Raw genomic sequence first — 54,508 nt, 5'->3', positions numbered from 1 at the left:
GTCATCACCGTGGTGACGTCCAGCAACCCCAGCCCCGGTGCGGTCCGCGGTGCGCCTTCGATGCCGTCCGGGTCGGCGACCGTCCGGCCCAGCATCTGGTAGCCACCGCAGAGGCCCAGCACATGCCCGCCCCGGCGGCGATGGCCGATCAGGTCCAGATCCCACCCCTGCGCGCGGAAGAACGCAAGGTCCGCCAGCGTCGCCTTGGTGCCGGGGATCAGCACCAGCGCCGCATCGCCGGGCAGGGGGCGGCCGGGCGGCACAATCTCCACCGTCACGCCGGGCTCCAGCCGCAGCGGGTCGAGGTCGTCGAAGTTGGCGATGCGCGACAACAGCGGCACGGCGATCTTCACCGCGCCGGACTGGCGGCGGGCATGGTCCACCGCATCCTCGGCGGGCAGCTTCCAGGCGTCGCGGAACCAGGGGATCAGTCCCAGCGCGGCCCAGCCGGTGCGGCGCGCGACCAAGTCCATCCCGGCGTCGAACAGACGCGGGTCGCCGCGGAACTTGTTGACGGCAAAGCCGCGGATCATCGCGAGGTCGCCCGGCGCCAGCACCGCATGGGTGCCGACCAGTTGCGCGATCACCCCGCCGCGGTCGATGTCGCCCAGCAGCACCACCGGCACCCCGGCCGCACGGGCAAAGCCCATGTTGGCGATGTCGCCGGCCCTCAGGTTCACCTCGGCCGGGCTGCCCGCGCCCTCGACGATCACCAGATCGGCGCCCGCCGCGACCCGGGCGAAGCTGTCCAGCACCACTGGCAGCAGGTCGGGCCGTTTGCCCATCCAGTCCGACGCCTTGAGGCTGCCCGCCCGGCGGCCCTGCACGATGACCTGTGCGCCGGTATCGCTTTCGGGTTTCAGCAGCACCGGGTTCATGTGCACGCTCGGCGCGACGCCGGCCGCGCGCGCCTGCAGCGCCTGCGCCCGCCCGATCTCGCCGCCATCGGCGGTGACGGCGGCGTTGTTCGACATGTTCTGCGGCTTGAACGGGCGCACGGAAAGCCCGGCCTTGCTGAAGGCGCGCGCCAGCCCGGCGACGATCATCGACTTGCCGACGTCGGACCCGGTGCCCTGGATCATGATCGCGCGCGTCATCGCCAGCCCCCGGAAATGCAAAACGCGCCCAGAGCGGGCGCGTCGAGCGGTGTGGCCCTTGCGGACCTCAGGCGGCTTCGGCCTGGTCCATATCCATCGCGTGGCGACGTTCGCTTTCCTCGCGCGACAGCGCGACCGAGGTGCGCACACCCTTCGACACGAACTCCATCAGCCCCTTCACGACGCGCTCATTCGGGTCGATCCCGGCACAGGACAAGACTTCACGCCCGTCGCGCGACCGCGCCCAGCGGGCGATCTGCTCCGGCCCGTTGCCGTATTTCTTGTCATCGGCAATCGCATCGTCCAGTGCGGCGAGCACGACGGCCGCAAACAGCTTGCGCGAACGCTGGCCCTGTTCGTGGTTGAATGCCGTGCCGTCAACGAAATCGACCATGTTGCAGTCCTTTTTTTCTTGCTCTTGCGTTTTCCGGCGTTCGGGGAATATGGCGTTTTCGAAACGATTCGGTATCCCTGTTCCGGAATGCCTGCTATGCGCCCTGATCATGGCTCGGGCTGATGCCTACCGTATCTTGTCGCCTTGCCAGCGCAATGCCCCCGAGATATAGGTGCCCCCCAATTCCGATCAATCCTCTGGCAAGGTTTTCCGACATGCCCAAGATCAACGGCAACGAGATCAAGCCGGGTTTCGTGCTGGACCACGACGGCGGCCTGTGGGGCGCGGTCAAGGTGAACCACGTCAAGCCCGGCAAGGGCGGCGCCTTCGCGCAGGTGGAACTGAAGAACCTGCGCGACGGGCGCAAGCTGAACGAACGGTTCCGCTCGGAAGACAAGGTCGAGGCGGTCGAACTGGAGATGAAGGAACAGCAATTCCTCTATGAAACCGACGGCATGCTGGTGTTCATGGACAACGAGACCTACGAACAGATCGAATTGTCGGCCGATCTGCTTGGCGACCGCCGCCCGTTCCTGCAGGACGGCATGATCGCGACGATCCAGTATTATGGCGACGAGGCGCTGTCGCTGAAATTGCCGCAGAAGGTCACCTGCAAGGTGATCGAGACCGAGCCGGTGCAGAAGGGTCAGACCGCGGCGAACAGCTTCAAGCCTGCGATCCTCGACAATGGCGTGCGGATCATGATTCCGCCCTTCATCGGGCCCGACGAGGATATCATCGTGCACACCGAACTGATGGAATATTCCGAACGCGCCTGATCGCGGGCGGTGGCGCGCCTTCCTGTCCGGGGGCGGGCCGGTTTCCTTTCTCTCCGGAGCCGACCGGGAGAGACCTGACATGCTGATCCGACGGATTGATCCTTCCGAGGCAGCGCTGCTGGTGCCGCTGAACGCCGGGATGCAACGCCTGCACGCAGCCCGCCGCCCCGACATCTTCCCGGCCGAGGCAAACGCCGCCGCAGTCACCGCCCATTTCGCCGAGACGCTCGCCCGGCCCGGCTGGTTCGCGCTGCTGGCCGAGGCGGACGGGGCGGTGATCGGTTACGCGCTGTGTGAGGTGCAGCGGATCGAGGCCCATGCCCTGCATCACGCCCGCACCCGCGGCTTCCTGCATCACGTCGCGGTGGCCGAAGCGGCGCGGCGGCGCGGCGTGGGGCTGGCGCTGGTGCAGGCCGTCCGGGCGCGCTTCCTGGCCGAGGGCTCGACGGTCTGGGCGACCAGCTACTGGGCCTGGAACGACGCCTCGGCCGCGCTGATGGCCAAGGCCGGGCTGCGCCCCGCGATCATTCTCGCCGATGCCCCCCTGATCTGAGGCCGCTTGTCCCGACAGCGTGATACCGCGGCAAGCCTCCGGGGCTCTGCCCCGGACCCCGCGATACTTGAGAACGGAAGAAAGGCGCGCCTGCCAGTCTTCCGTTCGCAAGCATCCCGGGGGGAGGCGCCGCAGGCGACGGGGGGCAGCGCCCCCCACTTTCAGGCGCGCAGCCAGACCACCCGCGCGCCGCCCGCCGTCATCGCGCCTTCCGCCCGATCGAAGCGCAGCCAGGCCAGTGCCCGGTTTCCCGCGCGAGTGAAAAGCGTGCCCGCCTCCTTGCCGTCCGACAGGATCGGTGTGCCGAGCGCCGCCTCGCCGTCCACCGCGACGCGGGCAAGGCCCTTGCGCAACTCGGTCTTGTGCTTCATCCGCGCCGTGACCTCTTGCCCGACGTAGCAGCCCTTGCGGAAGTCGACGCCGTGCAGGCGCTCGAACCCGGCTTCGAGGATATAGCTGTCGTCGGGGATCAGCTCGGCCCCGGTTTCCGGGATCAGGTGCTCCACCCGGATCGCGTCCCAGTCGATGACCGGATCGGCGCCGGGGGTGTCGCTGTAAAGCCGCCAGCCAAGCGACGGGTGGCGCGGGTCGGCCACCGCGCCTGCGGGCGCCGGGCCCAGCCCGCGTTGAACGTGCAGCGCGGCGGGGGCGATCTGCACGTCGGCGCGCAGGCGGTACATCGTCAGGCGGCGCACCAGCCCCTCGGCGAGGGTGTCCTTCACGTCGAGCAGAACGGCGTCGCCCTGCGCGATCAGCAGGAAATCAGCCAGATACTTGCCCTGCGCGGTCAGCAGCGCGGCGTAGACCGGCCCCTCGGCCAGGCGGCGGGTGTCGTTCGTGACGAGGCCCTGCAGGAAGGTCTCGCGGTCCGCCCCGGTGATGCGGTAAACCCGGCGGTCGTCGGCGCGTTCGCCTGTCATTTCGCTCTCCCCTAGGTCGGTCCCAAGACATATAGCATGGGGCAGAGGCCGCAACAGGGAGCGGGGAAGATGCGCGCGCCGATCTCGGTCGTGATGGCGGTCTGGAACGCCGAACGGGTGCTGCCGCGGCAGTTGGCCGTGCTGGGCGAGGCGCTGGCCGAGGGGCTGCTGCGCGAGCTGATCCTGGTCGATGGCGGATCGTCCGATGCGACGCCCAGGATCGCGGCCGAGGCGGGCGCCGAAGTGCTGGCCGGGCCGCGCAACCGTGGCGCCGCGCTGGCGCAGGGTGCGGCGGCGGCGTCGGGCGAGTGGCTGCTGTTTCCTTCGGCGGCGAGCCTGCCGGTGCCGGGCTGGACCGGCGAGGTGCTGCGGCATCTGGAACGGCGCGCGGGGCAGGCGGGAACGATTGCGGCGCGGCCGCTGGCCGGTTGGCGCCGGTATTGGCCGGGGCGGCCGTGGCTGCTGGTGCCGCAGGGGGTTTACCTTGCGGCACCGGCAACCGCGCTCAGGCGGGCGGGTCGCTAGGGGGCGGCCTCGGTGCGGAACTGCAACCGGTAAAGGTCTGCATAGACCCCGCTGCGGGCGATCAGATCCTCATGCGTGCCCTGATCGACGACGCGGCCGTGATCGAGCACCACGATCTTGTCGGCATCGCGCACGGTGGCCAGACGGTGCGCGATCACCAGCGTGGTGCGGCCCTTCTGAAGCTTTCCGAGCGCCTCCTGCACATAGGTTTCGGATTGCGCGTCCAGCGCCGAGGTTGCCTCGTCCAGCAACAGGATCGGCGCGTCGCGCAGCAGCGCCCGCGCGATCGCCACCCGCTGCCGCTGGCCGCCCGACAGGCCCGAGCCGCGCGGGCCCGCCGGCGTGTCGAGGCCCTGCGGCAGACCGGCGACGAATTCGCGGATATGGGCGGCCTCCAGCACCTCGGCCAGCCGCGCCTCGGACACGCCTTGGCGGCCCATCAGGATGTTGTCGCGGATCGTCTCGTCAAACAGCGCGCTGTCCTGCGACACCACCGAGAACAGGCCGCGCAGCCCGGCCAGTTCCAGCCGCCGCAGGTCGCGCCCGCCGATGCGGATGGCGCCCCCCTGCGGGTCGGCAAGGCGCGACAGCAGGCCGAAGACGGTGCTTTTCCCGGCGCCCGAGGGGCCGACGAGGGCGGTGGTCTGGCCCGCCTCGGCGGTGAAGCTGAGGCCGTGCAGCACGGGTTCGCGGCCATAGCCGAAGGTGACGGCGTCGATCTCGATCCGCATCCGGGTGGGCAGCGGGTCCGGCGCGGCGGGGGTGACGATGCGCGGCGCCGCGTCGAACAGCGACCGGATGCGTTCGAGGCTGGCGCGCGCCACCTGCCAAGCGCCGGAGACCGAGCCGAGGCGGCGCATCGGCTCGAACAGCAGCGCGATGGCGGTGAAGAAGCTCATGAACTCGCCCATGGTCTTTTCGCCGTGGATGATCTGCATCCCGCCATAGGTCAGCACGCCGGCAAAGCCGATGGCGGCCACCACGTCCATCATCGCCGGAATGCCCGCCGATCCCGCCTCGGCCCGGATCTGGGCGTGGACGTAATCATTGACTTCGGCGCGGAAGCGGCCGCCTTCGCGCGCCTCGGTGCCGGTCAACTGGATCGTCGCCATGCCGTGGAAGATCTCGTCCAGACGGGTCGAGATGCGCGAGGCGGTTTCGCGCGCCGCGCGGCTGGTGCGGCGCACCACCTGTTGCAGCCGGGTGATCGGCCAGACCAGCAGCGGCGCGCCCGCGACGGCGATCAGCGTCCAGCGCCAGTCGACCGACAGCGCCACCCCGAGCAGCGACAGCAGCGCCACCACATCGCGCCCGACCGCCGACAGCACCGTGCCCCACAGCATCCGCAGCGTGGCGGTGTCGCCGCGCACCCGTTCGATCAGCGCGCCGGGCGATTGGGTCTGGTGAAAGCTCTGGTCCAGCCGCATCAGGTGCGCCAGGAGGTCGGTCTGCATCGCGGCCACGAAGCGCTCGCCCGCCATCGCCATCAGCACGCGCTGGGCGAAGCCCGACAGCGCGCGCAGCAGGAACACCCCGCTGACCGCGAGCGCGACCCAGACCACGTCGCTGGCATGGCCGCCAACGGTGATGCGGTCGAACATCGGCTGGATCAGGTAGGACAGCGCGCCTTGGGTGCCGCCCTCGATGCTCATCAGCACCAGCGCGACGGCGAGGATCGGGATATGCGGGCGCAGATAGTCGCGCCACATCCAGCGGAGAAGCTGCGCCGCCGTCACGCCGGGGCGCGGCCTTTGGCCGGGGTCAGGGGAAACGGAGACATGCGCGGGGCCACCCTGGGGTTTCCATTGCCGCGCGGTCTAGCGGGAAACGCGGGGGCAGGCAAGCAAGGCACCCGATTGACGCCGGGCGGCGGCGGGCCTACCTCCGACGGGTTCCCCGATGGAGTCTGTGATGAGCCTTGCAAACGGTCGCCCCTACCTTGCCATTCCCGGCCCCTCGGTCGTGCCCGACCGGGTGCTGGCCGCGATGCACCGGCCCTCGCCCAACATCTACGAGGGGCAGTTGCATGACCTGACCGCGAAGGTGGCGGTTGACCTGAAGGCGGTGGCGGGCACCGGCGCGCATGTGGCGATCTACATCGTCAACGGGCACGGCGCCTGGGAGGCGGCGAACGCCAACCTCTTTTCACGCGGCGACAAGGCACTGGTGCTGGCCACGGGTCGGTTCGGCATCGGCTGGGCCGAGTCGGCGCGGCGGATGGGCGTGGCGGTCGAGCTGATGGATTTCGGCAGGTCGGCGCCGGTGAACATGGACCGGGTCGAGGCGGCGTTGCGGGCGGACACCGGCCACGCGATCAAGGCGCTGCTGGCGACGCATGTCGATACCGCAAGCTCAGTGAAGACCGACATCGCGGGTCTGCGGGCGGTGCTGGATGCGGTGGGTCACCCGGCGCTGCTGGCGGTGGATGCGGTCGCCTCGCTCGGTTGCGACGAGATGCGGATGGACGCCTGGGGCGTCGATCTGCTGGTCGCCGCCAGCCAGAAGGGGCTGATGACGCCGCCGGGGCTGGGGTTCCTGTGGTTCTCGGACAAGGCGAAGGATCGCTGCAGGGGGGGCGATCTCTGCACGCCCTACTGGGACTGGACCCCGCGCGCCGCGCCGCAGGAATACTGGCAGTATTTCTGCGGCACCGCGCCGACGCAGCACCTTTACGGGCTGGCCGAGGCGCTGACGATGCTGCTGCACGAGGAGGGGCTGGACGCGGCCTGGGCCCGCCACGCGGTGCTGGCGCGCAGCGTCTGGGCGGCGTTCGACGCCTGGGGCGCGGGCAACCCGGCGATCGCGCTGAACGTGGCCGATCCGGCGTTCCGCGGCCATTCGGTTACCGCCGCGCGGCTGGGGGCGCCCCACGCCACCGACCTGCGCCGCTGGACCGAACGCGAGGCGGGGGTGACGCTCGGCATCGGGCTGGGCATGGCGGACTCGTCTGACCCGGCCTATCACGGTTTTCTGCGGGTGGCGCACATGGGCCATGTGAATGCCCACATGACGCTGGGCGTGCTGGCGGTGATGGAGGCCGGGATGCTGGCGCTGGGCGTGCCGCACGGGCCGGGCGCGCTGGCGGCGGCGGCGGGGGTGGTGGCCGGGGCGTGAAGAGCGGGGGCTCTGCCCCCGTCGCCCGCGGCGACTCCCCCGGGATACTTGCAGACCGAAAGTGAGGGGGCGCCGCGCCGAGGTTGACGGCGGCGGTCAGTGGCCGTGCTTGGCCATCCAGTCCTTCATCCAGGCGATCTCGGCCTCTTGCGCGTCGATCACCTTCTGGGCGAAGGCACGGGCCTCGGGGTCGGTGCCGTAGTGCAGTTCAATCCGGGCGGCGTCGATGGCACCCTGGTGGTGCGGCATCATCCCGGCGATGAAATCGACGTCGGGATTGCCGGTGAACGGCACGGCCATGCCCATCGACATGCGGTTCATCGCATCGACGAACCCCTTCGTGGCGTCGGAGGCGCCGACGGGGGCGGTCATCATCATGCCACCCATTGCCGTATCGGTGTCGGCATGGGCGGTGCCCGTGAGGGCAAGCAGGGCGGCAAGGGCGAAGGCGCGGGTCATCGGGGGCTCCTGATCCGGGATACGGCGCCGGGGATGGCGCCTTCCGGCCACTGGAAGGAAAATCACATCGGCGTGAGGCGGATCAGCCCGCGCGCGCCGCGGCGAGCGCCTCGGGCAGGGCGGCGGCAAGCGCATCGAGCATCGGGTCGGTGCCGCAACTGATGCGGATGCAGCGGTCCTGCGGGGCGACGAAGGGCATCCGCACGAAGATGTCGCGCGCGATCAGGGCCTGAAGCGTGCGGCGGGCGAAGGCGCCATCCTGCCCGCAGTCGATCGCCACGAAGTTGGTGGCGGAGGGCAGCGGCGTCAGGCCGTTGGCGCGGGCGATAGCGGCGATGCGGTCGCGGGCGCGGGCGACTTTGGCCTTCACGTCCAGAAGGTAGGGCTGATCGGCGAGGGCGGCGAGGGCGCCGGCCTGCGAGATGCGGCTCATCCCGAAGTGGTTGCGGATCTTGTCGAAGGCCTGGATGACCGGCGCGGCGCCGATCGCATAGCCGACGCGGGCGCCTGCCATGCCGTAACCCTTTGAAAACGTTCGCATCCGGATCACGCGGGGGTCTTCGGCGTCGATTGCCGGGGCGGTGCCGTCGGGGGCGAGGTCGACATAGGCCTCGTCCAGGATCAGAAGGGTGCCGTCGGGCACCCGGTCCACCATCGCCGCGATCGTGGCGGCGGGGTGGGCGCTGCCCATCGGGTTGTCGGGATTGGCGAGGTAGATGAGCTTTGCGCGGGTCGCGGTGGCGCGGGCGATCAGGGCCTCGGGGTCTTCGCTGTCGCCCCGGTAGGGCACCTTGTGCAGCGTGCCGCCGAAGCCCGTGACGTGGAAGGCGAAGGTGGGATAGGCGCCGTCCGAGGTGACGACCGGGTCGCCGGGGCCGACCGTGAGGCGGACGAGGTAGCCCAGCAAGCCGTCGATGCCTTCGCCGACCATGACGTTGGCGGGCGCGACGCCGTGGTGGGCGGCGAGCGCCACGCGCAGGTCGTGGTTTTCGGGGTCGCCATACATCCAGCTGTCGGCGGCAGCCGCCCGCATCGCGGCGATGGCACGCGGCGAGGGGCCGAAGACGTTTTCGTTGGCGCCAAGCCGGGCCACGAAGGCGCGGCCGCGGGCGCGCTCCTGCGTCTCGGGCCCGACGAAGGGCACGGTGGCGGGCAGGCTGTCCGCGAGGGGTGTGAAGCGTGGGCCGGTCATGGAGGCACTCAAGCGGATTTCGCGCGGCCCGGCAAGGCGGTTTGGGGGGTTGAGGTTCCCGGCCCTGCGGCGTCATATCAATGGGCGGAGGCTTGTGACGATGAACCCTGAAACGACACCGGGAAACCGCCAGCACGTGCTGGCACCGCTGGCTAACCGGACTTTCCGCGATCTCTGGATCGGCAACAATATCTCGAACCTCGGCAGCCTGATCCAGGGCGTGGGGGCGGGCTGGCTGATGACCGAGCTTGCCGCCTCGAACGGAATGGTGGCCTTGGTGCAGGCGGCCAACGTCTTGCCCTATATGGCCTTCTCGCTTCTGGCCGGGGCGCTGGCGGACAACTTCGACCGCAGAACGATCATGATCTGGGCGCAGAGCTTCATGCTGGTGGTCTCGGCGGTGCTGGCAGCAATGGCCTATGGCGGGATGGTGACAGCCTGGGTGATCCTGGGGTTCACCTTTCTGATCGGGGCCGGCGGCGCGCTGTCGAACCCGGCCTGGCAGGCCTCGGTCGGTGATATCGTGCCGCGGGCGGATGTGCGCGGCGCGGTGGGGTTGAACAGCATGGGGTTCAACCTGATGCGCTCGATCGGCCCGGCGCTGGGCGGCGCGATCGTCGCGCTGGCGGGGGCGGGGGCGGCTTTCGGGGTGAACGCGGTCAGCTACATCGCGCTGGTCTGGGCGCTGTTGCGCTGGAAACCGCCGGTGAAAGAGCGGCGGTTGCCGCGCGAGCCCTTGCCTTCAGCGCTGTCGGCGGGGCTGCGCTATGTCTTGATGTCACCCGCGCTGATCAAGGTGATGGCGCGCGGGGCGTTGTTCGGCATCGCGGCCTCGTCGGTGCTGGCGCTGTTGCCAGTGGTGGCGCGGGATGTGCTGCACGGATCGGCGCTGACTTACGGGGTGCTGCTGGGCGCATTCGGCCTGGGCGCGATTGGCGGGGTGCTGGCAAGCAACCGGTTTTCGGCGCGGCTGCGCAACGAGACGCTGGTGCGCCTTGCGTTCCTGGGATTTGCGCTCGGAGTCGAGGGGTTGGCGGCAAGCCGGTCGATCCCGCTCAGTTGCCTCGCGCTGGCGCTGGCGGGGGCGTGCTGGGTGCTGTCGCTGTCGCTGTTCAACGTGACGGTGCAGCTCTCGACGCCGCGCTGGGTGGTCGGGCGGGCGTTGTCGTTCTACCAGACGGCGACCTTTGGCGCCATGGCGCTGGGCAGTTGGCTCTGGGGCGTGCTGGCCGATGTGCAGGGGCCGGTCTGGTCGCTGGCGGCCTCGGGCGGGGTGCTGGTGGCGGGGCTGGTGGCGGGGCGCTGGCTCGGGATGGCGGAGTTCAACAACCTTGATCTGGACCCGCTGGGCCGCTGGCAGGAGCCCGCGCTGCGGCTGGACCTGAAGGACCGCAGCGGGCCGCTGCTGGTGATGATCGACTACGAGATCGCGCAGGGCGACGTGGAGGAATTCCTGGCCGTGATGCGCCAGCGCCGCCGCATCCGCATCCGCGACGGCGCGCGACAATGGGCGCTGCTGCGCGATCTGGAAAGTCCGGAACTGTGGACCGAAAGCTACCATGTGCCGACCTGGGTGGACTATGTGCGCCATCAGGAGCGGCGCACCAAGGCCGATGCCGAGGTGACGGAGCGCGTGCTGGCGCTGCACCGGGGCGCCGCGCCGCCGCGCGTGCACCGCATGATAGAGCGCCAGACCGTTCCGGTGCAGGACGACATGCCGCTGAAGATGACGGATCTGGCGTAAGGCCGCGCGTCATCCCCGCGAACGCGGGGAACTCCGGTCAGTGGCGCGTAACCGGTGGGAGATCCCCGCTTGCGCGGGGATGACAGGGACACCGCATCCGCCCCGCCGCGCTTGGCCGCCTCGGCCGGGTGGGAGATCCCCGCTTGTGCAGGGGATGACAGGGCCGGGCGAGGGGCTCGCTACCGCATGAACTTGCGCCGCGCTTCTTCCGCGATGGCCTGCTTCATTTCAGCTTGGGCAAGCTCGGCCATCAGCGCCTTGCGCGCGGCCGGGTCGGTGGTGGCGGAAAGGCGGTCGCGCAGCGCGGCGGCGGCGGCTTTCAGGCGGAATTCCACGGGGATCGCGCCTGCCTCGGCCATGATGCGGTAGCCGAGCGCGTCGCCGGGGTCGGTGAAGGCGTCGCCGGGCCGGTCGGGCAGCGGTTTGCCCGCGCCGGGCAGGTTGCGGAACTGGCCCTCGGCCTCGGCCTTGCGGATGCGGCTTTCGGCGAGGCGGGAGAGGCGGTCGGTCATCGGGGCCTCCGGGGTGGGACAGTGGCAGGATGCGCCCGGTGCGGGGAAGGGGCAAGGGGCGCGGATGGTCTGGCCGTCACAGGCGAGTGAGGGCTTCCGCGACCTCCAGGTGGATCATGCGGATCGTAACCTCGCCCTCGGCGGTCGGCTGGCGACCGGCGGCGAGGATGTAGCTGGTCATCGTGCGGCCCTGCTTATCCCAGACCGGGGCCGGCAGGGGGACCGACAGGTAGGCTGCGACCTTGCCGCCCAAGGTGCCGAGGGCGAGATCGGAATAGCCGAACTCCGCCTTGCCCGCGGCCCGGCCGAGCGCGGCGTTGGTCGCACCCTCCGCGCCCGCAGCGGCGAGATAGCGCAAGATGAGCAGGGCGTCCCCGTGCTTGCCGCCATCGGTGCAGACCTTCAGAGCCTGTTCGTATTCGCGGGCGGTTGGAACGTCGAAGCGCAACTCTTCAGCATGGCGGCGGGACGTGCGGTCGGCCTCATCGGCGGCATCGAGGGTCTGGCCAAGGGCGGCGAGCGCGGCCTCGGCGGTGGCCCCCCGGGTCTCGGCCTGGATCGGGCCGCCCTGGACATCCTTCAGGAACGCGCGGGCCATGTGCTCGCCCCGCAAGGGTGCCGCGATCAGGCGGTAGCGGCCGTGCAGACGTTCGATCCGCCCCGCCATCACCCCACCTCCGCCAGCCGCCGCAGGGCCGCCTTGAGCTTCGCCGCCTCGTCCTCGCCCTGTTCCAGCGTGGCGCGGGTTTCGTCGACCACTTCTTCCTTGGCGGAGGCGAGGAACTTGGGGTTGCCAAGCCGGGCGCGCAGGCCGTTCAGGTCTTTTTCGAGCTTTTCCAGCGTTTTGGCCAGCCGGGCCTTTTCCTCGGCGATGTCGATGATGCCGTCGAGCGGGATGGCGAAGGCGCCACCTTCGACCGCGATCGACAGCGCGCCCTTGGGGGCCTGCGCCGCCGGGGTCAGGCTTTCGATCCGGGCCAGCCGCTTGATCAGCGCCTCGTTGCGCGACCAGGCGGCCATGCCGGTGTCATCGAGCGACAGTTGCAGCATGTCGAGCTTCAGCCCCACCGGAACGTGCATCTGGGCGCGGGCGGAACGGATTTCCTCGATCAGCGCGATCACCCAGTTCATCTCGCGGTCGGCCGCCGGGTCGATGAGGCTTGCGCCGTAGGTCGGCCAGTCGGCGTGGATCAGCGGCTTGGCGCGCTGGCCTGTGGTGCCCCACAGCTCCTCGGTGACGAAGGGCATGATGGGGTGCAGGAGGATCATGCACTGGTCCAGCACCCAGGCCATCGTTGCGCGGGTCTCAGTCGCGGTGTCCTCGCTGTCGAACAAGGGCTTGGCGAATTCGACGTACCAGTCGCAGACCTTGCCCCAGACGAAGGCGTAAAGCGCGTTGGCGGCGCCGTCGAAGCGGAAGGCGGTCAGCGCCTCATCGACCGCCTCGCGGGCACGGGCAGTTTCGCCGATGATCCAGCGGTTCACGGTGGCCTTGGGCTGCGGCACCGGGGCGGTAGCGTGGCCGTCCCACACCCCGTTCATCTCGGCAAACCGGCAGGCGTTCCAGAGCTTGGTGCCGAAGTTGCGGTAACCGGCGATGCGCTGGGTGCTGAGTTTCAGATCGCGCCCCATCGCCGCCATCGCGGTGACGGTGAAGCGCACCGCGTCGGCGCCGTATTCGTCGATCAGTTCCAGCGGGTCGAGCACGTTGCCGAGCGACTTCGACATCTTCTTGCCCTTCTCATCCCGCACGAGGGCGTGGACGTAGACGGTCTTGAAGGGCACTTCGTTCACGACGGCCAATTGCATCATCATCATCCGGGCGACCCAGAAGAAGATGATGTCGAACCCGGTCACCAGGACCGAGGTGGGGAAGTATTTTTGCAGCTCCGGGGTGTTCTCGGGCCAGCCGAGGGTGCCGATGGGCCAGAGGCCGGAGGAGAACCAGGTGTCGAGGACGTCGGGGTCGCGTTGCAAGCCAACTCTAGTTACCTTGAAGGCACCGTCGTCAAGTTCTTCCACATCCCATCCGACGCGAATGGTTCGGTTTGTCTGTTCATTGGAAATAGCAAACTCGCGGCCCACTCCTTCTATGTTCTCTATGACGTTGTCAGTGCCGTAATAGGCTGCTGCCTGACGCTTGATCTCAAAAAAGTCCGCGCCAACGAATCTGAGGAAACTGCCGTCATTGGGGGATTGCGTCTTCGAGATGCCGCCTCTTGGGAAGTTTGGCCCATACCACACCGGGATCTGGTGCCCCCACCAGAGTTGGCGTGAGATGCACCAGGGCTCGATGTTTTCGAGCCAGTGGTAGTAGGTCTTGGTGTCGCGCTCGGGCAGGATCACGGTGTCGCCATTGCGCACGGCGTCGAGGGCGGGGCCGACGATCTTGTCGGTCGCGACGAACCACTGGTCGGTCAGGAAGGGCTCGATGGCGACCTTCGAGCGGTCGCCGTGTGGGACCATGTGGCGGTCGGCGTCGATACCGTCGAGCCAGCCTTCGTCGGCGGCGAGGGTGACGAGGGCGTCGCGCGCCTCGTAGCGGTCGCGGCCGTGGAAAAGTTCGACTGCGGCGGCGATCATTTCGGCGGGGCAGCCCTCGGCGAAATCGGCGTTGCCGTCCAGCGCGATGGCGGCGCGGGTGTCCATGATGTTGATGACGCGCAGGCCGCAGCGCTGACCCACGCCCCAGTCGTTGAAGTCATGCGCCGGGGTGATCTTGACCGCGCCGGTGCCCTTGTCGGGGTCGGCGTAGGCGTCGCCGACGATCGGGATGCGGCGGCCGGTGACCGGCATGATCACGTGCTTGCCGATCAGGTGTTCATAGCGGATGTCGGTCGGGTGGACGGCGACGCCGGTGTCGCCCAGCATGGTTTCGGGGCGGGTGGTGGCGACGGTCAGGTAATCGCGGGTTTCCCATTCGGTCGCGCGGCCGTCGTCGTCGAAGGCGGTCGGGTGTTCGTAGGTCGCGCCGTCGGCCAGCTTGTAGCGCAGGCGCCAGAGGTTGCCGTTGACCTCGACCTGCTCCACCTCGAGGTCCGAGATGGCGGTCTCGAAATGCGGATCCCAGTTCACCAGCCGCTTGCCGCGGGTGATGAAGCCCTTGTTGTAAAGATCGACGAAGACCTTGATGACGGCATCGTGGAAGTTCGGGCCATTGCCCGCCTCGGGGTCGCCCGCGGCGCCGCCCATCGTGAAGGCCTCGCGCGACCAGTCGGCCGAGGCGCCAAGGCGTTTCAGTTGCCCGATGATGGTGCCGCGCGATTGCACCTTCTGCCGCCAGACGCGGCGGACAAAAGCCTCGCGCCCCATCTCGCGCCGCGACGGCTCGCCGTTCTTCGCCATCTCGCGTTCCGTTACCATCTGCGTTGCGATGCCGGCATGGTCGGTGCCGGGTTGCCACAGCGTGTCAAAGCCGCGCATCCGGTGCCAGCGGGTCAGGATGTCCTGCAGCGTGTTGTTGAAGGCGTGCCCCATGTGCAGCGAACCGGTGACGTTCGGCGGCGGGATCATGATGCAGAACGGCTGGGCGCCCGGTTTCGCGTTCGCGCCCGCCTTGAAGGCGCCCGCCTGTTCCCACGCGCCATAGATGCGGGGCTCCGCCTCGGCGGCATCGAAGGTCTTTTCCATCGGCATCGGATCGTCTTTCCTTGTTCGCGCACCGGATTACCGGAGGACGCGCCCAAGGCCAAGAGCGTTCGGGCCCGGTCCCTTGCGCAGGGGCGCCCTGCACTTTCGGTCCTCAAGTATCCCACGGGGGTGCGGGGGTGTGAAACCCCCGCTCGCCCGCCCGCCGCTTGCGTGCGCTACTTCGGCCCGACCACCGCGAAGGCCGCGCCCTGCGGATCGGTCGCCTGCACGGTGAAGGCGCCGCCCGGCACCTCGTCGGGGCCACGGATCAGCTTGCCGCCGGTGGCCGTGATCTGCGCCACGGCAGCCGAGGCGGAGGGCAGGCCGAAGTAGGGCCGCCAGTGTGATCGCGCCAGCCCCGGCATCAGGCCGAAGATGCCGCCGATCTCGATGCCCTTGTGGCCGATCAGGCGATAGGCGCCTGCCGGGCCCATGTCGAACTGCCGCGCCTCGGTCCAGCCGAAGAGGGTGCCATAGAAGGCCATCGCGGCAACCGGGTCGGCGGTCATCAGCTCGTTCCAGTTGCCGTGGCCGGGTTTGCGCTGGTCGAAGGCGCCACCCGCGCCGCCGGGCAGCGGCTGCAGGATGCCGAAGGCGGCGCCCTGCGGATCGCCGAGGATGGCAAAGCGGCCGGTGCCGGGAATGTCGGCCGGGGCCTTGTAGACGGCGCCGCCCGCCGCTTGCGCCGCGGCGGCGGTGGCGTCGCAATCGTCCGCGGCAAAGTAGATCATCCAGAACGGCGGCATCCCGCTATCGCCCGGGCCCATCATCCCGGCGACCATCGTGCCCGCCGCCGCGGCGAGCCGATAGTCAAAGCCGGGCATCCCGGCGTCGGTGACCGTCCAGCCCATCAGCGCGCCGTAGAAACCCTGCGCGGCGTCAAGGTCGGTCGTCATCAGTTCGTACCAGCAGGGCAGGCCGTGGGATGAGTCGGTCATGGCGGGGCTCCGGGTTGCGCTGGCGCAATGGTGCCTCTGGCGGGAGGGGCTGACAACGGGGAAGTCCGTGCCGTAGCCCTCACACCGCCCGGTCGATCCGGGTCGAAAGCTGGATCAGGCTTTCGGTTCCGCGCACGCCGGGAATGGCGCCGATCTGGTCCAGCACGCCGTCAAGCTCCTGCGTCGTTTCCGCGGCGACCTGCAGGATCAGGTCGAAGCGGCCGGTGGTGGTGTGGGCCAGTTCGACCTCCGGCATCGCCTTCAGGCGTTGCAGGATGGTGGGGCCGCCGCGCGGTTCGATCTGCAACAGCACGGTGGCGCGGATGCGCCGCGCCAGCACGACATTGCCCAGCCGCACGGTATAGCCCGCGATGATGCCGGTGCGTTCCATCCGCTCGATCCGGGCCTGCACGGTCGATCGCGCCACCTTGAACCGCCGCGCAAGACGCGAGGTTGAATTGCTCGAATCCGCTGCAAGGGCCGCCAGAAGCTTGTCGTCGAGGTCATCCATCATTCTGCCTTCGGTTTTCGTCATTCTGCCGGGAATTTCGCACAATTCAACTCTTTTCATCGGTGAACTTGTCGCGCATATGCAGCAGACTTCGTTTTCAGGAAAAGGGCGGCTCATACGCACCTGGCCTGGTTTGGTTGAACGCGTAAGCGGCTCCGAACTGGTATTCCAGGGCTGGGGAAGGCTGCGCTCTGTTGGCACAATGAAAGGACACCGCCGATGGGGCTCTCGAAAACGATATGGACCAATCCGTCCGAATTTCTTGCGAAGACTCAACCGGATGCGCCGGTGATGTTCTTCTCGCCCGCGGTCCTGCAAGCCACCGCGCGGCGCTTTCTTGACGGCTTTCCGGGTCTGGTGACCTATGCCGTGAAGTCGAACCCCGACGAGATCGTGATCGAGAACCTGGCCGCCGCCGGGATCCGTGGTTTCGATGTGGCCTCGCCCGCAGAGATTCGCATGATCCGCCGCCTGGTGCCCGATGCGGCGCTGCACTACAATAACCCGGTGCGCGCCCGGTCCGAGATCGCCGTGGCGGTCGAGATGGAGGTGAAGTCCTACTCGGTCGACAGCCACTCCGAGTTGAAGAAGTTGGCCGAGATGGTGCCCGCCGAGGGCTGCGAAATCTCGGTGCGCTTCAAACTGCCGGTGCAGGGGGCGGCGTACAACTTCGGCGCCAAGTTCGGCGCGACGGTTGAAGTGGCCAGCGATCTGCTGCGCGAAGCGGCGGGCTATGGCTTCACCCCCTCGCTGACCTTCCACCCCGGCACGCAATGCACCGACCCGGCGGCCTGGGAGACCTATATCCGCACCGCCGCCGAGATCTCCAACAACGCGGGCGTCACCATCGCGCGCCTGAACGTGGGCGGCGGCTTCCCCTCGCATCGCCTGAACGAGGTGATGCCGCGGATCGAAGCGACCTTCGCGCTGATCGACCGCGCGGCGACCGAGGCGTTTGGCGACAACCGCCCCGCGCTGATCTGCGAGCCGGGGCGTGGCCTGGTGGCCGAGGCCTTCGTGCTGGCGGCGCGGGTGAACGGCATCCGCGACGGGCTGCACGTCTTCCTGAACGACGGCGTCTACGGCGCGCTGACCGAACTGCCGATGATCGGCGTGATCGACCGGATCGAGGTGCGCGGCCCCACTGGCGCCCGCCGCGCCGGCGAAACGGTGGGTCGCATCGTCTTCGGGCCGACTTGCGACAGCGTGGACCGGTTGCCGGGCGATATCGCGCTGCCGGGCGACATGGAGGAAGGCGACTATGTGCTGTTCCACGGCATGGGCGCCTATTCGATGGCGACCAACACGCGGTTCAACGGCTTTGGCGACCTCGGCCTCGCGACGGTGCTGGCGCTGCGCGGCTGACCGGTTCAACGCGGCCGACCTGCATCCTGTCGGCCGCGTGATGCCTTCGTCAAAAAAAACGTGCGCTGCGCAACGGGTTGGACCTGTGCTAAGCTGATCTCTTCCCCGCCCGACAGGGTCGGGGCAGGAAGGACGCGGATCATGCGCCGGCTCCGGGATCGGATCAGCCGCTGGATGCAATCGCCCAGCATCGAGGCGCACAGCCCCGAGGCGGCACCGGTGCGGGGTGCGGTCGATCATGTGGTGATCCTCGACGGCACGATGTCCAGCCTTGCACCGGGGCAGGAGACGAACGCCGGGCTGACCTACCGTCTGCTGCGCGAATTGACGCCCTCGGCCCGGATTTCGGTCTATTACGAGGCGGGCATCCAGTGGACGGCCTGGACCCAGGCGCACGAGGTGCTGGAGGGGCGCGGGATCAACCGCCAGATCCGGCGGGCCTACGGGTTCCTCGCCTCGCGCTATCGCCCCGGCGACCGCATCTTTCTGCTGGGCTATTCGCGTGGCGCCTATGCGGTGCGCTCGCTGGCGGGGGTGATGGACCGGGTCGGCCTCCTGCGCGCGGACGAGGCTACGGTGCGCAACGTGGTGATGGCCTACCGGCACTATCAATTGACGCCCGACAGTGCGGCGGCGGCGGCCTTCTCGCGGCTTTACTGCCATCACCGGATCGAGATCGAGATGGTCGGGGTCTGGGATACGGTGAAGGCGCTGGGGCTGCCCTATCCGGTGCTGCGCCGCTACAGCCAGCCCCGGCACGCCTTCCACAACCATAACCTCGGGCCCGCCATCCGGCGCGGCTTTCACGCGCTGGCGCTGGACGAGACGCGGGTGGCCTTTGCGCCGGTGCTGTGGGAAAGCCGCGACGACTGGCCGGGCCGGGTGGAACAGGTCTGGTTTCGCGGCGCGCATGGCGACGTGGGCGGAATGCTCGGGCGCTATGGGCAGGCGCGGCCGTTGGCGAACATCCCGCTGGTCTGGATGCTCGACAAGGCGGCGGGGGCCGGGATGCCGCTGCCCGAAGATTGGCGGGCGCGGTTTTCCTGCGATCCGGATGCGCCGATGCTGGGCACCTGGAACGGGTCGGGCAAGCTCTTTCTGACGCGGCGGCGGCGGCCGGTGGGTGCCGACCCGTCCGAGGCGGTGCATCCCAGCGCCGCGGCCTGGTTCGAGGCCCACAGCCAGCCGTGGTGGCGGCGGGCCTACCGCGGGCTTGCGGGGCGGGCGGCGCCGCTCAGCCGGTCATGATCAGGCAGGTGGTGGAGCCGGTGGCGTAAAGCCGCCCGTCCTCCAGCCCGCGCAATTCGGCGGTGGCGACGACGGTGCTGCGGCCAGCGTGGGCGACCGTGGCCAAAGCCTCGGCCGACGTGCCCAGCGGGAGGGCGCGGATGATGTTCACCTTGTATTCCAGCGTGGTGTAAACCGATCCCTGCGGCACCACCGTCATCACCGCGCAGCCCAGCGCACTGTCGAGGATGGCGCCATACCAGCCGCCATGCGCCGCGCCAAAGGGGTTGCCGTGCGCGGCCAGCGGGCTGCCCCGGAAGGCGACGCGGCCGGGATCGACGGCGTGCAGGCGGAAGTTCAGCGTGCCGGCGATGGGCGCGCGCGGGAAGCGGCCCGCCAGCATCCCGCGCATATAGTCGAGCCCGGACAGCGACAGGACCGTGGCGCGGTCGGGTGGGGACGGGTCGGGCATGGGCACCTCCATGCTGCGGACCCTAGGCGGATTTCCGGCGTTGCGGAAGAAAAGAGGCCGCGCCCGAAGGTGCGGCCCGAGTATTCTCGCGCGGCGCGGACAGGGGCCGCGCCTGCAAGCCGGGAGTGCGGGTGCCTTGGCCTCAGGCGACCTTTTCCAGCGCGACATCCGGAGAGAGCCCCAGCGCGTGGCAGACATCGCGGGTCAGGTGCGGGCGGTTCAGGGTGTAGAAGTGCAGGTCTTCGACGCCCTCGCCGATCAGCGTGTCGCACAACTCGGCGCAAAGGGCGGTGGCCAGCAATTCCTCGCGCCCGTCGCGTTTGGCATGGGCGAAGGCGTCATCCAGCCATGCCGGGATCGCGGTGCCGCAGCGGGCGGCGAATTTCTTCACGCCGTCCCAGTTCTCGATCGGCAGGATGCCGGGGATGATCGGGGCGGTGATGCCCTCGGCGGCACAGGCATCGCGGAAGCGCAGGAAGGTTTCCGGCTCGAAGAAGAACTGGGTGATGGCGGCGCTCGCGCCCGCGTCGATCTTGCGTTTCAGCCAGCGCACGTCGGCGCGGTCGTCGGCGGCCTCGGGGTGGCGGTCGGGATAGGCGCCGACGCGAAGCGTGAACTTGCCGGTTTCGGCCAGCGCCTCGATCAGTTCGACCGCGTTCGCGAAGCCGTCGGGGTAGGGCGTGAAACGGCTGGCACCCTTCGGCGCATCGCCGCGCAGCGCCACGATGTCGGTGATGCCCTCGGCGGCATAGCTCTCGGCGATCACCAGCGTCTCGGCCCGCGTCGCATCGACGCAGGTCAGGTGCGCGGCAACCTTCAGGCCGGTGGCCTTGCCGATCGTGGTCACCGCCTCATGCGTCAGCTTGCGGGTGGTGCCGCCCGCGCCATAGGTGACCGAGACGAACTCGGGCCGCAGCGGCGCCAGCATCTGGACGGTTTCCCACAGCCGGAAGCTCGCCTCCAGCGATTGCGGCGGGAAGAACTCGAAGGACACGGCGGGAACGGGCATGGGCGACTCCTTGGTTGCCCTTCTTTTCGCACCTTGCGGGATGTGAGACAAATTCATAATCTTCATCATCAACATGAGGACGACAGCAGGATGCATCTGGAATTCCGCCACCTTCGATCCATCAAGGCGATCCATGATGCCGGCGGTCTGGCCCGAGCGGCCGATATGATGAACATGACGCAGTCGGCTTTGTCACACCAGATCAAGGGGTTGGAGGATCAGGCCGGGGTCGAGCTATTCGTGCGCCGCTCCAAGCCGCTGAAGCTGTCGGCGGCGGGGATGCGCCTGCTCAGGGTGGCCGAGAAGGTGCTGCCCGAGATCGACGCGCTGGACGAGGAGTTTCGCGCGCTGCAATCGGGCAAATCCGGGCGGCTTCACATCGCGATCGAGTGTCATGCCTGTTTCGACTGGCTGTTCCCGGTGCTGGAAAAGTTCCGCCACGCCTGGCCCGAGATCGACGTGGATATCCGCCCCGGTCTGGCCTTCGGTGCGCTGCCCGCCCTGATGCGCGAAGAGGTCGATCTGGTGGTCTCGTCCGACCCCGAAGACCTGCCGGGCGTGATCTTCAACCCGCTGTTCGATTACGCGCCGGTGTTCGTGGCCTCGTCGCAGAACCCGCTGGCGGAAAAGCCTTTCGTGGTGGCAGAGGACTTTCGCGACCAGATCCTGATCACCTATCCGGTGGACCGCGCCCGGCTGGATATCTTCAGCGAGTTGCTGACCCCCGCGAAAGTGGAGCCGCGCGGGGTGCGGCAGGTGGAACTGACGGCGGTGATCCTGATGCTGGTGGCGGCCAACCGCGGCGTGGCTGTGCTGCCCGACTGGGTGGTGCGCCAGGTCCGGACCAACGCCGACTATGTGACGCGGCCGGTGACCGAGGCCGGGCTGGTCAAGCGGCTATACGCCGCGACGCGCGACGAGGACGCAACCAAGCCCTTCATGGCGCATTTCCTGCGGCTGGGGCGCAGCGAGCCGGTGAAGTTGCAGCGCGGGTGAGGCGCACGGTGGCACGGGACCGGGCCGCGCCGCAGGGTGGGCCCCGGCGGCGGAGCGGCACACCGAACCAACGCGGATCCGGATGGACGGGCCCTATTCAGGCGACGCGAGCACATCGCTGTGTTGCATCGGCGGCCCGATTCGCATATTGATCAGATACGTGGTATTCAAAATCGCAGCAGCGCCTTGGATGTCTGCACCCCTTGGATGATTGGAGAGACTCGAATGAAAATGCTGATTGTGTGCGCGATGACCGCTTCGCTTGCAGCTTCGTCGGTGTTCGCCGGGAACCTGAACAAGGTCGTCGTCGAGCAGGAGCCTGCAGTCGTGCAGACCACGCCCGTCGCTCCGGCCAGCAGCCTGAGCCCGGAAATGGTCGCGGCCGGCTTGGGAATTCTCTTGCTGGTGGCGGTTCTGTCGAACAAGTCCACGACGTCGACCAACTCGACCGTCACGATGGCCAAGAACTGAAACAGGCAACTGCCGGGATACACGTGATGCGGGTTCTTCGATGAGCCTTTGATGTCCGTGACCTACCCACCCCCAAGCCCGCTCAAGTGGGTTTGGGGGTGTTTTTCTGCGTATTGGCGGCGTCCTGCCGCAGCAATGCACCCGGCCCCGCGTGTGACTGTTCGCGGCGGTGGGCTGGCCCCTTCCCTTCGCTGCGCATCCCGCCTATACGCTCCCGCTGACCGATCTGGAGCCCCCGATGCAAGGCAGCGCGAACCTCAACCTGATGATGAAGGCCGCCCGCAAGGCGGGCCGCAGCCTCGTGAAGGACTTCCGCGAGGTCGAGAACCTGCAGGTGTCCTCCAAAGGGCCGGGCGATTTCGTGTCGCGGGCCGACATGGCCGCCGAGGCGATGATCCGCGAAGACCTGATGGCCGCGCGGCCGACCTATGGCTGGGTCGGCGAGGAAAGCGACGCGGTCGAGGGGGCCGACCCGACGCGGCGCTGGATCGTCGATCCGCTGGACGGCACCACGAACTTCCTGCACGGGCTGCCGCACTGGGCGGTGTCGATCGCGCTGGAGCACAAGGGCGAGATCGTTTCGGGCGTGGTCTTTGACGCTGCGAAGGACGAGATGTTCGTGGCCGAAAAGGGCCAGGGCGCCTGGATGAACCAGCAGCGGCTGCGCGTTTCGGGGCGCACCAAGATGATCGAGTGCATCTTCGCCACCGGCATTCCGTTCGGCGGACGCTCGACCCTGCCCGCGACGCTGCAGGACCTGGGCCGCCTGATGCCCGCCTGTGCCGGTGTGCGGCGCTGGGGGGCGGCGGCGCTCGACCTCGCCTATGTCGCGGCGGGGCGGTATGACGGCTTCTGGGAACGCGGGCTGCACAGCTGGGACATTGCGGCCGGAATCATCCTGGTGCGCGAGGCGGGCGGCATCGTCGGCCCGGTGCGCGAGGGCGACGACATGCTGGAAAAGGGCGCGATCATCGCGGCCAACGCGGACATGTTCAAGCCGCTGGCCTCGATCCTGCGCGGCGAGTGACGGCGGCTGGCCTCGCGGGGGCTTCGCGCCCCCAGCCCGCCCACGGGGCGGGCGTTCGTCGCTGAAACGCCCCACTGGGGCGCTTCCGGGCGCTTCTCACCCCCGCGCGATATTCTTGAACCGAAGATCAGGCGGGTCCGGGCGAACCCGCCGCGAGGGTTTCCGCCGTCTGGTCGCGCAGTGCGCGCAGGTCGGCGATCGTTGCCTCCAGTTCCGCCTTCTGGCCGGCAAGCACGTCAAGCTGGCGATCGGCCAGCCCGATCCAGGCCTCCATCTGCGGGAGAGTGCCACGCATGCCGTAAAGTTCCAGCCACTGGCGGATTTCCTCCAGGGAAAAGCCGAATCGGCGGCCGCGCAGGATCAGCGTCATCCGCGCCACCTCGCGCGGGCCGTAGAAGCGGGCGCGACCCTCTTTCTGCGGCGACAGCAACTCGATGTATTCGTAGTAGCGCAACGTGCGCGGCGTCGCGTCGAAACGGGCGCACATGTCCTTGAAGCTGATCCGGGCATCGGCCATCGGTCCCTCCTGGGCTCAGGCTAGCCGCTTGCGCCGCCCCATGCAATCGGCGCGCGCAAATGGGTCTTGCGGCGCCGGGGGCGAGGGCGAATAACGGAATGGCGAACGGGAGACAGCGGCATGACCGACCAGCGCACGCGCATCGCGCGACAGTTCATCGAGGCGATTCCCCATGCGCGGGCGCTGGGGATGCGGCTGGAAACGGTGGGCGAGGGGGCCGTCGAACTGTCGATGGCCTATGACGAACGCTTCATCGGCGATCCGGCAAGCGGCGTGATTCATGGCGGCGCGGTCTTTGCGCTGATGGATACCTGCTGCGGGGCGGCGGTGATGAACCACCCGACCGGCGCGGCGGGGACGGCGACCATCGACCTTCGCATCGACTACATGCGCCCCGCGGCGCCGGGGCAGCGCATCCGTGCGCGCGCCGAGTGTTATCATGTCACCCGCACCGTGGCCTTTGTGCGCGCAACCGCGACGGACGACGACGACACGCGCCCGGTGGCCAGCGCCAGCGGCGCCTTTACCGTGGAGCGCGCGCCATGACCCGTCCCAAGCACGAGCCCGTGCAGGTGATCAAGCAGCGCCGCGATGCGGCGCTGCATGCGCTGGTGAACGGGGTGCCCTATATCCAGTTCCTCGGCGTCGAGTTCGACCGTCGCGGGGATGAGCTGACCGCGATCCTGCCCTATTCCGACAAGCTGATCGGCAACCCGATCCTGCCCGCGCTGCATGGCGGTGGCACTGCGGCGTTTCTGGAGGTCACGGCGATCATCGAACTGGCCTGGGCGGCGCTGTGGGAAGACATGGAGGCGGGGCGGCTGGACCCCACCACGCTGCACTCGACGCATATTCCGCGGCTGCCGAAGACGATCGACTTCACGGTGGACTACCTGCGGACCGGGTTGCCGCGCGATGCCTATGCGCGGGCGCGGATCAACCGGTCCGGGCGGCGCTATGCGAGCGTGCATGTCGAGGCCTGGCAGGACAACCGCTCGCGGTTGTTCGCGCAGGCGACGGGGCATTTCCTGATGCCCGCCCGCGATGTGTAAGCGCCATGGCTGAACTGCGGCTGACGCACCGGCGGGTGCTGGCGATCGCGCTGCCGATCGTGCTGTCGAACGCGACGATTCCGCTGTTGGGCGCGGTCGATACCGGCGTGGTGGGCCAGTTGGGGCAGGCGGCGCCGATCGGGGCGGTCGGGCTGGGGTCGGTGGTGCTCGCCTCGGTCTACTGGATCTTCGGCTTCCTCAGGATGGGCACCTCGGGCATGGTGGCGCAGGCGCGCGGCGCGGGCGACGCGGCCGAGACTGGCGCGATCCTGCTGCGGGCGCTGATGATCGGGGCGGCGGCGGGGCTGGCCGCGATCCTGCTGCAGGCGCCGCTGTTCTGGCTGGCGTTCCGGCTGGCCCCCGCCTCGGCCGAGGTCGAGCGGCTGGCACGGGCCTTCCTGGCGATCCGTATCTTCGGCGCGCCCGCGACGATCTCGCTTTATGCCGTCACCGGCTGGCTGATCGCGACGGAACGCACGCGCGGCGTGCTGCTGCTGCAACTCTGGATGAACCTAGTCAACATCGGGCTGGACCTGTGGTTCGTGCTCGGCCTCGGCTGGGGCGTGCGCGGCGTGGCGAGCGCCACGCTGACCGCCGAGTGGACGGGACTGGCGCTGGGCCTGTGGCTGTGCCGGGCGGCCTTTGGCGGGGACCAGTGGCACGACTGGGTGCGGGTGTTCGACCGGGCGCGGGTCAAGCTGATGCTGAAGGTCAACACCGACATCATGCTGCGCACCGTGTTGTTGCAGGGCTGTTTCACGGCCTTCGTGTTTCTTGGCGCCGGGTTCGGCGATCGCACGCTGGCCGCCAATCAGGTGCTGATGCAGTTCATCGAGATCACCGCCTTCGCGCTGGACGGTTTCGCCTTCGCCGCCGAGTCGCTGGTCGGGCAGGCGGTGGGCGGGCGGGCACCAGGGCTGGTGCGCGGTGCGGCGATCCTGACCGGGCAGTGGGGCGCCGGTGGCGCGGTGGCGCTGGCGGCGGTCTTTGCGCTGGCGGGGCCGCGGATCATCGACCTGATGGCAACCGATCCCGGCGTGCGTGAAACGGCGCGGGCCTTCCTGCCCTGGGTGGTGGCGGCGCCGCTGGTGGGGGTGGCAAGCTGGATGTTCGACGGCATCTTCATCGGCGCGACAATGACGCGCGCCATGCTGAAGGCGATGGCGATTTCGGTGGCGTGCTATGTGCTGGCGCTGACGGCGCTGATCCCGCTGTGGCAGAACGCCGGGCTCTGGGCATCGCTGATGGTGCTGAACGCGATGCGCGGGGTGACGATGGCGGCGTTCTATCCGGGCGTCGAGCGCCGGGCGGCATAAGCCGTCATTTCCGCCCCGCGCCGCCCGGCCCGAAGGCCTTCAATGCCGCGACCGCCTCTTCACTGTTGTGGATGTAGTCGTCGGCGTCGGGCTGGCGCTGGACGGTCAGCAGGAACAGCAGGTCGGTCAGCGTCAACTGTGCGTCGCGCGCGGTGATCGAGGAGGAGCGGACGCGATCCTCATCCGCCACCGTGTGCAGCACGATGTCGGCGACGCGGGCCAGCGCATTGTCCTGCAACCCGGTGACCGCGATCACGGTGGCGCCGCGCGCGGCGGCGCGTTCGGCGATGCGCAGGGTTTCAATGCTGGCGCCCGAGTAGGACAGCGCGAAGAGCACGTCGCCCGGCTCCAGCCCCGCCGCATTGGCCATCTGCACATGGCTGTCGCCACCGTGCACGACGTTGCGGCCGAGCTTCATCAGCTTGAACGAGAAGTCGCTGGCCACCAGCGAGGAGGCGCCCACGCCTGCAAGGCTGATGCGGCGCGCGGCGTCGAGCGCGTCGAGCGCGCGCAGGATCGTCGCCTCGGGGTTGGCGGCAAGGGTCTGGCGCATCGCGCGGAACTTGCTGCCCAGCAGCTTGTCCAGCACGGTCTGGAAACCGTCACCAAGCTCGATGCTGCCGTGGATCGCGTCGGTGGGCAGCCGCGCCTCATGCGCGCGGGCGGTGCTGACCGCCAGTTTCAGATCCTGATAGCTGGCATAGCCGAGCTTCTGGCTGAACTTGACGACGCTCGACTGGCTGCGCCCGGTTTCGGCCGCCAATGCCGCCGAAGACAGGCCCAGCATTTTTTCCGGGTTCTCGGCGATGTAGCGGCCGATCTCGCGATCGGCGGGGGCCATCGTGCCGAGGTTGGTGAGGATTTTCGTCAGAACGGACATGGCGGCCTTGGCGATCTGCGGGCGGCGGCCTGAGGGCGTCGGCCGGTTCACGGTGATTAAAATATCCGGGCCGCGAATGACAGGGAAGATTGTCGGGTGGCCCGCGCGGATAGGAATATCATATTCCAGGTGAATGTTGACGATGGGAATATTAAATTCTAGCGTGGTCGGGCGCTCCCCCGCGATTCCAAGCGAGCGCGACTGTCGGGAGTGCTGGCGGATGCAGGACCACGCGCTGATGTCCGAACTGGAAGGCCTGGTGTCCGAAGGGCGCAACCCGCGGACGATGGACATCGACCTGTTGCCTGCCGTCGAGATTCTGCACCGCATGAATGACGAAGACCGGCTGGTTCCCGAGGCCGTCGGTCGGGTGCTGCCGCAGATCGCGGCGGCGGTGGATCGCATCGTGGCCGCCTTCGACATGGGCGGACGGCTGGTCTATGTCGGCGCGGGCACCAGCGGGCGGCTGGGGGTGCTGGACGCCTCGGAATGCCCGCCGACGTTCGGCGTGGCTGCTGGCATGGTGATCGGCCTGATCGCGGGCGGGCCGAAGGCGTTGACCACCTCGATCGAGGGCGCCGAGGATGACCCCGAGGCGGGGGCGGCGGCTTTGCGAGGGATCGGGCTGACCGCAAGCGATGTGGTGGTCGGCATCGCGGTCAGCGGGCGCACGCCCTATGTGCTGGGCGCGCTGGCCCATGCGCGTGCAATCGGCGCCGCCACTGTCGCGCTGTCGTGCAACCCGGATTCGGCGATTGCGGCACTGGCCGATATTGCCATTTCGCCGGTGGTCGGGCCCGAGGTGCTGACCGGCTCGACCCGGCTGAAATCGGGCACGGCGCAGAAGCTGGTGCTGAACATGCTGACCACGGCCAGCATGATCCGGATCGGCAAGACCTATCAGAACCTGATGGTCGACGTGCGACCGACCAACCACAAGCTGATGGCGCGTGCGGTGCGGATCGTGATGCAGGCCGGCGGTTGCGATGCCGAGGCGGCGCAGGCCGCGCTGAACCGGAGCGGAAGCGACGTGAAGCTGGCGATTCTGGTGATGCTCACGGGGCTGGACCCGCAGGCGGCGCGCGGGATGCTGGCGCGATCAGGCGGCTTTCTGCGCCGGGCGATCGAGGGCGACGGCTGACGCGACCCGAGGAACGACCCGGCTGCGGGGCAACGGCGCCCGTGGCCGGCAAGACGAAACGAACGTCAAAAAAACGCAAACCAATAGGGAGATTGACATGATGAAGCAAAGAGGACTGAACCCGCTGTCCGGCGTGGCCGTCGCGGCCCTGGTCGGGTGCATCGGGTTGGCGGGGGTGGCAAATGCCGCCACGCTGCACATGGCCTGGTCGCAGGACGCCACCGGGCTTGATCCGCAGAAACAGACGGCGTTCTCGTCGATCCGGTTGCTGGAACTGATCTACGAACCGCTGGTGCGGCTGGACGCCAAGCTGGACGTCGTGCCGGCCATCGCCAAATCCTGGGCCTTCTCGGCCGATGGCAAGACGCTGACCTTCAAGCTCGACCCCGCCGCGAAGTTCCAGAACGGCGACGCGGTGACCTCGGCCGACGTGAAAGCGTCGTTCCAGCGGATCCTGGACGAGGCGACGGGGGCCGCGACCCGCGCCAACTTCCTGTCGATCGCCAGCATCGACACGCCGGACGCGGGCACCGTGGTGTTCAACCTGTCGCAGCCCGATGTGCCGGTGCTGGCCGCGATGGCCAGCGTCAACGCCGCGATCCTGCCCGCCAGCGCGATTGCCGATGGCAGCGTCGGCACCAAGGCGATCGGCTCGGGCCCGTTCACGCTGAAAAGCTGGGATCCGAATTCCAAGGAAGTGCTGGTGGCCAACCCGAACTGGGCGGGCGGCAAGGTCGGCGTGGACGAGATCGACATCGCGGTGCTGCCCGACGAAACGGCGATCCTTGCCGCGTTGCGCGCCGGGCAGATCGACCTTGCGCTGCTGAACGATCCGCTTGTTGCCACGCTGGTGCCGGGCGTCGCGGGCCTGAAGCTCGACCGGACGCCGAGCATTTCCTACAACGTGCTGCAACTGAACCCCTCGCGCGGGGCAATGACGAATGTGAAGGTGCGTCAGGCGATGTCTTGCGCGATCGACCGCAAGGCGGTGCTGGATACCGCCGCACTGGGTGAAGGCCAGGTGACCGGCCCGATCACGGTGCCGGCTTATGCCACCGACCCCAGCACGCTGTTTTGCTACAAGCCCGATCTGGCGATGGCGAAGAAGCTGATGGCGGACGCCGGGTTCGCCGACGGCTTCTCGGCGACGGTGATCGCGGCGACCGGCGAGCCTGCCACCTCGGCGGCCGAGGCGCAGGTGATCCAGTCGCAACTGGCACAGATCGGCATCAAGCTCGACATCAAGATGATGGAGCTGAACGTCTACGTCGATGCCTGGCTGAAGGGCGACTTCGACATGGCGGTGGCGCTGAACGGCGGGCGGCCGGACCCCTACACGATGTACAACCGCTACTGGACCAAGACCGGCAACCTGCAGAAGGTCGCGAACTACATAGACGATGACCTCGACACCCAGATGAACGCGGCGCGGGTGGAAACCGACCCGGCCAAGCGCAAGGCGATCTTCGCCGCGTTCGAGAAGCACATCACCGAGGTTTCGCCCTGGATCTGGCTTTACACGCCGGTGACCTACGTCGCCGAGCGCAGCAACGTGCAGGGCTTCGTGCCGACGCCCACCGGCACGCTCTTTGGCCTCAGTGCGGTCACGCTGAAGTAGTGACCTTTGGCCCCGGCGCCATCCCGGCGCCGGGTGCCTGACCCGCCTGAAAGGCCCGACCCGGATGAACCTTCTGACGCGACGCCTCGCGACCTTTCCGCTGGTGCTGATCGGGGTGTCGAGCCTGGTCTTCTTTGCCATCCGGCTGGTGCCCGGCGACGCGATCACCGCGATGCTGGGCACCGAGGCCGGCCTGCTGACCCCGGCGCAGCGGGTCGCGCTTCAGGTCTACTTCGGTCTCGACAAGCCGTGGATCGTGCAATACGGCCACTGGTTCTGGGGCCTCTTGCACGGAAACCTGGGGATTTCGGTGACCTACGGCAAGCCGGTGCTGGAGGTCATCCTGCAACGCTTCCCGCTGACGCTGGAACTGGCGCTGTTGTCGATGGTCATCGCGCTTTTGATCGGCGTGCCCGCGGGCGTCTTCGCCGCCACCCGCAACGAACGAAGCGCCGATCTGGCGGTGCGCATCGCCGCGATGATCGGCCAGTCCACCCCCAGCTTCGTGTTCGGCCTGCTGATCATCTACGTGCTGTCGGCGGGGTTCGGCGTGCTGCCGGTGATGGGGGCGTTCACGCCGATCTGGCAAGACCCGCTGGCCAACCTGGGTCAGTTGATCCTGCCCGCGATCACGCTGGGCGCGGGGTTCGCGGCCTCGGTCACCCGGATCGCGCGATCCGCCATGCTCGACGTGCTGGGCGAGGATTACGTGCGCACCGCGCGCAGCCGGGGGGCGCCCGCCCACACCGTGATCTGGCGCCACGCCCTGCCCAACGCGCTGATCCCGGTCGTCACGCTGTCGGGTATCGAGTTCGGCTATCTGCTGGGCGGCGCGGTGATCGTGGAGCAGATATTCGCACTGCCCGGCCTCGGGCGGATGGTGCTGGATGCGATCCTGCAACGCGATTACGCGCTGGTGCAGGGGGCGGTGCTGTTCGTCGCCTTCAACTTCATGATCGTGAACTTGGCTGTCGATCTGGCCTATTTCTGGCTCGATCCGCGCATCCGGGCGGGTGGGCGGTGAACCGCATCCTCCGCGCCATCTTCCACCATCCCAGCGGGCGCATCGGCGGTGGCATCGTGCTGGTCTATCTGACCCTCGCGGGCTTGGGCGCGCTGGGCCTGACGCCGCATGATCCGCTGATGCAATACCGGCTGGACCGGCTGCACCCGCCGGGGCTGGCCTATTGGCTGGGCACCGACCTCTTTGGCCGCGACATGGCCAGCCGGTTGATGGTGGGCATCGGGCAGTCGTTCTTCGTGGCCTTCCTCTCGGTTGCCGCCGCCTCCATCGTCGGCACCGTGCTGGGGCTGACGGCGGCCTGGGTCGGGCATCTGTGGGACGGCGTGGTGATGCGCGGCATGGACGTGCTGCTGGCGTTTCCCGCGATCCTGCTGGCGCTCCTGATCGTCGCCATCCTGGGGCCGGGTACCTGGACCAGCGTGCTGGCCATCGCCTTCGTCTACATGCCGATCTTCACCCGCGTCGTGCGCGGCCCGGCGCTGTCGCTGAAAACGCGCGAGTTCGTCGATGCGGCGCGCACCTTCGGCAGCAGCAACCGCTACATCCTGACGCGCCACCTGTTGCTGAACATCGTGGCGCCGCTGACGGTGCAGGTGACGCTGGCGCTGGCCTGGGGGCTGTTGACCGAGGCGGGCTTAAGCTTTCTCGGCCTTGGCACCCAGCCGCCCGCGCCATCATTGGGCCTGATGCTCAGCGACAGCCGCAACCTGATGGAAACCGCGCCCTGGCTGATGATCGCCCCCGGCGTGACGATCATGATCGGCATCCTCGGCTTCAACCTGCTTGGCGACGCCTTGCGCGACATTCTGGACCCCAAGACACGGGGGCGGGCATGACGGCGCTGCTGTCCGTTCAGGGTCTGCACGTCGGCTTTGGCCGCGACCCCAAGGCGGGCGAGGTCGTGCAGGATGTCAGCTTTGATCTGGCTGCGGGCGAGACGCTGGCGATCGTGGGGGAAAGCGGGTCGGGCAAGTCGGTCACCGCGCTCGCCCTGAACCGGCTGGTGGATTTTGGCGGCGGCACCATCACGGCAGGCCACATCCGGCTGACCCGCGCGGATGGCCGCGTGCTGGAGGTGACGGAGGCCAACGAAGCGACCATGACGCAGGTGCGCGGGGCCGAGATCGGCATGATCTTTCAGGAGCCGATGACCTCGCTGAACCCGGTGCTGACGATCGGCGCGCAGATGGAAGAGGCGTTCCGGCTGCATCGCGGCCTGGCGGGCGCGCAGGCGCGGGCGGCGGCGAAAGAGGCGCTGGACCGGGTGCGCATCCCCGATGCAGGCCGCAGGTTGGGTGATTACCCGCACCAGCTATCGGGGGGGATGCTGCAACGGGTGATGATCGCCTCGGTGCTGGCCTGCAACCCGCGCCTGCTGATCGCCGACGAGCCGACGACCGCGCTCGACGTGACCGTGCAGGCGCAGATCATGGCGCTGCTGGGCGAGTTGAAGCAGGAAACCGGCATGGCGATGATCTTCATCACGCATGACATCGGTCTTGTCGCCGGCATTGCCGATACGGTGATGGTGATGCAATCCGGGCGCGCGGTGGAACAGGGCGCGCTGGCCCAGGTGCTGGACGCGCCGCAACACCCCTACACGCGGCACCTGCTGCATGCCGTGCCGCATTTCGCGAACGGCCGTGCGGTGCGGCGGGACGGCCCGCGGGCAGGTGGTGCGGCGGTGGCCCCGGTGCTGGCGGTGGACGATCTGGTGGTGCGCTTTCCGGTGGCGCGGCGCCTCTTTGCCCGCGCCAAGGGCGAGGTGCACGCGGTGGAGCGGGTCAGCTTCGATCTGGTGGCGGGCGAGACGCTGGGCATCGTCGGCGAAAGCGGGTCGGGCAAATCCACCGCGGCACGGGCGATCCTTGGCCTTGTGCGATCGCGGGGGCGGCTTGACCTGCCCGCCGCCGATGCCCGGGCGGGGGCCAGCCTGCGCCCGGTGCAGATGGTGTTCCAGAACCCCTACGCCTCGCTGAACCCGCGCCTGCGGGTGGAAAGCCTGCTGGCCGAGCCGGTGATTGCCACCGGCCACCGCATTGATGACGCCGTGCGGGGCCGGATGGCGGAGCTTCTGGCCCGCGTCGAACTGCCCGCCGACAGCCTTGCGCGCTATCCGCACGAGTTTTCGGGCGGGCAGCGGCAGCGGCTGTGCATCGCGCGGGCGCTGATGCTGAACCCCTCGGTGGTGGTGCTGGATGAAGCGGTGTCGGCGCTGGATGTTTCGGTGCAGGCGCGGGTGCTGGAACTGCTGGTCGATCTGCAACGCGACTTCGGCCTGGCCTACCTGTTCATCTCGCATGACATGGCGGTGGTGGAGCGGATCGCGCACCGCATCGCCGTGGTTCATGCCGGGCAGATCGTCGAGATCGGCGAGGCCGCCGCGGTGCTGTCGGCGCCGCATCATTCCTACACCCGGCGGCTGATCGCGGCGGTGCCCAACATCGAGCGCCGCCATGTGCGCTTTGCGCTCGACACGACGCAGGTGCCGACGTTGCTGCGCCCGCCGGGGTATGAGCCGCCGACGGCGGAGTGGGTGCAGGTCGGCGCCGATCACCGCGCACGGGCGGAGGCCGGGGCATGACGGGCGCGCTTGCCCAGCGGTTCGCCCGGGCCTTCGCCCCGGTTCAGGCGGCGGTGGCGGCGGGGCGCATTCCGGGCGGCGTGTTCGGGCTGGTGGCGCCGGGCGTGGGGCGGATGGTCCGCGCCGTGGGGCAGGCGCAGATCGTGCCCGAGGCGCGCCCGATGCGGGAGGATACCTGGTTCGACCTCGCCTCGCTGACCAAGGTGCTGTTCACCACGCCGCGCATCCTGGCACTGGCCGAGGCGGGGGTGATCGAGCTTGATGCGCCGCTGACCACGCTCTTGCCCGACCTGCGGCAGTACGATGCCGGGGCGTGGGAGCGGCAGGTGACCTTTCGCCAGTGCCTGGGGCATCAGACGCCCTTTCCGGCGGTGGAACCGATCTACACCTACGGCCGCGACGCCGATCTGTTGCGCGCCTTCGTGCTGCAACGCGAATGGCGGCGGCTGGCCGAGCCGGTCTATTCCGATATCAATTTCATCCTGCTGGGCCTCGCGCTGGAACGCCACGAGGGCAGGCGCATCCGCCGGATGGACCCCGGCGCGGGCTTCGCCTTTGCCGCCGATCCCCTGCTTTCGGCGGCGACCGAGGATTGCACCTGGCGCCACCGGGTGCTGTGCGGCGAGGTGCATGACGACAACTGTTTCGCCTTGCAAGGGGCGGGCCATGCCGGGCTGTTCGGCACCGCCGGGGCGATCCTCGACCGGGCGGAGGCGCTGCTCCGCGGCGGTCCGGCCGTGGCGCTGATGCGCACGCCGCTGTCGGCGACCCGCACCCACGGCTGGGAACGGGCGCATCCCGGCTGGTCGGGCAGCGACGCGTGCAGCAACGGCACGATCGGGCACACCGGGTTCACCGGCACCGGGCTCTGGCTCGATTTCGACCGCGGCCGGGCCTGGACGCTCTTGACCAACCGCATTCACCCGACGCGCCATTTCGACAGCGGCATCGCCGCGCTGCGCCGGGCGGTCGGCGATCTTGTGAACGGCTGAGGAGGATATGATGACGCCAATCTGGGCCGTGGGCCTGATGACCGGAACGGTGCTGGATGGCAACATCGACGTCGCGCTGATCAGGACGGACGGCGAGACGGTGGAAAGCTTCGGCACCCACACGCTGGCGCCCTATTCGCGCTGGATCCGCGACCTGCTGGAAGAGACGCTGACACAGGCGCGGGCGTGGAACTTCAGCGGACCGGAGCCGGACATTTTTCACGCGGCCGAGGATGCGCTGACCCGCGCGCAATCGGTTGCGGTGCGGGCGCTGGTGGAGGGCTACGGGCTGACGATGGCCGAGATCGGCATCGTCGGCTTTCACGGCCAGACCGTGCTGCACCGCGCGCCGCAGCCGGGACGGATCGGCCAGACGCGGCAACTGGGCGATGGCGAGCTGATGCACCGCCTGCTCGGGGTGGCGGTGGCCTACGACTTCCGCTCGGCCGACATGGCGGCGGGCGGGCAGGGGGCGCCCTTGTCGGCGGGGTATCACGCGGCGCTGTTGCGCAGCGCGGGCTGCGGCGGCGAGACGGCGGTCCTGAACCTTGGCGGGGTCGCCAACATCACCTGGTGGGACGGCGCCGAGCGGGTGATCGCCTTCGACACCGGCCCGGCCAATGCGCCGCTGAACGATTTCGTCAAGGCGCTGGGCCTGGGCGAGATGGACCGCGACGGGGCGCTGGCGCGCACGGGAAAGGTGGACGAAGACCGGCTCAAGCTCTTGTTGCAGCACCCCTATCTGTCGGCACCCTACCCGAAATCACTCGACCGGTTCGACTTCGGCGCCGACATGGCGGCGGGGTTGGCGGCGGCGGATGGCGCGGCGCTGCTGACGGCGTTCACGGCGGCGGCGGTGGGCCGCGCGCTGGACCTGTTGCCGTGCCGCCCGACGCGGCTGATCGTCTGCGGTGGTGGGCGGCGCAATCCGGCGATCATGGCGGCGCTGGCCCTGCGCGCGCGCGTCGAGGTCTTGCCCGCCGAGGCGATGGGGTGGAGCGGCGACGCGGTGGAGGCGGAATGCTTCGCCTTCCTCGCGGTGCGGGTGCTGCGCGGGTTGCCGATCAGCTTTCCCACCACGACCGGCGCGCCGGAACCGATGACCGGGGGCCGCATCGCGCAATGATCAGGCGAGCCGCTTCTGCAGGTAGATGCGGCTGCGGCCCGGCGGGAAATCGTCAACGATTCCAAAGGCCTGATAGCCCTGCCGTTCATAGGTGCGGCGGGCCACGGGGCTGAAGGTGTCGATCAATGCGCCGTGGCAGCCGCGCGCCTTCGCCTCGGCTTCCGCCGCCGTCAGCATCTGCCCGGCGACGCCCTGCCCGCGCAGCGCCTCGCCGACCCAGAGCCATTGCACGTAGAGCCAGCCCCAGGCGGTATACCCCGATAATCCCGCGATAATTTCGCCCTGCGGATCGCGCAGGAAGACCGCCAGCGACCGCCGCCCGGAGGCGCCGACATCGGCATCGTTGAAGGCCGTGAGCCGCGCGTTGAGGGTGGCGAGGTCGGCGGCGGCGGGGGTGTCGGTGGTGTCAAAAGCAAAGGTCATGCGCCCAGCGATGCCACGATCCGGGGTCCGGTGCAAACCGGGAAATGCGGTTCGGACGATCGAAAACCGGGGCACCGAAACCGCACCGATTTTGCACCGAAAAAGCACCGACGTTGCACCGACGCAGGGCTGATCGACAGCAGCGCGCCAGCAGCGGCCGTTGTGCTATGCTTGAACCAAGTGGAACAGGAGATACCGATGGCTGCCCTACCCTTCGACAGTGAAGAAATCGAGGAACTGGTGCTGCGGCTGAATGCCGTCACGGCCAAGGAGGGGATGGATATTCCCGACCTCGGCGGCAACGCCTCGGACGACGAAGTGGCCGAAACGCTGCAGGAAACGCACGGCGACCTGAGCCGCGACGAGATCACCCAGGAAATCGAAAGCATGGACGACGAGCAGAAGGACGCGCTGGTCGCGCTGTTCTGGATCGGCCGCGGCGATGCCGAACCCGAGGAGTGGGAGGCGACCAAGGCGCTGGCCCGCCAGCAGCACGAGGGGCTGGTGAGCCGCTATCTGCTGGCCCAGCCGGACGTGGGGGAATTCCTGACCGAGGGGCTGGAGAAGATGCTGGAGTATGGGGTGGACTGACCGGCGCGGAGATCCCGCGATCCCCTCGTTTGGCCCCTAGACCGGATCAGGTTCAACTTGAATCGGAAATCGCTGCCTCTCGCTTCGCTCGAACGCGTTTTCCGATATCATTGTTTCCATCAAGACCTGATCCGCTCTAGATGTCCTGCTCGCCCAGAAAGCGCCGCGTCACTTCATCAAGCGCCTCGCGGGAACTGCGGTAGTCCTTCAGCGCCACCTCGTGCCCTGACTTGCCCTTGTGTTCGATCATGCGCGCCAGTGCCGCCCGCGCCTTGTTGGCGGCGATATCCCACTCTTGAAGAACGTCCATGTCTGCCTCCTGCGTTACGCCCAGCATACAGGATGCGCCGACAGGGAGCGACACCCGTGTCACGGCGGGCGAGCTTCGGATGGCAGGCACGCTACGGTCTTCGCCGACGCGGCGCCATGTCGGGCGGCTGGCGATCCGGAGTCTGCGCAACCGGAGGTGGGGAGTTCCTGACCGAGGGGCTGGAGAAGATGCTGGAGTATGGGGTGGAGTGAGTGGCGACCGCCGCCGTCGCGCGGTGATCGTCTTTTCCTTCCGGGGGTCGATGCGGACGCGGACTGCGCGTCAGTCGATCCCGCCGAACTCGTTGATATCAAGGATCACCTTTTCGCCATCGACCAGCAGAAGGCGTCCGTCGACCCGGCGGTACTGCAGGTTCTGCATTTCGACGTGCGGCGGCAATACGTTGACGATCAACTGGGCGTCGGCGATCGGAAAGATCAGGGTGTGGACCTCGGGCATGCGCTTGAAGTCGAGCGCGGAGGCATTGGGGGCGAAGGTGTAGCCGTGCAGCCGCATGGCGCCATCCGCGATGGCTTCTACCGTGCCGGCAAAGTGTCGGTGCAGATCGTCGGCGTAGTTGCGCCGCGTAATGATGTGCAGCTTTTCGCCAATCTCGACCACGGGCCTGTCCATTTCGCTCATAGCGTCGTTGGCTCCGTCGCTGTTCTCCGGGCTTGACGTTACACCGTAGCCGACGCGGTGCCAGCGATTCTGGGTGCGACATTCCCGCCGACCCAGACCGCCTGCACCGCCCGGTCGTCGCCCATCATGATGGTCGGGAATACCGCTTCCCAAACCGTCTCGGCCCGTGCGGCCGCCTGCGCGATGGCGGGGGTGGAGGCGAGGTTGATCACGACAAGGTCGGCCTCCATGCCGGCTGCGAGGTTGCCGATGCGGCTGTCGAGGCGCAGCGACCGGGCGGCGCCCTGGGTGGCGAGCCACCAAAGCTCGGCCGGGTGCAGGGCGCGGCCGCGCAGTTGCGCCACCTCGTAGGCCGCCGCCATCGTGCGCAGCATCGAGAAGGACGAGCCGCCGCCGGTGTCGGTGGCCAGGCCGATGCGGTGGCCCGCCGCCTTGAGGCCGCCCATGTCAAACAGGCCCGAGCCGATGAAGGTGTTCGAGGTCGGGCAGTGGATCAGGCTGGCGTCCACCTCGCGCAGCCGGTCGCGCTCGCGCGGTTCGAGGTGGATGGCGTGGCCGTAGAGGCCGCCCTTGCCCAGCAGTCCATGCGCCTCGTAGGTGTCGAGGTAGTCGCGGGCGCCGGGGTAGAGCGATTTCACCCAGGCGATTTCGTCGACCTGCTCGCTCAGGTGGGTCTGCATCAGGCAGTCGGGATGCTCGGCCCAGAGCGCGCCGAGGGCGGCAAGCTGGTCGGGCGTCGAGGTCGGCGAGAAGCGGGGCGTGATGACGTAGGACAGCCGGTCCACCCCGTGCCAGCGTTCCAACAGGGCGCGGCTGTCGTCGTAGGCCGATTGCGCGGTGTCGCGCAGGCCCGCGGGGGCGGTGTCGCGATCCATGCAGGTCTTGCCCGCCAACGCGCGCAACCCGCGCGATTGCGCCTCGGCGAAGAAGGCATCGACCGAGGCGGGGTGGATGGTGCCGTAGCTGCACGCGGTGGTGGTGCCGTTCGCCAGCGTCAGGTCGAAGTAGCGGCTGGCCACCGCGCGGGCATAGGCGGGGTCACTGAACCGCATTTCCTCGGGAAAGGTGTAGGCGTTCAGCCAGTCGATCAGCCGCTTGCCCCAACTCGCGATGATCGCGGTCTGCGGGTAGTGCACATGGGCGTCGATGAATCCGGCCGAGATCAGGGCGTTACCGTAGTCGGTGACGCGCGCCTGGGGGTGGGCGGCGCGCAGCGTGTCGGCGGGGCCCACCGCGCGGATCAGGCCATCCTCCACCAGCACGGCGCCGTGGCTGTCGTGCCGCGCGGCGCCCGGCCCCGCGCTGAAGGGGTCGGCGGTAAAAGACAGGGTCTGACCCAGGATCAGGTCTGCCATCGCGCGCTCCCATGGTGTGCGGCGGCCAGTGTAGGGGGCTTTCGTGCCTTCGTAAATTTGCCTGTTGCCCCTGTTTTGGTGAAACAGTTTCGGCTAGGGTCCGGCCAATTTCCGGGATCGGGGGCTGCGGCATGAGCGACGAATACATCGCCGACGACGTGCGCGACGACGAAATGTCGGGGCCCGACAGCCGCCGTGTTGCCGCGATCATCGATGCCATCGCGGCGAAGGACAAGGACCGTCTCGACGCGCTGCTCGAACCGCTCCATGCCGCCGACATCGCGGACGTGCTGGAACAGATCAGCGCTCCCGAGCGGCGCGACCTGTTGCAGCTCTGGTCGGGCGAGATCGACGGCGAAATCCTGTCGGAGATCGACGAGTCGATCCGCGAAGAGGTGGTGGAGTCGCTCTCGCCCGAGGTGCTGAGCGAGGCGGTGCGCGAGCTGGACACCGACGACGTGGTGGACATCCTCGAAAACCTCGACGAGCCGCAGCAGGAATTGATCCTCGACGCGCTGGACGATGTCGACCGCTTTGCCGTCGAGCAGGCGATGGCCTTCCCGGAACATTCCGCGGGCCGCCTGATGCAGCGCGAAACGGTTACCGCGCCCGAGGACTGGACGGTGGGCGAGGCGATCGACCACCTGCGCGGCTCGGACCGGCTGCCGGATCAGTTCTACCACGTCATCCTGGTCGATCCGCGGATGAAGCCGCTGGCCAATGTGACGCTCGGGCGCATCCTTTCGGCCAGGGGCGAGACCCGGCTGCGCGACATTGCCGAAGAGGTGTTCCGCACCATCCGCGCGACCGAGCGCGAGCGCGAGGTGGCCTATCTGTTCAACCAGTACCACCTGATTTCCGCGCCCGTGGTGGACGAAGCCGACCGGCTGGTGGGCGTGATCACCATCGACGACGCGATGAACGTGCTGGACGAAGAGCATGAAGAGGACATCCTGCGCCTTGCCGGTGTGGGCGAGGGTTCACTGTCGGACAACTGGATCGAGACGACCAAGCAGCGGTTCCCTTGGCTGTTCGTCAACCTCCTGACGGCGATCCTCGCCTCTGGGGTGATCTCGCTCTTCGAGGGCACGATCTCCAGGATCGTGGCGCTGGCGGTGCTGATGCCGATCGTCGCCTCGCAGGGCGGCAATGCGGCGACGCAGGGGCTGGCGGTGGCGGTGCGCGCGCTGGCGACGAAAAGCCTGACCCGGTCCAACGCCTGGCGCGTGGTCTTGCGCGAGATCGCGCAGGGGCTGGCGAACGGCGTCGCCTTCGCCTTCATCATCGGGGCGGTCACCTGGTACTGGTTCGGCCTGCCGATGATCGGCCTGGTGATCGGCATGGCGATGATCATCAACATGTTCGCGGCGGCATTGGCCGGGCTTCTGATCCCGCTCGGGCTCGAAAAGCTGGGTTTCGACCCGGCGCTGGCCTCGGGCGCCTTCGTCACCACGGTCACCGATGTGGTCGGCTTCTTCTCCTTCCTCGGACTTGCCGGGCTGATCCTGCTGTGACCCTGCCCGAGGCGAAAGCCGCCGCCCGCCGCGCCGCCTATCCCCGCCGCAAGGCCGCCTTTGCCGCCGGGCAGGGGGCGGCGATCGACCATCTGGCGGCGGCGCTGGCGCCCCATGCCGGCAAGGTGCTGGCCGGCTACATGCCGATGCGGACCGAGATCGACCCGCTGGCCGCGATGGCCGCGCATGCGGGACCGGTCTGCGTGCCGGTGATCCTCGGCCCCGGCCGCCCGCTCGCCTTCCGTCGCTGGAGCCCGCAGGCGGTGATGATCCCCGGCGACTTCGGCGCGCTGATCCCCGAGACCGGCGACGGACTGGAACCCGAGGTGCTGATCGTGCCGCTCCTCGCCTTCGATGCGCGCGGCTTCCGGCTGGGCTATGGCGGCGGCTTCTACGACCGCACGCTGGAGGCGCTGCGCGCCGCGCGCCCGACGCTTGCCATCGGTTTCGCCTTCGCCGCGCAGGAGGTGCCCGAAGTGCCGACCGAGCCGACCGACCAGCCGCTCGACCTGATCGTGACCGAGCAGGGGCCGCGCACTCCCTGGCCCTGACCCTTGCCCGCGCCCCTCTCTTTCGGTCTGAAAATATCCTCCGGGGGTCCGGGGGTGGAAAACCCCCGGCGCCCGCCGCCGTGCGCGCCCGCTTTCCGCTTGCCGAACCCGTCTCCGCCGCCTAATCCTGCCGCCCATGAAAATCCTCTTTCTCGGCGATGTGATGGGGCGTGCAGGGCGCGCGGCGGTGGCGGAGCGGCTGCCGAAACTGCGCACCGACTGGGGTCTCGATTTCGTCGTGGTGAACGGCGAAAACGCCTCGTCGGGCGCGGGCCTCACGCCGGATCATGCCAAGGACCTGCTGACGGCGGGGGCGGACTGCCTGACGCTGGGCGATCATGCCTTCGACCAGAAGGACATGCTGCAATTCATCGAGACCGAGCCGCGCATCCTGCGGCCGCTGAACTATGCCAAGGTCGCCCCCGGCAAGGGCGCGCGGCTCTTTACGGCGACGGGCGGGCGCAAGGTTCTGGTGACGCAGGCGCTGGGGCAGGTGTTCATGAAACGGCCGTTCGACGATCCGTTCTCGGCGGTGGAGGCGGTGTTGAAGACGCATCCCCTTGGCGGGATGGCGCAGGCGATCATCGTCGACATGCACGCCGAGGCGACCTCCGAGAAGATGGCGATGGGGCACTGGTGCGACGGGCGGGCCAGCCTTGTCGTGGGCACCCACACCCACGTGCCGACCGGCGACGCGCAGATCCTGCCCGCGGGCACCGCCTATCTGACCGATGCGGGCATGTGCGGCGACTACAACTCGGTGATCGGCATGGACAAGGCGGAGCCCCTGCGCCGTTTCATCACGGGCATGCCCAAGACCCGGTTCGAGCCGGCCACGGGCGAGGCCACCCTGTCGGGTGTCTATGTCGAGACCGACGACCGCACCGGCAAGGCGAAGCGGGTCGTGATGGTGCGGGTCGGCGGGCGGTTGCAGGAGTCGCGTCCGTGACGCCACGCCTCGGGCTGGTGGGGCTTCTGGTGCTGCTCGGGGTTGGCTGGGGGGCGTCGCAGCCGCTTGGCAAGATGGCGGTGGCGGGCGGTTACCACGGCTTTGGCGTGATCTTCTGGCAGGTGACGATCTGCACCGTGCTGCTGGGCGGCGTGACGCTGGCGCGGGGGATCGGCCTGCCGCGGCGGCCCGAGGCGCTGCGGTTCTACCTGGTGATCGCGGTGATCGGCACCATCATCCCGAATGCCACCTTCTACATTTCAGTGGCGCGGTTGCCTGCCGGGATCATGTCGATCCTGATCTCCACCGTGCCGCTGATGGCGTTTCCGATGGCGCTGGCGCTGCGGCAGGACCGGTTCAGCCTGCTGCGGGTCGGCGGGCTCTTGTGCGGGCTGGCGGGCGTCGCGCTGATCGCGCTGCCGCGGTCGAGCCTGCCCGACCCGGCGATGGCGGCCTTTCTGCCGGTGGCGCTGATCGGGCCGTTCTTCTATGCGCTGGAGGGGAACTTCGTCGCACGCTTCGGCATGGCGGGGATGGACGCGGTGCAGGCGATGTTTGGCGCCTCGCTGGTGGCGATGGTGATCTCGCTGCCGCTGGCGCTGGCCACGCAGAGCTTCATCAACCCGTTCCACCCCTGGGCGCGGCCCGACTGGGCGGTGCTGATCATGTCGGTCAGCCATGCCCTGATCTATTCCGGCTATGTCTGGCTTGCCGCGCGGGCGGGGTCGGTCTTTGCCACGCAAACCTCGTATGTCGTCACCGGCTCGGGCGTGCTCTGGGCGATGCTGCTGTTGGGCGAGCACTTCTCGGGCTGGGTCTGGGCGGCGCTGGCGGTGATGCTGATCGGCGTGGCGCTGGTGCGCCCGCGCGATGCGGCGGTGCGGCAGGCCGCTTGCGAATCCGCCCGGCTCGGGTAGAACGGTCGCACCCTGGCGGCGGAGGCGTCGATGTTCGGACTGGAGCTTACCGGGACATCGCAGGCCATCGCGGCGCTGCTGATCGTGCGGATGGGCGACACGCGGTTGCTGGAGGGCCGTATGGAGGACATCCAGCGTCTTGCCGCCGACATGCAGATGGCGGGTATCGTCGCGCTGTCGGGGATCGTGCTGCTGACCCGCGGCATCGACGCCGACGACTGGGCCACGGTCCGGCCATCGACCCGCGCGCGCTGGTGGTCACGGTGATGTTTGCGGCGTCGGCCAGTTTCGCCACGCCGATCGGCTATCAGACGAATACACTCGTCTATGGGCCGGGCGGCTACAAGTTCACGGATTTCGTGCGGTTCGGCCTGCCGCCAAGCCTGCTGATGGCCGTGGTGGTAAGCCTGCTTGTTCCGGTCTTCTGGCCGCTGAAAGGGTAACATGAAACGCCTGATCCTGATCCTGCCGCTGATCGCCGCCGCCTGTGCCGCCTTCGGCCCGCCACAGCCGGTCGAGGCGAAGCTGTCGCCCGACCGGCTGGTGGTGTCGCTGTCGAATGGCGAGATCTGCACCGGCGCGCGTGCCGCCGCCACCGCGACCCCCACCGGATGGACCGGCAGGCTGACGGGCTGTTCGCAGGCGCTGCCCTATGAGGTGTCGCTCGACCCGCACCGCAACCTGGTGCAGGGCTTCGTGGGCGACCTGTTCAAGCTGATCGGGCTGGACGGTCTGGCGCCCAACGGGCAGGTGCGCGTCACCGATGCCGCGGGCCATGTGATGATGTTCGTGTCGCCGCAGCCGGGCAATCCGCGCGACCTGCACTAGGCGCCCCGAAACGCGCAGGCTTGCGGCGGCCCCTTGGGCTGTCATATAGAGACGCGCATCCCGGATATCACGAACGGAGACGGTCATGGCAGGCCATTCGAAATGGGCAAACATCCAGCACCGCAAGGGCAAGCAGGATGCGTTGCGTTCCAAACGGTTCTCGAAACTGGCGAAAGAGATCACCGTCGCCGCCAGGATGGGCGACCCGGACCCTGCCAAGAACCCGCGCCTTCGGCTGGCGGTGAAGGAAGCCAAGGCGGTTTCGGTGCCCAAGGACGTCATCGACCGCGCGATCAAGAAATCGCAGGCTGGCGATGACGACGCCTACGAGGAAATCCGCTACGAGGGCTATGGCCCGGGCGGCATCGCGATCATCGTCGAGGCGCTGACCGACAACCGCAACCGTACCGCGTCGAACGTGCGCTCGACCTTCGCGAAGAACGGCGGCAACCTTGGGGAAACGGGGTCGGTGTCGTTCATGTTCGACCGGGTCGGCGAGATCGTCTACAAGCCCGCCGCGGGCGACGCCGATACGGTGATGATGGCGGCGCTGGACGCCGGCGCCGATGACGTCGAAAGCGACGAGGATGGCCACTGGATCTATTGCGCCGATACTGCGCTGAACGAAGTCTCCACCGCGCTGGAGGCGACCCTGGGCGAAAGCGAAACCGCCAAGCTGATCTGGAAACCGCAGACCCGGACCGAGCTTGATCTGGACGCGGCGCAGAAGATGATGAAGCTGATCGACACGCTGGAAGATGATGACGACGTGCAGAACGTGATCGGCAACTTCGACATCCCCGAGGACGTGGCGGCCGCGCTCTGAGGGGGTCTTGCCCGCGCCCGAACAGGCCGGGTGCGGCGCATGACAGCCCCGGCTGCGATCAATCGCCCGACCGTCGGCGGACGGTGATTGTCCTTGCGCTGCACGGGCTGAAGCACGGCGTGGGGTGCTGCTCTTCGGCGAGACGGCCGCCCCGTGAGTCATGGCGGGCGGCCTGCTGATCCTCGCGGCGATCGGGTTCATCACGACCGAGGGTTGAGGCGCGGGCCTCAGCCCATCGGCGGGCTGTAGCTTCCCTTGGCGGCGATGCGGATCGCCTCGGCGGCTTCCTCCATCGTCAGGAGTTTGGTCGTGCTGGCCCCGGATGTCGCGCCCGAGGCGCCGATCAACAGCGCCCCGGCCGCCATCGCGGCATCGCTTGGCGCCTCGATGAGGGCGATGACGTCATAGTTGCCGAAGGCAAAGAACATGTGGTGGAGGGTGCCGCCGACCGATCCGACCATCTTGGCGGCCGCCGCGCGCCGGTCGCTTGGGGCGGCGATCATGCCCTTGGCGGCTTCTTTCGAATAGGTCATCTGATAGAGGTAAAATGGCATTCAGCGTCCTCCCTTGCGCGGGTCCGAGCGGCGGTTTTTCCCCTGGGTCGCGGGCCGGTCGGACCGAATTCGCGCGTTTGTTCCGCCGACTCCAAGGGTGACGGGAGTTTAGCACGGAACGTGGCGCGACCGAAGTGAGTCGCGCCCTTCAGCCGCCCTTCTTGCCGGTCGGGTCCAGCAGCCGCGCCAGCACGGTATCCCGCGTTACCTCGCCGATCAGGGTGCCGTCCTCGGTCACGCCCACCGGCGCGTCGGAGGCCATGACACGCGCCATCACCGACTGGATGGTTTCCTCCGCCGCCACGGTGCTGGCGTGGCTGCCGCTGGCGGCCTGCATCGCGTCGCGGGCGGTCAGCACACCCAGCGGGTTCATGTGGGCGACGAAGTCGGCCACGTATTCCGAGGACGGGTTCTGGAAGATCTCGCGCGCGGTGCCGCATTGCACGATGCGGCCGCCTTCCATCAGGGCGATGCGGTTGCCGATCTTGAACGCCTCGTCCAGATCATGGCTGACAAAGACGATGGTGCGGTGCAGCTTTTGCTGCAACTCCAGCAACTCGTCCTGCAACCGGGTGCGGATCAGCGGGTCGAGCGCCGAGAACGGCTCGTCCATCAACAGGATCGGTGCCTGGGTGGCAAAGGCGCGGGCAAGGCCGACGCGCTGCTGCATGCCGCCCGACAGCTCGCCCACCTTGCGGTCGGCCCATTGCGAGAGGCCGACGAGGGCAAGCTGCACCTCGACCCGGTCACGGCGTTCAGCGGGTTTCATGCCCGCAAGTTCGAGGCCGAGGCCGACATTCTCGCGCACCGTGCGCCAGGGCAGCAGGCCGAACTGCTGGAACACCATCGCGATGCGGGTCAGCCGCATGTGGCGCAGGGTGGCGGGGTCGGCATGGGTGACGCTGACCATCTTGCCGCCGTCGTTCACCCGGACCTCGCCGCGCACCACCGGGTTCAACCCGTTGACGCCGCGCAGCAGGGTGGACTTGCCCGAGCCCGAAAGGCCCATCAGCACCAGAATCTCGCCGGTGCCGACGGTCAGCGAGCAGTCGTGCACGCCCAGCACCTGGCCGCTGTCGGTCTGCACCTCGGACCGGGTCTTACCCTCGTCCATGTGGGGCAGGGCAGAATGCGGCTTGTCGCCGAAGACGATGGAGACGCGGTCGAACTCGACGGCGGGGGCGCGGGTCACCTGGGTCATTTGCGTGTCACCCTCAGCATCCGGTCCAGCAGGATCGCCACCACGACGATGACGAAGCCCGATTCAAAGCCAAGCGCGGTGTTGACCGAACCAAGCGCGCGCACCACCGGCACGCCGAGCCCGTCGGCGCCGACATAGGCCGCGATCACCACCATCGACAGCGACAGCATGATGGTCTGGTTCAGCCCGGCCATGATCTGCGGCAGCGCCCAGGGCAGTTCCACCTTCCACAGCTTCTGGCTTGCCGTCGCGCCGAAAGCGGTGGCGGCCTCGCGCAGCGCCTCGGGGGTGGAGGCGATGCCAAGCTGGGTCAGCCGGATCGGCGCGGGCAGCACGAAAACCACGGTGGCGATCAGGCCCGGCACCATGCCAAGGCCGAAGAAGATGATGGCGGGGATCAGGTAGACGAAGGTCGGCAACGTCTGCATCAGGTCCAAGACCGGGCTGATCGCCTGGAAGACGGCGGGGCGATGCGCGCAGAAGATGCCGATCGGCACGCCGATGCCCATGCAGATGATGCACGAGGCCAGCACCAGCGTCAGGCTTTGCGTCGTCGCCTCCCAGTAGCCCTGATTGAGGATGAAGAGGAAGCCGATGAAGACCAGCAGCGGCGTTTTCCACGAGCGTTGCAGATACCAGGTCAGCGCCACGAACAGCGCGATGATGACGATCGGCGGCGGGGTTTGCAGCAGCCACTCGATCCAGTCGATGATGAATTCCATCGCGATGGACATGGCGTCGAACAGCCCGCCCATGTGCGCCTGCATCCATTTGAAGACCATTTCCGCGGTCTTTCCGACCGGGATCTTGGTGTCGGTGATCCAGTTCAGCATCTTGCGCCGTCGCTCCTCGGCCAGGGCGGGCCGTTCCGGTAAGGGAACGCGCGCAGGCGGGCAGGTGTCAATCGGTTTGGGTGTGAAAATGGCCCCGGACCATCGTCCGGGGCCTGAGTCGCGTTCCGGCGGTTACATGCCGAGCGCTTTGTTCACCGCGGCAACGGCATCGCCGCCGTCTTTGGTGGTCACGCCGTCAAGCCAGGGCTTGATCGCGTCGGGGTTGGCCTTCAGCCACTCGGTCGCGGCGACCTTGGGGTCTTTGCCACCGTCGAGGATCGCGCCCATGATGGTGTCTTCCATCGGCAGGCTGAAGACGAGGTTGGTCAGCAGTTTGCCGACGTTCGGGCATTCCTTGACGTAGCCCGCGCGGGTGTTGGTGTAGACCGTCGCGCCGCCGTAGTTCGGGCCGAACACCGCGTCGCCGCCCGACAGGTAGGTCATCTTGAACTTGGTGTTCATCGGGTGGGGTTCCCAGCCGAGGAAGATGATCGGCTGGCTCTTGCCATCCAGCCGCGCCACCTGCGCCAGCATTCCCTGTTCCGAGCTTTCGACCAGTTTGAAGTCCTTCAGGTCGTCGGTGTTGTTCTTGATCATGTCGAGGATCAGGCGGTTGCCGTCGTTGCCCGGTTCGATGCCGTAGATCTTGCCGTCAAGCTCTTTGGCGTGCTTGGCGATGTCGGCGAAGTCCTTGATCCCCAGCGCGGCACCGGCGGCGTTGGTCGCCAGCGTGTACTTGGCGCCTTCGAGGTTGGCGCGCACGGTGTCGACGGTCTTCGCATCGCGGTAGGGCGCGATGTTGGATTCCATCGTCGGCATCCAGTTGCCGAGGAACACGTCGATGTCGCCGGAGGCGAGCGAGGTGTAGGTGACCGGCACCTCCAGCAGCTTGGTATCGGTCTGGTAGCCAAGCGCGGTCAGGATCACCGAGGTGGTGGCCGTGGTGGCGGTGATGTCGGTCCAGCCGACATCCGAGAAGGTGACCTTGTCGCAGCCCGCCGCGAAGGCCGGACCGGACAGGGTAAGTGCCGCAGTCGCGGCCAGCAGCATGGAACGGATCGGTGTCATCAGGGGCTCCCTGTTTTTGTTGATTGACGAGTCAATAAACTTCACGGTAGCTCCAGTTGGCAAGTGTTTTCTGGAGGCCGTGGTGCCGAAACTCGGGATGGAGCCTATCCGAAAGGCGGCGCTGGTCAAAGCGACGATTGCCGAGATCGGCCGCGCCGGGTCGCTGGACGTCACGGTCAGCCAGATCGCGCGGCGGGCGGGCATGTCGAGCGCGCTGGCCCACCATTACTTCGGCAACAAGGAACAGATGTTCCTGGCCGCGATGCGCCACGTCCTGTCGCTGTACGGGGCCGAGGTGCGCGGCGCGCTGGCGACCGCGGAGGGGCCAAGGGCACGGCTGAGCGCGATCGTGCGGGTGTCCTTCGCGGCGACCAGTTTCCGGCGCGAGGTCGTGGGGGCATGGCTGAACTTCTACGTGCTGGCGCAGACGGTGCCCGAGGCGAAGCGACTGCTCAGGGTCTATCAGCGGCGGCTGCGGTCCAACCTGCTGGCCGAGTTGCGCCCGCTGGTGGGCGAACGGGCGCTTGGCGTGGCCGATGGCGTCGGCGCGCTGATCGACGGCGTCTACATCCGCGAGGCGCTCAGCGACCGTGCACCCGATGGCGCGGCGGCCGCGCGGATCGTGCTGGCCTATCTGGAAGCCAAGGTCGATTGCGAGGGCCGGGCATGAGCATTCCGGATGCCGCCGATCTGCGTGCCGCCTGGGCGCTGACCCGGGCCGCGACACAGCGCACGCCGCTGCTGGAAAGCGCGGCGCTGGCCGACGCTGTCGGCGCGGCGCGGGCCTTCGTGAAGGCGGAAAGCCTGCAATGGGCGGGGTCGTTCAAGATCCGCGGCGCCACCTGGCGTCTGGCGCAACTGTCGGCGGCCGAGAAGGCGCGCGGCGTGGTGGCCTATTCCTCGGGCAACTTCGCCCAGGGCCTCGCGGCGGCGGGGCGCGCGCAGGGTGTGCCGGTGACGATCGTGATGCCCGAGGATGCGCCCGCCCTGAAACGGCAGGCGACCGAGGGGTTCGGCGCGCAGGTGGTGCTGTCGCATCACGGCGACCGGCCGCGGGAGGAGGTCGCGGCGGCGCTGGCGCGCGAGATTTCGGTCCGCGATGGGCTGGTGCTGCTGCATCCGTTCGACGATCCGGCCATCGTCGCCGGGCAGGCGGGCGCCGGGCTGGAGGCGCTGGAGCAATTGGCCGAGGCGGGCGCGGTCGCCGACACGGTGCTGTGCCCGGTGGGCGGTGGCGGGCTGATCGGCGGCGTGGCGCTGGCGTTTCACCATGCGGGGCGCGCGCAGGTCTGGGCGGCGGAACCCGAGGGCTACAACGGCATGGGTGCCTCGCTGGCCGCCGGTCAGGTCACGCGGGTGACCAGCGGCCGCCCGACGATCTGCGACGCGCTGCAGGCAACGCAGCCGGGGCAGGCGCCCTTTGCCGCCGCGCAGGCGGCCGGGGTGCGCGGCGTCAGCGTCAGCGATGACGAGGTGCGGGCCGCGATGCGCTTTGCCTTCGAGCGGCTGAAGCTGGTGCTGGAACCCTCGGGCGCGGTGGCGCTGGCGGCGGCGCTGGCGGGGCGGGTGGACCTCAAGGACAGGGTCGCGGTGGTCTATGCCACCGGAGGCAACATCGCGTGGGAAGCCTTCCGCGCGGTGATGGACAGCGCGGGCTGACCCCGCGACAGCAAGGAAGACCGGAAACGTGGAAGCGGATTATGTGATCGTGGGCGCAGGCTCGGCAGGCTGCGCGATGGCCTACCGGCTGGCCGAGGCCGGGTGCCGCGTGCTGGTGATCGAGCATGGCGGCACCGACGCGGGGCCGTTCATCCAGATGCCCGCCGCGCTCAGCTATCCGATGAACATGGGGATTTATGACTGGGGCTTCCGCTCGGAACCCGAGCCGCATCTGGGCAACCGCCGCCTGGCCACGCCGCGCGGCAAGGTGATCGGCGGGTCATCCTCGATCAACGGCATGGTCTATGTGCGCGGCCATGCGCGCGACTTCGACCATTGGGCCGAGGCGGGCGCGGCGGGCTGGGGCTATGCCGACGTGCTGCCCTATTTCAAGCGGATGGAGCATGCGCACGGCGGCGACGATGCCGACTGGCGCGGCCGCTCGGGGCCGCTGCACGTCACGCGCGGGCCGCGCGCGAACCCGCTGTTTCACGCCTTTGTCGAGGCCGGCAGGCAGGCCGGTTATCCGGTGACCGAAGACTACAACGGCCGCCAGCAGGAGGGCTTTGGCCCGATGGAGGCGACGATCTGGAAAGGGCGGCGCTGGTCGGCGGCGAATGCCTACCTGAAACCCGCGCTGAAGGGGCCGAACTGCACCGTGCTGCGCGCCTTCGCGAGGCGCGTGGTAATCGAGAACGGCCGCGCCGTCGGGGTGGAGGTCATGCGCGGCGGCGCGGTCGAGGTGATCCGGGCGCGGGCCGAGGTGATCCTGGCCGCCTCGTCCATCAACACGCCGAAGCTGTTGATGCTGTCGGGCATCGGCGCGGCGGCGCATCTGGCGGACCATGGCGTGCCGCTGGTGGCCGACCGGCCGGGCGTGGGCGCGAACCTGCAGGACCATCTGGAAATCTACATGCAGTTCGCCAGCCTGCAACCGATCACGCTGTTCAAATACTGGAACCTTTGGGGCAAGGCGCTGATCGGGGCGCAGTGGCTGCTGACCGGCACCGGGCTGGGCGCCTCGAACCAGTTCGAAAGCTGCGCCTTCATCCGATCGAAGCCGGGGGTGGACTATCCCGACATCCAGTATCACTTCCTGCCCATCGCGGTGCGCTATGATGGCAAGGTCGCGGCCGAGGGGCATGGCTTTCAGGCCCATGTCGGCCCGATGCGCTCGCCCTCGCGGGGGGCGATCACGCTGCGCTCGGGGCGGCCCGAGGAGGCGCCGGTGATCCGGTTCAACTACATGTCGACCGAAGCGGACTGGCAGGATTTCCGCGCCTGCATCCGGCTGACGCGCGAGGTCTTCGGGCAACCGGCCTTCGCGCCGTTCGTGAAACGCGAGATCCAGCCCGGTGCCGGGGTCGAGACCGACGACCAGATCGACGCCTTCATCCGCGAGCACGCCGAAAGCGCCTATCACCCCTGCGGCACCGCCCGGATGGGGCGCGCCGACGATCCGCTGGCGGTGGTGGACCCGGAATGCCGGGTGATCGGGGTCGAGGGGCTGCGCGTCGCCGACAGCTCGATCTTTCCGCGCATCACCAATGGCAACCTCAACGGGCCCTCGATCATGGTGGGCGAGAAGGCGGCGGATCATGTGCTGGGGCGCGGCATGCTGGCGCCGCTGAACGCCGAACCCTGGATGAACCCGGCGTGGCGGGTCAGCCAGCGGTAGGCTGGTGGCGCTGCGCGAGGGGCGAAGGCTGGAGCCTCCGGCGGGGATATTTCGGCCAAGATGAAATGGGGGCGCGGCGCCGAGATGGGCGGCGCGCGTTAACTATTTGGCAGGATTTTCCTTGATTTCGGGGGCGCGGGCGCCGAAATCAGGGAGATGTTAAGAATTTGTTCTATCTTTGTGCTCGGCCTGTGGGCCAGCGTCGTTGGCGCCGAAACGGTGTCGGGCGTGGCGCGGGTGATCGACGGTGACACGCTGGCGTTCGGGGCGCGGCACGTCCGGTTGATGGGGGTGGACGCGCCCGAGATGGCGCAGACCTGCAGCCGCGACGGGCAGGCCTGGGCCTGCGGCGTCGCCGCGCGCGCGGCGATGGTAAGGCGGCTCGGGCTGCGGGTGACGATCTGCGCGGGCGCGGCCGACGACCGCTATGGGCGGCTGATCGCGGTCTGCCGACAGGAGGGTGCGGATATCGCCGCCGATCTGGTGCGGTCGGGGGCGATCCTCGCCTATCGACGCTACTCGACGGCCTATGTCGGGCTCGAGAACGCCGCCCATGCGGCGCGGGTCGGCGTCTGGGCGGGGCAGGTCGAGGCGCCCGCAACATTCCGCGCGATGGCGCGTGCGGGGACGGCCTTGGCCCCGACCCCGGTGTCGGCGACGGGCTGCACGATCAAGGGGAACATCTCGGGTCGGGGGCGGATTTACCACCTGCCGGGACAGCCGGGCTATGCGGCCACCGTGATCACGGCCGCAAAGGGCGAACGGTGGTTCTGTTCTGCCGCCGCGGCGGAGGCGGCGGGCTGGCGCGCGGTGCGGTAGTTTGATCGGCATCAAGGTGACCGGCGTGGGTTCGGACTAACTTTCCCGCAATGCAACTTGAAAGGACCGACCATGGCCAACACGCCGCATGAACTGACCGAGGAGTTTCCCGCCGAGAGCGCGAAAATCCATGCCCTGAAGGGCGCGAATGCCCATTTTGCGCGGCTGGTGGAAGAATACCATGAGGTGAATCGCGCCGTTCATGCCGCCGAGACGCGTGTGCAGCCGGTGGACGGGCCCGAGGAGGAGGCTCTGCGTCGCAAGCGCATGGTGCTGAAGGATGAGATCTGGAAGATGCTGCAGGCGGCCTGACCGCCGCTACGGCCTGATCGCGCGCCCGGTTCCCGCAAGGGGCCGGGCGTTTGCCTGTCAGCCGATCTCGTAGGGCAGCAGGCCGCGCCGGTCGGGGTTGACCCGCAGGCGGCGCTCCAACGGCGGGACCGAACGCTGATGGCAATCATTGCGCTCGCAGATGCGGCAGGAGATGCCGATCGGCTCGAAGCCGCGACTGAGGTCGAGGTTGTCGGCATAGACCAGCGCGGGGGCGTGGCTGACCTCGCAGCCGAGGCCGATGGCATAGCGTCGGACCTTGGCGTGGAAGCTGCCGCCGGGCTTTGAGACCTCGCGCGCGAGGCAGAAGTAGCGCACACCATCGGGCGTTTCGGCAAGCTGGCGCAGGAAGCGGCCGGGCGTTTCGAACGCGGCGTGGACGTTCCAGAGCGGGCAGGCGCCGCCGAAGCGGGCGAACTGCAGCCGCGTGGCGGAGTGACGCTTGGTGATCGTGCCGGCCTGATCGACGCGCACGAAGAAGAAGGGGACCCCTTTGAAGCCGGGGCGTTGCAGGGTGGACAGGCGATGCGCGACCTGCTCGATCGAGGCGCCGAAGCGGTCGGCGAGGCGTTCCAGATCGTGCCGTATCTCTTGCGCGGCCGACAGGAAGGGGCGGTAGGGCAGCAGAGCGGCCCCCGCCCAGTAGTTCGCCATGCCGATCTTGGCGATGGCGCGGGCCTCGTCGGACTGGAAGCGGGCGAGGTCGAGCGTCGCCTCCAGCAGGTCGTTCTGGGTCAGCAGGGCGACCTGGTGGAGGAGCTGGAAGCGCTGGGTGGCGGAGGCGGCGCGGGTCGAGAGGATGAGGGTTTTCGCGGCGGCATCGTAGGTGCGCAACGGCTCGGTATCGGCGCGCGAAAGGGCGATGCCACGGGCCGCCAGCGCGGCGAGCGCGGCCTCCACCGGATCGGCGGCGGAGGCGGCGAAGCGTTCGGCGGCGCGATCGACGGCGTCGATGTAGTTGTCGCAGTAGTGAAAGAAGTCGCGCACCTCCTCCCAGGGGGAGGGGCGGAGGGTGGCGCCGTCGCGGCCCAGCGCCTCGTCGAGCGAGGCGAGGCGTTCGTGGGTCTGGCGGTAGGCGCGGTGAAGGGTGAGGAAGGCGCGGGCAAGGGCGGGGGCGTTGGAGGCGGTGAGGCGGAGGTCGGCCACGGGGGGCGTGGCGTCGGCAAAGACGGGGTCGGCGAGCGCCTCGCGCATGTCGGTGACCAGACGCTCGGCATCGCCGGTGCTGAGTTCGGTGACGTCGAAGCCGAACTCGGAGGCCAGCGCCAGCACCACGGCGGCGGAGACCGGGCGGTGGTTGTTTTCCATCTGGTTGAGGTAAGGCAAGGAAATCCCGAGCTTTTCCGCGAAGCTGCGCTGGGTCAGACCGAGCCGCGCGCGGGTTTCGCGCAGGGTGACACCGGCGTAGAGCTTCTGGGGGGCCATCGCATCCTCGGGTTTGCCAACACGCAGGATAGGTTTGCAAAGCACCGTGCGCAAGGGCTGCGATCTGCGCAACAGAGGGGGGCTAAGGGGTTCAGAAGGTTGGGAAATCCGAATACCGAAAAAGCACCGACGTTGCACCGATTTCGCACCGACGTTGCACCGTTGCCGCCGGTCCGCGCGGATCACGAAATCGGGATTGGCGGGGCGACTCGTTGCTGAAAACGCGGCCTCATGGTGAAATTCACGCACCCGTTAATTTCAACGTGGGAGGGGAGTGGGTCTTCATCATGTCGAAACAGAAGTGGTTGATCGTCTGCGTCGCGCTGGGGTCGGCGACGGTGGGGGGCGGCGTTGTGGCCGTCGCGGCGCAGCCCCACATGTTCAACGCCCGCGCGGATTTGCGCGGCGCGCTGTCGGAGTTGCAGGTCGCGATCGCCGACAAGGCCGGCCATCGGGTGAAGGCGATCGAACTGGTCAAGGAAGCCATCGACGAGGTCAACGCCGGGATCGCCGCTGGGAGTTGAGCGGCGACGACGGGGTGAGGCGCGCGTGGCGGGCCGGGGAAGCGGGGGTTTCACACCCCCGCAGCCCCCGTGGGATATTTGGGCCAATGTGAATGGAAGAGGGGTGGTGGGTGGGTCTTTGGTTGCGCGAAGAACCACCCACCCTACGGCTTGCTTCAAAGGCAATCAATTAAGCATGTAAGGCTTATCCCCCTGACTCCGGAGCCACAACATGTGGTGCGAGGGCTTGCGGCAGGCGTCGCGTTTCCGTATTGTTCTCACATGCCCGCCCGCTGGAAATCTGATCGCCCAATGTCGCGCCAGGCTTTCGAGGCGCGCTTTCCCGA

General features: G+C 68.4%; 58 protein-coding genes and 1 pseudogene (1 of these 59 cut by a window edge). 35 read left to right on the top strand and 24 right to left on the bottom strand.

All coding sequences use genetic code 11. The features are described from left to right. A protein-coding gene (locus AC11WY_RS05895) for a cobyric acid synthase (protein ID WP_482923499.1) crosses the window boundary here: on the bottom strand, positions 1-1,097 show its 5' portion. It extends 358 nt beyond the left edge of the window; the window shows 1,097 of its 1,455 coding nt (coding positions 1-1,097); the start codon lies at positions 1,095-1,097; its stop codon lies beyond the left edge, outside the window. Positions 1,098-1,164: 67 nt separating this feature from the next. Beyond that, entirely contained in the window at positions 1,165-1,491 is a 327-nt protein-coding gene (locus tag AC11WY_RS05890) for a DUF6280 family protein (RefSeq protein ID WP_482923498.1), read from the bottom strand. Positions 1,492-1,706: 215 nt separating this feature from the next. On the opposite strand from AC11WY_RS05890, the gene efp reads away from it, so the two are divergent. Together efp and AC11WY_RS05880 are read left to right on the top strand one after the other, a co-directional pair. Beyond that, positions 1,707-2,270: an elongation factor P gene (efp, locus tag AC11WY_RS05885; protein ID WP_482923496.1), complete on the top strand. Its 564-nt coding sequence runs from the start codon at positions 1,707-1,709 to the stop codon at positions 2,268-2,270. Between the two features lie 79 nt (positions 2,271-2,349). After that, the gene (locus AC11WY_RS05880; protein ID WP_482923495.1) at positions 2,350-2,823 is read left to right on the top strand and encodes a GNAT family N-acetyltransferase; all 474 of its coding nucleotides are present in this window, start codon (positions 2,350-2,352) and stop codon (positions 2,821-2,823) included. 161 nt (positions 2,824-2,984) lie between these two features. Here the strand turns inward: AC11WY_RS05880 and ygfZ are convergent, their stop codons facing one another. Continuing rightward, positions 2,985-3,743 carry a CAF17-like 4Fe-4S cluster assembly/insertion protein YgfZ gene (ygfZ, locus tag AC11WY_RS05875; RefSeq protein ID WP_482923493.1) on the bottom strand — a complete coding sequence of 253 codons (759 nt, stop codon included), beginning with the start codon at positions 3,741-3,743 and terminating at the stop codon, positions 2,985-2,987. A gap of 69 nt (positions 3,744-3,812) precedes the next feature. On the opposite strand from ygfZ, the gene AC11WY_RS05870 reads away from it, so the two are divergent. Beyond that, entirely contained in the window at positions 3,813-4,268 is a 456-nt protein-coding gene (locus AC11WY_RS05870; protein WP_482923491.1) for a glycosyltransferase, read from the top strand. Here the strand turns inward: AC11WY_RS05870 and AC11WY_RS05865 are convergent. Then, positions 4,265-6,004 (bottom strand): ABC transporter ATP-binding protein, encoded by a 1,740-nt coding sequence (locus AC11WY_RS05865; protein WP_482923489.1) that lies wholly within the window; start codon positions 6,002-6,004, stop codon positions 4,265-4,267. The genes AC11WY_RS05870 and AC11WY_RS05865 overlap by 4 nt on opposite strands. Before the next feature lie 175 nt (positions 6,005-6,179). Here AC11WY_RS05865 and AC11WY_RS05860 point away from each other — a divergent pair, with 175 nt between their 5' ends. Further along, positions 6,180-7,382, top strand: a complete 1,203-nt coding sequence (locus tag AC11WY_RS05860; protein WP_482923487.1) for a pyridoxal-phosphate-dependent aminotransferase family protein — start codon at positions 6,180-6,182, stop codon at positions 7,380-7,382. Between the two features lie 96 nt (positions 7,383-7,478). Here the strand turns inward: AC11WY_RS05860 and copM are convergent, their stop codons facing one another. Further along, positions 7,479-7,841: a CopM family metallochaperone gene (gene copM, locus AC11WY_RS05855; protein WP_482923486.1), complete on the bottom strand. Its 363-nt coding sequence runs from the start codon at positions 7,839-7,841 to the stop codon at positions 7,479-7,481. A gap of 82 nt (positions 7,842-7,923) precedes the next feature. Continuing rightward, positions 7,924-9,033 carry a pyridoxal phosphate-dependent aminotransferase gene (locus AC11WY_RS05850; RefSeq protein ID WP_482923484.1) on the bottom strand — a complete coding sequence of 370 codons (1,110 nt, stop codon included), beginning with the start codon at positions 9,031-9,033 and terminating at the stop codon, positions 7,924-7,926. A gap of 100 nt (positions 9,034-9,133) precedes the next feature. On the opposite strand from AC11WY_RS05850, the gene AC11WY_RS05845 reads away from it, so the two are divergent. Continuing rightward, a complete protein-coding gene (locus AC11WY_RS05845; protein ID WP_482923483.1) occupies positions 9,134-10,777 on the top strand; it encodes an MFS transporter in 1,644 nt (547 codons plus the stop codon). A gap of 179 nt (positions 10,778-10,956) precedes the next feature. Here AC11WY_RS05845 and AC11WY_RS05840 read toward each other — a convergent pair whose 3' ends face one another. The 5 genes from AC11WY_RS05840 to AC11WY_RS05820 form a co-directional block, all read right to left on the bottom strand. Beyond that, positions 10,957-11,289, bottom strand: a complete 333-nt coding sequence (locus AC11WY_RS05840; RefSeq protein ID WP_482923481.1) for a DnaJ family domain-containing protein — start codon at positions 11,287-11,289, stop codon at positions 10,957-10,959. 76 nt (positions 11,290-11,365) lie between these two features. Then, positions 11,366-11,956: a hypothetical protein gene (locus AC11WY_RS05835; RefSeq protein WP_482923480.1), complete on the bottom strand. Its 591-nt coding sequence runs from the start codon at positions 11,954-11,956 to the stop codon at positions 11,366-11,368. Beyond that, positions 11,956-14,925 carry a valine--tRNA ligase gene (locus AC11WY_RS05830; RefSeq protein WP_482923478.1) on the bottom strand — a complete coding sequence of 990 codons (2,970 nt, stop codon included), beginning with the start codon at positions 14,923-14,925 and terminating at the stop codon, positions 11,956-11,958. The genes AC11WY_RS05835 and AC11WY_RS05830 overlap by 1 nt, the downstream gene beginning before the upstream one ends. A 170-nt stretch (positions 14,926-15,095) precedes the next feature. After that, on the bottom strand, positions 15,096-15,857 hold the full coding sequence (locus tag AC11WY_RS05825) for a VOC family protein (RefSeq protein WP_482923477.1): 762 nt from the start codon (positions 15,855-15,857) through the stop codon (positions 15,096-15,098). 79 nt (positions 15,858-15,936) lie between these two features. Beyond that, positions 15,937-16,368: an Lrp/AsnC family transcriptional regulator gene (locus AC11WY_RS05820; protein WP_482923475.1), complete on the bottom strand. Its 432-nt coding sequence runs from the start codon at positions 16,366-16,368 to the stop codon at positions 15,937-15,939. Positions 16,369-16,587: 219 nt separating this feature from the next. Here AC11WY_RS05820 and AC11WY_RS05815 point away from each other — a divergent pair, with 219 nt between their 5' ends. Beyond that, entirely contained in the window at positions 16,588-17,733 is a 1,146-nt protein-coding gene (locus AC11WY_RS05815) for a type III PLP-dependent enzyme (RefSeq protein ID WP_482923473.1), read from the top strand. A gap of 141 nt (positions 17,734-17,874) precedes the next feature. Next, complete coding sequence (locus tag AC11WY_RS05810; protein WP_482923472.1) at positions 17,875-18,981, top strand: DUF2235 domain-containing protein; 1,107 nt, start codon at positions 17,875-17,877, stop codon at positions 18,979-18,981. On the opposite strand, the gene AC11WY_RS05805 is transcribed toward AC11WY_RS05810, so the two are convergent. Both AC11WY_RS05805 and metF read right to left on the bottom strand, forming a co-directional pair. Beyond that, entirely contained in the window at positions 18,968-19,432 is a 465-nt protein-coding gene (locus AC11WY_RS05805; protein ID WP_482923470.1) for a PaaI family thioesterase, read from the bottom strand. The genes AC11WY_RS05810 and AC11WY_RS05805 overlap by 14 nt on opposite strands. Before the next feature lie 142 nt (positions 19,433-19,574). Continuing rightward, positions 19,575-20,441, bottom strand: coding sequence for a methylenetetrahydrofolate reductase [NAD(P)H] (gene metF, locus AC11WY_RS05800; protein ID WP_482923468.1), 867 nt, complete (start codon positions 20,439-20,441; stop codon positions 19,575-19,577). A 90-nt stretch (positions 20,442-20,531) separates the two neighbouring features. Here metF and AC11WY_RS05795 point away from each other — a divergent pair, with 90 nt between their 5' ends. The 3 genes from AC11WY_RS05795 to AC11WY_RS05785 all read left to right on the top strand — a co-directional run bounded on the left by AC11WY_RS05795 (position 20,532) and on the right by AC11WY_RS05785 (position 22,935). After that, entirely contained in the window at positions 20,532-21,437 is a 906-nt protein-coding gene (locus AC11WY_RS05795; RefSeq protein ID WP_482923467.1) for a LysR family transcriptional regulator, read from the top strand. A 225-nt stretch (positions 21,438-21,662) separates the two neighbouring features. Further along, positions 21,663-21,908: a hypothetical protein gene (locus AC11WY_RS05790; protein WP_482923465.1), complete on the top strand. Its 246-nt coding sequence runs from the start codon at positions 21,663-21,665 to the stop codon at positions 21,906-21,908. 238 nt (positions 21,909-22,146) lie between these two features. Next, positions 22,147-22,935, top strand: coding sequence for an inositol monophosphatase family protein (locus AC11WY_RS05785; RefSeq protein ID WP_482923464.1), 789 nt, complete (start codon positions 22,147-22,149; stop codon positions 22,933-22,935). Between the two features lie 127 nt (positions 22,936-23,062). Here AC11WY_RS05785 and AC11WY_RS05780 read toward each other — a convergent pair whose 3' ends face one another. Next, positions 23,063-23,452, bottom strand: coding sequence for a MerR family transcriptional regulator (locus AC11WY_RS05780; protein ID WP_482923462.1), 390 nt, complete (start codon positions 23,450-23,452; stop codon positions 23,063-23,065). Between the two features lie 120 nt (positions 23,453-23,572). On the opposite strand from AC11WY_RS05780, the gene AC11WY_RS05775 reads away from it, so the two are divergent. The 3 genes from AC11WY_RS05775 to AC11WY_RS05765 are packed head-to-tail and all read left to right on the top strand — an operon-like array spanning position 23,573 to position 25,820. Then, complete coding sequence (locus tag AC11WY_RS05775) at positions 23,573-23,998, top strand: PaaI family thioesterase (RefSeq protein WP_482923461.1); 426 nt, start codon at positions 23,573-23,575, stop codon at positions 23,996-23,998. Continuing rightward, entirely contained in the window at positions 23,995-24,504 is a 510-nt protein-coding gene (locus tag AC11WY_RS05770; RefSeq protein ID WP_482923459.1) for a PaaI family thioesterase, read from the top strand. Before AC11WY_RS05775 ends, AC11WY_RS05770 begins: the two co-directional genes overlap by 4 nt. 5 nt (positions 24,505-24,509) lie before the next feature. After that, a complete protein-coding gene (locus AC11WY_RS05765; RefSeq protein ID WP_482923457.1) occupies positions 24,510-25,820 on the top strand; it encodes an MATE family efflux transporter in 1,311 nt (436 codons plus the stop codon). A 4-nt stretch (positions 25,821-25,824) separates the two neighbouring features. Here AC11WY_RS05765 and AC11WY_RS05760 read toward each other — a convergent pair whose 3' ends face one another. Further along, entirely contained in the window at positions 25,825-26,751 is a 927-nt protein-coding gene (locus AC11WY_RS05760) for a MurR/RpiR family transcriptional regulator (RefSeq protein WP_482923455.1), read from the bottom strand. Between the two features lie 169 nt (positions 26,752-26,920). Between AC11WY_RS05760 and murQ the strand changes: the two genes are divergently transcribed. From murQ to AC11WY_RS05725, 7 genes are all read left to right on the top strand, one after another. Next, positions 26,921-27,841, top strand: coding sequence for an N-acetylmuramic acid 6-phosphate etherase (gene murQ, locus AC11WY_RS05755; RefSeq protein ID WP_482923453.1), 921 nt, complete (start codon positions 26,921-26,923; stop codon positions 27,839-27,841). Positions 27,842-27,938: 97 nt separating this feature from the next. Then, the gene (locus AC11WY_RS05750) at positions 27,939-29,459 is read left to right on the top strand and encodes an ABC transporter substrate-binding protein (RefSeq protein WP_482923451.1); all 1,521 of its coding nucleotides are present in this window, start codon (positions 27,939-27,941) and stop codon (positions 29,457-29,459) included. Between the two features lie 64 nt (positions 29,460-29,523). Next, a complete protein-coding gene (locus AC11WY_RS05745; RefSeq protein WP_482923449.1) occupies positions 29,524-30,483 on the top strand; it encodes an ABC transporter permease in 960 nt (319 codons plus the stop codon). Then, positions 30,480-31,319 (top strand): ABC transporter permease, encoded by an 840-nt coding sequence (locus AC11WY_RS05740; protein WP_482923447.1) that lies wholly within the window; start codon positions 30,480-30,482, stop codon positions 31,317-31,319. Before AC11WY_RS05745 ends, AC11WY_RS05740 begins: the two co-directional genes overlap by 4 nt. Next, the gene (locus AC11WY_RS05735; protein WP_482923445.1) at positions 31,316-33,067 is read left to right on the top strand and encodes an ABC transporter ATP-binding protein; all 1,752 of its coding nucleotides are present in this window, start codon (positions 31,316-31,318) and stop codon (positions 33,065-33,067) included. The genes AC11WY_RS05740 and AC11WY_RS05735 overlap by 4 nt, the downstream gene beginning before the upstream one ends. Then, positions 33,064-34,059: a serine hydrolase domain-containing protein gene (locus tag AC11WY_RS05730; protein ID WP_482923443.1), complete on the top strand. Its 996-nt coding sequence runs from the start codon at positions 33,064-33,066 to the stop codon at positions 34,057-34,059. The genes AC11WY_RS05735 and AC11WY_RS05730 overlap by 4 nt, the downstream gene beginning before the upstream one ends. Positions 34,060-34,069: 10 nt before the next feature. Then, positions 34,070-35,185, top strand: a complete 1,116-nt coding sequence (locus AC11WY_RS05725; protein ID WP_482923441.1) for an anhydro-N-acetylmuramic acid kinase — start codon at positions 34,070-34,072, stop codon at positions 35,183-35,185. Here the strand turns inward: AC11WY_RS05725 and AC11WY_RS05720 are convergent, their stop codons facing one another. Next, the gene (locus tag AC11WY_RS05720) at positions 35,186-35,608 is read right to left on the bottom strand and encodes a GNAT family N-acetyltransferase (protein WP_482923439.1); all 423 of its coding nucleotides are present in this window, start codon (positions 35,606-35,608) and stop codon (positions 35,186-35,188) included. It lies immediately after the preceding gene. A gap of 198 nt (positions 35,609-35,806) precedes the next feature. Between AC11WY_RS05720 and AC11WY_RS05715 the strand changes: the two genes are divergently transcribed. Beyond that, positions 35,807-36,199, top strand: a complete 393-nt coding sequence (locus AC11WY_RS05715; RefSeq protein WP_482923437.1) for a DUF3775 domain-containing protein — start codon at positions 35,807-35,809, stop codon at positions 36,197-36,199. Between the two features lie 136 nt (positions 36,200-36,335). Here AC11WY_RS05715 and AC11WY_RS05710 read toward each other — a convergent pair whose 3' ends face one another. The 3 genes from AC11WY_RS05710 to guaD form a co-directional block, all read right to left on the bottom strand. Continuing rightward, positions 36,336-36,509, bottom strand: coding sequence for a hypothetical protein (locus AC11WY_RS05710; RefSeq protein WP_482923436.1), 174 nt, complete (start codon positions 36,507-36,509; stop codon positions 36,336-36,338). A 282-nt stretch (positions 36,510-36,791) separates the two neighbouring features. Further along, positions 36,792-37,151 (bottom strand): hypothetical protein, encoded by a 360-nt coding sequence (locus AC11WY_RS05705; RefSeq protein ID WP_482923434.1) that lies wholly within the window; start codon positions 37,149-37,151, stop codon positions 36,792-36,794. 38 nt (positions 37,152-37,189) lie between these two features. Beyond that, positions 37,190-38,506, bottom strand: a complete 1,317-nt coding sequence (gene guaD, locus AC11WY_RS05700; protein ID WP_482923432.1) for a guanine deaminase — start codon at positions 38,504-38,506, stop codon at positions 37,190-37,192. A 131-nt stretch (positions 38,507-38,637) separates the two neighbouring features. Here guaD and mgtE point away from each other — a divergent pair, with 131 nt between their 5' ends. From mgtE to AC11WY_RS05660, 8 genes and pseudogenes are all read left to right on the top strand, one after another. After that, on the top strand, positions 38,638-40,020 hold the full coding sequence (gene mgtE, locus AC11WY_RS05695) for a magnesium transporter (protein ID WP_482923430.1): 1,383 nt from the start codon (positions 38,638-38,640) through the stop codon (positions 40,018-40,020). After that, positions 40,017-40,571: a 5-formyltetrahydrofolate cyclo-ligase gene (locus tag AC11WY_RS05690; RefSeq protein ID WP_482923428.1), complete on the top strand. Its 555-nt coding sequence runs from the start codon at positions 40,017-40,019 to the stop codon at positions 40,569-40,571. Before mgtE ends, AC11WY_RS05690 begins: the two co-directional genes overlap by 4 nt. A gap of 136 nt (positions 40,572-40,707) precedes the next feature. After that, a complete protein-coding gene (locus AC11WY_RS05685; protein WP_482923426.1) occupies positions 40,708-41,520 on the top strand; it encodes a TIGR00282 family metallophosphoesterase in 813 nt (270 codons plus the stop codon). Continuing rightward, positions 41,517-42,437: a DMT family transporter gene (locus tag AC11WY_RS05680; RefSeq protein ID WP_482923424.1), complete on the top strand. Its 921-nt coding sequence runs from the start codon at positions 41,517-41,519 to the stop codon at positions 42,435-42,437. The genes AC11WY_RS05685 and AC11WY_RS05680 overlap by 4 nt, the downstream gene beginning before the upstream one ends. A gap of 30 nt (positions 42,438-42,467) precedes the next feature. Further along, positions 42,468-42,704 (top strand): hypothetical protein, encoded by a 237-nt coding sequence (locus tag AC11WY_RS05675; protein WP_482923611.1) that lies wholly within the window; start codon positions 42,468-42,470, stop codon positions 42,702-42,704. Then, positions 42,674-42,880 (top strand): annotated as a pseudogene (locus tag AC11WY_RS05670) (SLC13 family permease); the annotation flags it as partial. The gene AC11WY_RS05675 and the pseudogene AC11WY_RS05670, both read left to right, overlap by 31 nt. Before the next feature lies 1 nt (position 42,881). Continuing rightward, positions 42,882-43,265: a hypothetical protein gene (locus tag AC11WY_RS05665; RefSeq protein WP_482923422.1), complete on the top strand. Its 384-nt coding sequence runs from the start codon at positions 42,882-42,884 to the stop codon at positions 43,263-43,265. Between the two features lie 85 nt (positions 43,266-43,350). Further along, complete coding sequence (locus tag AC11WY_RS05660; protein ID WP_482923420.1) at positions 43,351-44,091, top strand: YebC/PmpR family DNA-binding transcriptional regulator; 741 nt, start codon at positions 43,351-43,353, stop codon at positions 44,089-44,091. Positions 44,092-44,318: 227 nt separating this feature from the next. Here the strand turns inward: AC11WY_RS05660 and AC11WY_RS05655 are convergent, their stop codons facing one another. The 4 genes from AC11WY_RS05655 to AC11WY_RS05640 form a co-directional block, all read right to left on the bottom strand. Further along, positions 44,319-44,645, bottom strand: a complete 327-nt coding sequence (locus AC11WY_RS05655) for a GYD domain-containing protein (protein ID WP_482923419.1) — start codon at positions 44,643-44,645, stop codon at positions 44,319-44,321. Positions 44,646-44,793: 148 nt separating this feature from the next. Next, positions 44,794-45,846 (bottom strand): choline ABC transporter ATP-binding protein, encoded by a 1,053-nt coding sequence (gene choV, locus AC11WY_RS05650; protein ID WP_482923417.1) that lies wholly within the window; start codon positions 45,844-45,846, stop codon positions 44,794-44,796. Then, complete coding sequence (gene choW, locus AC11WY_RS05645) at positions 45,843-46,676, bottom strand: choline ABC transporter permease subunit (RefSeq protein ID WP_482923609.1); 834 nt, start codon at positions 46,674-46,676, stop codon at positions 45,843-45,845. The genes choV and choW overlap by 4 nt, the downstream gene beginning before the upstream one ends. 135 nt (positions 46,677-46,811) lie before the next feature. Beyond that, positions 46,812-47,747, bottom strand: a complete 936-nt coding sequence (locus AC11WY_RS05640; RefSeq protein ID WP_482923415.1) for a choline ABC transporter substrate-binding protein — start codon at positions 47,745-47,747, stop codon at positions 46,812-46,814. An 82-nt stretch (positions 47,748-47,829) separates the two neighbouring features. Here AC11WY_RS05640 and betI point away from each other — a divergent pair, with 82 nt between their 5' ends. The 5 genes from betI (at position 47,830) to AC11WY_RS05615 (ending at position 52,215) form a co-directional block, all read left to right on the top strand. Then, positions 47,830-48,417 (top strand): choline-binding transcriptional repressor BetI, encoded by a 588-nt coding sequence (gene betI / locus AC11WY_RS05635; protein WP_482923413.1) that lies wholly within the window; start codon positions 47,830-47,832, stop codon positions 48,415-48,417. Beyond that, positions 48,414-49,406, top strand: coding sequence for a pyridoxal-phosphate dependent enzyme (locus tag AC11WY_RS05630; protein ID WP_482923411.1), 993 nt, complete (start codon positions 48,414-48,416; stop codon positions 49,404-49,406). Before betI ends, AC11WY_RS05630 begins: the two co-directional genes overlap by 4 nt. 28 nt (positions 49,407-49,434) lie before the next feature. After that, the gene (betA, locus tag AC11WY_RS05625) at positions 49,435-51,084 is read left to right on the top strand and encodes a choline dehydrogenase (protein ID WP_482923409.1); all 1,650 of its coding nucleotides are present in this window, start codon (positions 49,435-49,437) and stop codon (positions 51,082-51,084) included. A 180-nt stretch (positions 51,085-51,264) separates the two neighbouring features. Then, complete coding sequence (locus AC11WY_RS05620; protein WP_482923407.1) at positions 51,265-51,903, top strand: thermonuclease family protein; 639 nt, start codon at positions 51,265-51,267, stop codon at positions 51,901-51,903. 72 nt (positions 51,904-51,975) lie between these two features. Next, the gene (locus AC11WY_RS05615; RefSeq protein WP_482923405.1) at positions 51,976-52,215 is read left to right on the top strand and encodes an HP1242/YdcH family protein; all 240 of its coding nucleotides are present in this window, start codon (positions 51,976-51,978) and stop codon (positions 52,213-52,215) included. Positions 52,216-52,272: 57 nt separating this feature from the next. On the opposite strand, the gene AC11WY_RS05610 is transcribed toward AC11WY_RS05615, so the two are convergent. After that, the gene (locus AC11WY_RS05610) at positions 52,273-53,658 is read right to left on the bottom strand and encodes a helix-turn-helix domain-containing protein (protein WP_482923403.1); all 1,386 of its coding nucleotides are present in this window, start codon (positions 53,656-53,658) and stop codon (positions 52,273-52,275) included. Positions 53,659-53,945: 287 nt separating this feature from the next. Here AC11WY_RS05610 and AC11WY_RS05605 point away from each other — a divergent pair, with 287 nt between their 5' ends. Further along, entirely contained in the window at positions 53,946-54,182 is a 237-nt protein-coding gene (locus AC11WY_RS05605) for a hypothetical protein (protein ID WP_482923402.1), read from the top strand. Positions 54,183-54,508: the final 326 nt, after the last annotated feature.

It is taken from the genome of Solirhodobacter sp. (assembly GCF_964715405.1).
This window is presented reverse-complemented; position numbering and strand designations above follow the sequence as displayed.

Bases quoted from the DNA above. Each gene is read 5' to 3' on its own strand.
- AC11WY_RS05890 (WP_482923498.1), bottom strand. From the start codon at position 1,491: ATGGTCGATTTCGTTGACGGCACGGCATTCAACCACGAACAGGGCCAG.
- efp (WP_482923496.1), top strand. From the start codon at position 1,707: ATGCCCAAGATCAACGGCAACGAGATCAAGCCGGGTTTCGTGCTGGAC.
- AC11WY_RS05880 (WP_482923495.1), top strand. From the start codon at position 2,350: ATGCTGATCCGACGGATTGATCCTTCCGAGGCAGCGCTGCTGGTGCCG.
- ygfZ (WP_482923493.1), bottom strand. From the start codon at position 3,743: ATGACAGGCGAACGCGCCGACGACCGCCGGGTTTACCGCATCACCGGG.
- AC11WY_RS05870 (WP_482923491.1), top strand. From the start codon at position 3,813: ATGCGCGCGCCGATCTCGGTCGTGATGGCGGTCTGGAACGCCGAACGG.
- AC11WY_RS05860 (WP_482923487.1), top strand. From the start codon at position 6,180: ATGAGCCTTGCAAACGGTCGCCCCTACCTTGCCATTCCCGGCCCCTCG.
- copM (WP_482923486.1), bottom strand. From the start codon at position 7,841: ATGACCCGCGCCTTCGCCCTTGCCGCCCTGCTTGCCCTCACGGGCACC.
- AC11WY_RS05850 (WP_482923484.1), bottom strand. From the start codon at position 9,033: ATGACCGGCCCACGCTTCACACCCCTCGCGGACAGCCTGCCCGCCACC.
- AC11WY_RS05845 (WP_482923483.1), top strand. From the start codon at position 9,134: ATGAACCCTGAAACGACACCGGGAAACCGCCAGCACGTGCTGGCACCG.
- AC11WY_RS05840 (WP_482923481.1), bottom strand. From the start codon at position 11,289: ATGACCGACCGCCTCTCCCGCCTCGCCGAAAGCCGCATCCGCAAGGCC.
- AC11WY_RS05835 (WP_482923480.1), bottom strand. From the start codon at position 11,956: ATGGCGGGGCGGATCGAACGTCTGCACGGCCGCTACCGCCTGATCGCG.
- AC11WY_RS05830 (WP_482923478.1), bottom strand. From the start codon at position 14,925: ATGCCGATGGAAAAGACCTTCGATGCCGCCGAGGCGGAGCCCCGCATC.
- AC11WY_RS05825 (WP_482923477.1), bottom strand. From the start codon at position 15,857: ATGACCGACTCATCCCACGGCCTGCCCTGCTGGTACGAACTGATGACG.
- AC11WY_RS05820 (WP_482923475.1), bottom strand. From the start codon at position 16,368: ATGGATGACCTCGACGACAAGCTTCTGGCGGCCCTTGCAGCGGATTCG.
- AC11WY_RS05815 (WP_482923473.1), top strand. From the start codon at position 16,588: ATGGGGCTCTCGAAAACGATATGGACCAATCCGTCCGAATTTCTTGCG.
- AC11WY_RS05810 (WP_482923472.1), top strand. From the start codon at position 17,875: ATGCGCCGGCTCCGGGATCGGATCAGCCGCTGGATGCAATCGCCCAGC.
- AC11WY_RS05805 (WP_482923470.1), bottom strand. From the start codon at position 19,432: ATGCCCGACCCGTCCCCACCCGACCGCGCCACGGTCCTGTCGCTGTCC.
- metF (WP_482923468.1), bottom strand. From the start codon at position 20,441: ATGCCCGTTCCCGCCGTGTCCTTCGAGTTCTTCCCGCCGCAATCGCTG.
- AC11WY_RS05795 (WP_482923467.1), top strand. From the start codon at position 20,532: ATGCATCTGGAATTCCGCCACCTTCGATCCATCAAGGCGATCCATGAT.
- AC11WY_RS05790 (WP_482923465.1), top strand. From the start codon at position 21,663: ATGAAAATGCTGATTGTGTGCGCGATGACCGCTTCGCTTGCAGCTTCG.
- AC11WY_RS05785 (WP_482923464.1), top strand. From the start codon at position 22,147: ATGCAAGGCAGCGCGAACCTCAACCTGATGATGAAGGCCGCCCGCAAG.
- AC11WY_RS05780 (WP_482923462.1), bottom strand. From the start codon at position 23,452: ATGGCCGATGCCCGGATCAGCTTCAAGGACATGTGCGCCCGTTTCGAC.
- AC11WY_RS05775 (WP_482923461.1), top strand. From the start codon at position 23,573: ATGACCGACCAGCGCACGCGCATCGCGCGACAGTTCATCGAGGCGATT.
- AC11WY_RS05770 (WP_482923459.1), top strand. From the start codon at position 23,995: ATGACCCGTCCCAAGCACGAGCCCGTGCAGGTGATCAAGCAGCGCCGC.
- AC11WY_RS05765 (WP_482923457.1), top strand. From the start codon at position 24,510: ATGGCTGAACTGCGGCTGACGCACCGGCGGGTGCTGGCGATCGCGCTG.
- murQ (WP_482923453.1), top strand. From the start codon at position 26,921: ATGCAGGACCACGCGCTGATGTCCGAACTGGAAGGCCTGGTGTCCGAA.
- AC11WY_RS05750 (WP_482923451.1), top strand. From the start codon at position 27,939: ATGATGAAGCAAAGAGGACTGAACCCGCTGTCCGGCGTGGCCGTCGCG.
- AC11WY_RS05745 (WP_482923449.1), top strand. From the start codon at position 29,524: ATGAACCTTCTGACGCGACGCCTCGCGACCTTTCCGCTGGTGCTGATC.
- AC11WY_RS05735 (WP_482923445.1), top strand. From the start codon at position 31,316: ATGACGGCGCTGCTGTCCGTTCAGGGTCTGCACGTCGGCTTTGGCCGC.
- AC11WY_RS05730 (WP_482923443.1), top strand. From the start codon at position 33,064: ATGACGGGCGCGCTTGCCCAGCGGTTCGCCCGGGCCTTCGCCCCGGTT.
- AC11WY_RS05725 (WP_482923441.1), top strand. From the start codon at position 34,070: ATGACGCCAATCTGGGCCGTGGGCCTGATGACCGGAACGGTGCTGGAT.
- AC11WY_RS05720 (WP_482923439.1), bottom strand. From the start codon at position 35,608: ATGACCTTTGCTTTTGACACCACCGACACCCCCGCCGCCGCCGACCTC.
- AC11WY_RS05715 (WP_482923437.1), top strand. From the start codon at position 35,807: ATGGCTGCCCTACCCTTCGACAGTGAAGAAATCGAGGAACTGGTGCTG.
- AC11WY_RS05710 (WP_482923436.1), bottom strand. From the start codon at position 36,509: ATGGACGTTCTTCAAGAGTGGGATATCGCCGCCAACAAGGCGCGGGCG.
- AC11WY_RS05705 (WP_482923434.1), bottom strand. From the start codon at position 37,151: ATGAGCGAAATGGACAGGCCCGTGGTCGAGATTGGCGAAAAGCTGCAC.
- guaD (WP_482923432.1), bottom strand. From the start codon at position 38,506: ATGGCAGACCTGATCCTGGGTCAGACCCTGTCTTTTACCGCCGACCCC.
- mgtE (WP_482923430.1), top strand. From the start codon at position 38,638: ATGAGCGACGAATACATCGCCGACGACGTGCGCGACGACGAAATGTCG.
- AC11WY_RS05685 (WP_482923426.1), top strand. From the start codon at position 40,708: ATGAAAATCCTCTTTCTCGGCGATGTGATGGGGCGTGCAGGGCGCGCG.
- AC11WY_RS05675 (WP_482923611.1), top strand. From the start codon at position 42,468: ATGTTCGGACTGGAGCTTACCGGGACATCGCAGGCCATCGCGGCGCTG.
- AC11WY_RS05665 (WP_482923422.1), top strand. From the start codon at position 42,882: ATGAAACGCCTGATCCTGATCCTGCCGCTGATCGCCGCCGCCTGTGCC.
- AC11WY_RS05660 (WP_482923420.1), top strand. From the start codon at position 43,351: ATGGCAGGCCATTCGAAATGGGCAAACATCCAGCACCGCAAGGGCAAG.
- AC11WY_RS05655 (WP_482923419.1), bottom strand. From the start codon at position 44,645: ATGCCATTTTACCTCTATCAGATGACCTATTCGAAAGAAGCCGCCAAG.
- choV (WP_482923417.1), bottom strand. From the start codon at position 45,846: ATGACCCAGGTGACCCGCGCCCCCGCCGTCGAGTTCGACCGCGTCTCC.
- AC11WY_RS05640 (WP_482923415.1), bottom strand. From the start codon at position 47,747: ATGACACCGATCCGTTCCATGCTGCTGGCCGCGACTGCGGCACTTACC.
- AC11WY_RS05630 (WP_482923411.1), top strand. From the start codon at position 48,414: ATGAGCATTCCGGATGCCGCCGATCTGCGTGCCGCCTGGGCGCTGACC.
- AC11WY_RS05615 (WP_482923405.1), top strand. From the start codon at position 51,976: ATGGCCAACACGCCGCATGAACTGACCGAGGAGTTTCCCGCCGAGAGC.
- AC11WY_RS05610 (WP_482923403.1), bottom strand. From the start codon at position 53,658: ATGGCCCCCCAGAAGCTCTACGCCGGTGTCACCCTGCGCGAAACCCGC.
- AC11WY_RS05605 (WP_482923402.1), top strand. From the start codon at position 53,946: ATGTCGAAACAGAAGTGGTTGATCGTCTGCGTCGCGCTGGGGTCGGCG.